Origin of the sequence: Streptomyces sp. Ru62, assembly GCF_002920615.1 — a bacterium.
Lineage (GTDB): Bacteria > Actinomycetota > Actinomycetes > Streptomycetales > Streptomycetaceae > Streptomyces.
Genome location: NZ_PQSU01000040.1, coordinates 1 through 57,534 on the forward strand (window position 1 = coordinate 1; position 57,534 = coordinate 57,534).

Sequence of the window (57,534 nt, forward strand, 5' to 3'; positions counted from 1 at the left end):
ACCTCCCGGTGAGCGCGGGGGCGTGGGCGAGCCTCCCGGTGAGTGCGTGAGGCGTGGGGGCACTCCCGGTGAATGCGTGGGGTGTAGGTGGGCCCTCCCGGTTAATGCGTGGGGTGCGGGTGGGCCCTCCCGGTGGGTGCGTGAGAAGCGGGCGGAGGTCCCCGGGTGCGTGAGCAGCGGGCCGGCCCTCCGGGTGAGTGCGTCACGTCACATATGACCTGGTACGCACCCCCTCCCCGCCGTGCCCGGCGCGGGGCTACCGTTGCGTGGAGCCCCTATACCCCCTTCGCACCTCGGACGGCCCGGCTGTGCTCACTGATCTGTCCCCCCTGATAGCCGCGACGGCACGCTGGCTGACGGTCGCCTACCCGCCGTGCGGCGGCGCGCTGGCCTCCGCGCTGTGCGAGGCGCAGGCCCGGCAGGCGGTGACGGTCGCCGCCTGGCTGCGGTACCCCACGGCGATCGACGCCGGCCTGGTCACCATGGCGGGCCCCGGAGGCGCGGCCCGGCTCGACTGGATCGCCGGCGCCGAGCGTGCCGACGAGCACCCGGCCGAGGACTGGGCCTGGCGCACCTGGGTGGACGAGGTCGTGGCCAGCTGGGCCGCCGCCCTGCTCACCGACCCCGAGCTGGCCGAGCTGGCCGTGGCCGCACTCGCCGGGAGCGAGCACGCCGCGACGCCGACCGAGTTCCGCCGGCTGCTCACCCCCGATGACGGCGACCGCAGCGCGGCGGCCCTGCTCCGCCACCCCGACCTGCTGTGGCCGGTGGCCGAGCTGCACCACGACCAGCTCGTGGACCGCCTCGCCCCGGGGGAGACCCTCGCGGCCTGAGACGGCGCGGCCGACACACCGGTACGGCACGACACCCGGCCGAGCCCCGGTGTCGCACGCCGGCACCGGGGTACTGCGGAGCTGATGCGGGAGCCGCCCGTCGCGGGAAAGGCTCGGCCATGACCTTCAAGAACCCCGTCCACCGCGGCGGCGCGCGCCGCGGCCGGTTCGAGCAGCTCGCCGAATACGCCTCGAACTTCACCAGCTCACCGCTGTTCTTCCTGTTCTGCCTGCTCCTCGTGAGCTTCTTCGTCGCCTCCCACGTCGCCCATCTGCCCCTTGAGGTGCTGCTCCTCGCGGGCGAGTCCATGACGGCGGTCACCCTGCTGCTCCTGGCCCTGCTGAAGAACTCCGAGATGCGCGCCGAACACGCGATCCAGCGCAAGCTCGACGCGATCGCCGCCGCCCTGCTGGAGGCGCACCAGGACAACCGCAGCCACGCCTTCGAGGATCTGCGGAATGCGATCCGGATGGAGGAAGAGACCTGAGCGGGGCCGGCGAAACGCCGCGGCGGTCCTTCCCGGCACCCGGGCGAGCGACGACCATGCCGTGTCATGGACATTCTGCTCGTCGCCAGCGCGTTCAACAGCCTCTCCCAGCGCCTGTACGCCGAACTGTCGGACCTCGGGCACCGGCTGGACGTCGTGCTCGCCGCGCGCGGCCCCGACCAGGTCCGGGCCGCCGTGCGCGAGCTGCGCCCCGACCTGATCATCGCGCCGATGCTCAGGACGGCCCTGCCCGAGGACGTGTGGCGGGAGCACACCTGTCTGATCGTGCACCCCGGCCCGCCGGGTGACCGGGGCCCGTCCTCGCTGGACTGGGCCATCGCCGACGGGGCCGGGCAGTGGGGCGTGACCGTGCTCCAGGCCGAGGCGGCGATGGACGCGGGCCCGGTCTGGGCGGCCGAGCCGTTCCCCGTACCACCCGTCGGCAAGAGCGACCTCTACCGCAACGAGGCCTCCGACGCCGCCGTCACCGCCGTGCTGACGGCCGTACAGCGCTACGCCGACGGCGCGTACAAGCCCCTGCCGCAGACCGACGAGTCGGTCACCGTCGTCTGGCGCGACACCTTCCGGCAGGAGCGGCGGCGGATCGACTGGGAGCACGACGACACCGACACGGTCCTGCGCAAGCTCCGCGGCGCCGACTCCCAGCCGGGCGTCCTGGACGAACTCCTCGGCCACGAGGTGTTCCTGCACGGCGGGCACCCCGAGGACGAACTGCGCGGCCGCCCCGGCACCCTGCTGGCCCAGCGCGCGGGCGCCGTCTGCCGGGCCACCCGCGACGGCGCGGTCTGGATCCCGGAACTGCGCCCCCGCAGGAACTCCGGCGACCCGGCGCCCTTCCGCCGCCCGGCCGCCTCGGTCCTCGCCGCGTACCGGTCCGGCCCCGCCCTCCCGGAGGTCCCCGCCCCGCTGGAGCTCCCGCCCGGCCGGCACACCTGGACCGACATCCGCTACCGGCAGCACGGCGACATCGGCTTCCTCGCCTTCTCCTTCCCGGGCGGCGCGATGAGCACCGACCAGTGCCGCAGACTGCTCGCCGCCTACACCGAGGCGCTCACCCGCCCCACCCGCGTCCTCGTCCTCGGCGGCACCCGCGACTTCTTCTCCAACGGCATCCACCTGAACGTCATCGAGGCGGCCCCCGACCCGGCCCAGGAGTCCTGGACCAACCTCAACGCCATGGACGACCTCGTGGAGGCCGTGCTGCGCACCACCGACCGCCTGGTGGTCGCTGCGCTCGGCGGCAACGCGGCGGCCGGCGGCGCCATGCTGGCCCTCGCCGCCGATGAGGTGTGGTGCCGCACCGGCGTCGTCCTCAACCCGCACTACCGCCGCATGGGTCTGTACGGCTCCGAGTTCTGGACGTACACCCTGCCGCGCCGCGTCGGCCCGGAGCAGGCCGAGCGGCTGACGGCGCGGGCCCTGCCGGTCAGCGCCGCCACCGCCGCACGGCTCGGCATGGTGGACCGGCTGGTGCCGGCCGCGCCGCGGGACTTCGCGGCCGAGGTCGAGCGACTGGCGACCGGGCTCGCCGCCGCCCCGGACCTGGACCGGCGGATCGCCGGCAAGGCGGCGGCCCGCGCCGCCGACGAGCGGGAACGGCCCCTCGCCCGGTACCGGGAGGCGGAACTGGCCCGCATGCACGCCCTCTTCTTCGACCCCGAGGCGCCCTACCACGCCCTGCGCTCGGCCTTCGTCCGCAAGACACCGGGCGGTTCCGCCCGGCCCCTCGCCCCGGCCGGCGCAGGCACCCGGTGACGGCGCGCCTCCTGGTGGCCGGCGTCGGCAACATCTTCCTCGGCGACGACGCCTTCGGCCCCGAGGTGATCCGCGCACTGGACCGGCGCCCGCTGCCGCCCGGGGCACGGGTCCGCGACTACGGCATCCGCGGCCTGGACCTCGCCTACGACCTGTTGTCCGGCTGCGCCACCGCCGTCCTCGTCGACGCCGCCCCGCGCGGGCACCGCCCCGGCACCCTCTCGCTGATCGAGGCCGAACCCTCCGACGGGACCGTCCCGCCGGAGGCCCACGGCATGGACCCGGAGAAGGTGCTGGCCCTGGCCGCCCACCTGGGCGACGAGCCCCTGCCCAGGGTCCTGGTCCTCGCCTGCGAACCCGGCGTCCTGCCCGGCGACGACGACCTCCTCCCGGGCCTCAGCGCGCCGGTGCGGGAGGCCGTCGACCGGGCCGTCGACGCGCTGCACGCGCTCGTCCCCGCACTCCTCGCCGATCCCGCCGGACCCCTGCCCCCGTTGGGCTGCCCGGTGGAATCCGGGACCCCGCACTCGGCTGCGCTGCCCGGCACGGCGGCCGGCGCGGCCCAAGATCGGTGAGACCCGGGCCGCACCGCACGCGGCCCGGGCACCACCGCACCCGAGGAGCAGCGCCCATGTGCCGGTCCGACGTCAAACAGGCCGTGCTGGTGAAGAACGACGGCTTGGCCGCGAGCCTGCGCGACGAACTCGCCCGGCAGGGCGTCACCCTGGTCAACCTGCTGTCCAGCCCGGGCAGCGGCAAGACCGAACTCCTCGCCCGGGTGCTGGCCCGCGCCGGGGAGCGGGGCGTCCCGGTGGCCGCGCTCACCGCGGACCTCGCGACCGAGAACGACGCCGTCCGGCTCGCCCGGTCCGGCGCGCCCGTCCAGCAGCTGCTCACCGACGGGCTGTGCCACCTGGAGGCCCGCCAGGTCGGCGCCCGGCTGACCGGCTGGCTGCCGCCGGACACCTCGGTGCTCTTCGTGGAGAACGTCGGCAACCTGGTCTGCCCGGCCGCGTACGACCTCGGGGAGACCCTGCGGATCGTGCTGATGGCGGTCACCGAGGGCGAGGACAAACCGCTGAAGTACCCGACCGCGTTCGGCTCCGCCCACCTCGTCGTGATCACCAAGACCGACCTCGCGGGACCGGCGGGGTTCGACGAGAGCCTCTTCCACGAGAACGTCCACCAGGTCAACCCGGGCGTGGAGATCATCCGGTCCTGCGCCCGCACCGGCACCGGCGTCGGCGCCCTGCTCGACCGCGCCCTCGCCGCCCGCGACGGCGCCCCGCCGCACCGCCCGCCGCTCGCCCCCCACCCGCACCACCACCCGGCCCCCGCCCCCGCCTCGTGACCGCGCCCGTCACCCGCCCGGTCCGCCGCCGGATCACTGTGCGCGGCACGGTCCAGGGCGTCGGCTTCCGGCCGTACGTGCACCGGCTGGCCGCCGGGCTGGCGCTGACCGGGTTCGTGAGCAACACCGCGGACGGCGTCCTCATCGAGGTCGAGGGCCCGCCGGACGACGTGGACCGGTTCGCCCGCCGGCTGACCGAGCAGCCGCCCCCGCTCGCGACCGTGACCGGCGTCGGCTGCGAGGAGGTTCCCGCCACCGGCGCCACCGGCCCCTTCACCATCCGCCCCACCGAACGCTCCCCGGGCCGCACCCAGCTCCCGCCCGACACCGCGACCTGCGCCGACTGCCTGCGCGAACTCGCCGACCCCGGCGACCGCCGGCACCGCCACCCCTTCGTCACCTGCACCCACTGCGGCCCCCGTTTCACCATCGCCACCGGGATGCCGTACGACCGGCCGGCCACCACCATGGCCGGCTTCCCGATGTGCCCCGCCTGCGCCCGCGAGTACGGCGACCCGGCCGACCGGCGCTTTCACGCCCAGCCCGTCGCCTGCCCCGGCTGCGGCCCGCGCCTCGCCCTCGTACCGGCCGCGGGCCTCGGCGTCCGCCCGGCCCGGGACGCGGAGGCCCTCACGACGGCACGGGCACTGCTCGCCGCCGGGCGGATCGTCGCCGTCAAGGGCGTCGGCGGCTACCACCTGGCCTGCGACGCGACCGACGCCCGGGCCGTCGCGACCCTGCGCCGCCGCAAGGAGCGGGGCGGCAAGGCGTTCGCCGTGATGTGCGCCGACCTGGAGACGGCGCGGCGCGTCGCGGTGCTCTCCGCCGCCGAACGGGCCGCGCTCACCAGCGCCCGCCGCCCCATCGTCCTGCTGCGCCGCCGCACACCTCCGGACGGCGTCCGCCTCGCCGACCAGGTCTGCCCGGGCAGCCCGCACATCGGTCTGCTGCTGCCCTACACCCCCGTGCACACCCTCCTCCTCGGCCTGCCCGGCGACCCGCCCGGCCCGCGGCTCCTGGTCATGACCAGCGGCAACCGCTCCGGCGAGCCCATCGTCACCGACGACGCCGAGGCGCTGACCCGGCTGGCCGGACTCGCCGACGCCTGGCTCACCCACGACCGGCCCATCGCCTCGCCGTGCGACGACTCCCTGCTGCGCGTCCGCCCCGACGGCACCGAACAGGTCCTGCGGCGCTCCCGCGGCTACGTCCCCCGCCCCCTGCGCCTCCCTCTCGCGGTCCGCCCCACGCTCGCCACCGGCGGCGACCTGAAGAACGCGCTGTGCCTGGGGGAGGGCGACCAGGCCTGGTTCGGGCCGCACATCGGTGACCTCGGTGACCTGGCCGGCCTCGCCGCCGCGGAACGCGCCGAACGGCACCTCACCCTCCTCACCGGAGTCACCCCCCGGCTGGCCGCCGCCGACCGCCACCCCGGCTACCACTCGACCCGCCGGGCAGCCCGGCTCGGCCTGGGCGAACCGGTGCTGGTCCAGCACCACCACGCCCACATCGCCTCGGCGATGGCCGAACACGGTCTCGACGGCCGCACGCCCGTGATCGGCGTCGCCTTCGACGGCACCGGATACGGCGACGACGGCACGGTGTGGGGCGGCGAGATCCTGCTCGCCGACTACACCGGCTACCGCCGCCTCGCCCGTCTGGCCCCCGCCCCGCTGCCCGGCGGCGACACCGGCGTCGCCAACCCCTGCCGGCTCGCCCTGGCCCGGCTGTGGGCGGCGGGACTGCCGTGGGAACCCGGACTGCCGAGCGTCGAGGCGTGCACGGAGACGGAACTCACCGTCCTGCGGCAGCAGTTGACACGCGGACTGGCCTGTGTGCCGACCTCCGGCATGGGGCGGCTCTTCGACGCCGTGTCCTCGCTCGTGGGGCTGTGCCACCGCGCCGGATACGAGGCACAGGCGGCGCTGGAACTGGAGGCGGCGGCGCTGAAGGCGTGGGACGCGGACCAGGGCGCCTACCCGTTCGCCCTCACCGAGTGGCGCCGGCCGGCAGGCCGGCGGAGCCCGGCGGGCGGCTGGGAGATGAACCCGGCCCCCGCCCTCCGCGCCCTGCTGCGCGACCGGGCCCGGCACACCCCCGTACCCGTCCTGGCGGCCCGCTTCCACCGGGGCGTGGCCCGGGCGGTGGCGCACCTCTGCCGCCGGACGAGGGCGCGGACCGGCCTCACCACCGTCGCCCTGACCGGCGGTGTCTTCGCCAACGCCCTGCTGGAGGAGGAGACCGCCGCGCTGCTCACCGCGGCCGGCCTCACCGTCCTCCGGCACGGCGAAGTCCCCCCCAACGACGGCGGTCTGGCACTCGGCCAGCTGATGGTCGCGGGAACAGCAGCCCACCACGAGACGGAGTGACCCATGTGTCTGGCAGTGCCCGGCAAGGTCGTGTCCATCGACCACCGTGCCGACCCGCTCACCGGCCTGATCGACTTCGGCGGCGTACAGAAACAGGCCTGCCTGGAGTACCTGCCCGACATCCAGGTGGGGGAGTACGTCATCGTCCACGTCGGTTTCGCGCTCCAGCGCCTGGACGAGGAGTCGGCCCGCGCGTCCCTGGAACTGTTCGGTCAACTGGGGCTGCTGGAAGAGGAGTTCGGTGACGCCTGGGAACAGGCGGCACGGCAGGAGAGCGGAACGGAGGCCCGGTGAAGTACATCGACGAGTTCAACGACCCGGATCTGGCGCGCCGGCTGCTGGACGAGATCCACGCCACGGTCACCCGGCCCTGGGCCCTGATGGAGGTCTGCGGCGGCCAGACCCACTCCATCATCCGCCACGGCATCGACCAACTCCTGCCGGAGAAGGTGGAGTTGATCCACGGCCCGGGCTGCCCGGTGTGCGTGACCCCTCTCGACGTCATCGACAAGGCCCTGGAGATCGCCGCGCGCCCCGACGTCGTCTTCTGCTCCTTCGGGGACATGCTGCGCGTCCCCGGAACGGACCGCGACCTGTTCCGGGTCAAGGGCGAGGGAGGTGACGTACGGGTCGTCTACTCGCCGCTGGACGCCGTGGAGCTGGCCCGCAGGCACCCCGACCGGCAGGTGGTGTTCTTCGCCATCGGCTTCGAGACGACCGCCCCCGCCAACGCCATGGCCGTCCACCAGGCCCGCCGCCTGGGCCTGGCCAACTTCAGCCTGCTGGTGTCGCACGTCCGGGTCCCCCCGGCCATCGAGGCCATCATGGCCGCCCCCGCCTGCCGGGTGCGGGGCTTCCTCGCCGCCGGGCACGTGTGCAGCGTGATGGGCACCGCCGAGTACCCGGACCTCGCCGAACGGCACCGCGTCCCGATCGTCGTCACCGGCTTCGAACCGCTGGACATCCTCGAAGGCGTCCGGCGGGCCGTCCACCAGCTCGAACGCGGCGAGCACCGGGTGGAGAACGCCTACCCCCGCGCCGTGCGCGACCAGGGCAACCCGGCGGCCGTCCGCATGATCGAGGAGGTCTTCGAGGTCACCGACCGCAACTGGCGGGGCATCGGCCGCATCCCGGACAGCGGCTGGCGGCTGTCCGACGCCTTCCGCGCCTACGACGCCGAACACCGCTTCGACGTCACCGGCATCCGCACCGAGGAACCCGCCGTGTGCCGCGCCGGCGACGTCCTGCAAGGGCTGATCAAACCCACCGAGTGCGCGGCGTTCGGCACGACCTGCACCCCCCGCACCCCGCTCGGCGCCACCATGGTCTCCAGCGAGGGCGCCTGCGCGGCCTACTACCTGTACCGCAGGATGACCGACAGCCCGGCACCACAGGGATCCCGTATCCCGCGCGAGGAGATGAACCCCGTTGGCTGACCTCGCCACCACGGACACCGCCCCCGTCGACCCCGCGAACTGGACCTGCCCCGCACCCCTGCGCGACCAGCCGGTCGTCGTCATGGGGCACGGCGGAGGCGGCGCCCTGTCGGCGGAACTGATCGAACAGGTCTTCGCCCCCGCCTACGGCAACCCCACGCTCGCGGCGCTCACCGACTCGGCCGTCCTCGGCCTCGGCGGCGCCCGGCTGGCCTTCTCCACCGACTCCTACGTCGTACGCCCGCTGTTCTTCCCCGGCGGCAGCCTCGGCGACCTCGCCGTCAACGGCACGGTCAACGACCTGGCGATGAGCGGCGCCCGGCCCACCCACCTCTCCGCGGCCTTCATCCTGGAGGAGGGCGTGGAACTGGCCGTGGTGGAGCGGGTCGCCCGCGCCATGGGCGACGCGGCCCGGACCGCCGGCGTCACCATCGCCACCGGCGACACCAAGGTGGTCGAGTCCGGGCACGGCGACGGCGTCTACGTCACCACCGCCGGCGTCGGCGTGGTCCCCGAGGGAGTCGACATCCGCCCGCAGCGCGCCCGGCCCGGCGACGCCGTCATCGTCAGCGGACCGATCGGCCAGCACGGGGTGGCCGTCCTGAGCGTCCGCGAGGGCCTGGAGTTCGGCGTCGAGATCACCTCCGACACCGCGCCGCTCGCGGACCTGGTGGCCGCCATGCTGGCGGCCACCCCGGACATCCATGTACTGCGCGACCCCACCCGGGGCGGCCTCGGCGCCTCCCTCAACGAGATCGCCCGCGCCTCCGGCACCGGCGTCCGGCTGCGGGAGCGGGCCGTCCCCGTCCCGGACGAGGTCGCGAACGCCTGCGGCTTCCTGGGCCTCGACCCGCTGTACGTCGCCAACGAGGGCCGGCTCGTCGCCTTCGTCCCCGCGGAACACTCCGAGGCCGTCCTGGCGGCCATGCGCGCCCACCCGCAGGGCACGGGGGCCACCCTCGTCGGAGAGTGCGTCGCGGACCACCCCGGCATGGTCGTCGTCGCCACCGGTCTCGGCGGCACCCGGGTGCTGGACCTGCCGCTGGGCGAGCAACTCCCCCGGATCTGCTGAGACCGCCCCCGGCCCCGCCGTCAGGACGGGGCCGGGACCGGCTCCACGTCCGTGATCTCCAGCTCCCGTCCGCCGCGCAGCTCCTGCGAGGGCCGGTCGCAGCGCGGGCACCAGAAGAACGGCGGCATGCCGAGCACGAACTCCTCGGCACACCCGTCGCACCAGGCCCGCGCCGTGACCTGCTCCACGACCAGCCGGGCCGCGGCGAGCGCCGTGCCGTCGCGGGCCACCTCGAAGGCGAAGTGCAGCGCGTCCGGCACGACACCGGCCAGCTCCCCGACCCGGACGGTCACCGACGCCACACCGGACACGCCGTCCGCACGGGCGATCTCCGCCGCCTGTTCCACGATCGCGGTCGCGATCGACAGCTCGTGCACGGCCGGCTCAGCGCGGACGCTTGGCGCCGGACCGCAGATTGACCATGCGCCAGATGCGCACCTCGCGGACGATGCCCGGGAGTTCGAGGACCAGCAGCCCGAGCGTGAGGGCGCCGAGCGCGACACCCTGCGCGATCAGCACGCGCTGTGCCGTCGTCCTCGTCCGTACCGGCGCGGCCGTCGTTCCCGCCGCCCGCATCCTCGTCGCGATGCCCTTGTGCTGTCTCATCCTGATCCTCATCCCGGGGAGATGTTCGGCATGATCTTCATGATGGCGTTGTGCCGCTTCCAGTGGATCCCGGTGGAACGGCGCGCGTCGGACGTGCCGTCCTGGTGATGTCCGGTCTGACGCTTGTACGGCCCCCAGTTGCCCTGGTGCAGCCCGCGCACGTGCCCCGGTGTGTCGGGCTTCGCCTGGGGGCGGCCCACTCGGATGGCGCTCATCGCCGTTCTCCTCTCCTGCCAGGCCCTCACGGCCGCTCGGTGAGCTCCGCGAAGAACCGCTCCACGGCCGGCCAGACCCGGCCGCCTCCGGCGAGGCCGCGCCACTCCCGGCGGACCAGCGCGACCATCCGGAAGCAGTCGTCCACCGGCACGATCCAGTGGTGGTCCTGGCCCCGCACGGTGTTCACCAACAGAGCCTCCACCTCGGGTGCCATGGTCGCCAGCTGAGGACACGCGGCGCACATCTCCGCCCAGCGGTCCGCCTCCACCTCCCAGCGCATCGCCCCGGCCGGGCTCGGACCCTGCGCGGTGACCGTGCCGTCCGCACGCGGCACGAAGAACACCAGCCCGACCGGCACCCCGAGCGGCCCGGTGTCCACTGGGGCCAGCCGCACCCGGCGGCCCGGCACCAGCAGATACCGGCCGCCGCCCGCGCCCTCACCGGCGAACAGCACCGCACACGCCCCGCAGGCGCACAGCAGCTCCTCGCGGTCGGCGGCGTACAGATGGCGGTGCTCCTCCGGCACGGCCTGCGCGCACAGGTCGCACCGCTCGGGGCCGTCCCGTTCGGCGGCCGAGCGGATGACCCGGGCCAGCGCACCCTCCACCCTCACCGCGCCTCCCGCACCAGCAGCGAGTCCAGCGGCACGAAGGCGGGGGCGGCCGGCGCCGGCAGCTGCTCGACCGCCGTCAGCTCGGGGGCGACCGCCAGCACGGCCTCCCGCACGGCGTCGGCGACGGTCGGCCCGCCGCCGCAGCCGGACCCGCAGCCACCCGCCTCGGTGACCCGCACCCGGGCCACCTGCCCGTCGACGCCGACCAGTTCGACGTCGCCGCCACGCTCGCGCACCGCCGGCCGCAGCCGTTCGACGGCGCGCTCGGCCCGCCGCGCGGGCGGCTCGGGGTGCAGCCCGTGCAGCACCAGCAGATGCCCCAGCAACTCGTCCTCGGCGAACCGTGCGGCCGGCCGCTCACCGGCCAGGTCCAGCACCCGGGCCAGGGCTTCACCGTAGATCTCGGTCAGCGCCCGCACGGCCTCCACGGCGGTGGCCGCCGCGGGGCCGGGCGCGGACTCCAGCCCGGCCAGCAACTCGTCCAGCCGGGCCAGCCGCGCCTCGACGACCGGGTCCGCGAGCCGGCCGGCGTCAGCCATGGTTCGCTCCGTACGTCGGCGAGTGCACGGTGGTGAGCGTCCTGCCCTTGCCCATGTACATGTGCACTCCGCAGGGCAGACAGGGGTCGAAGCTGCGTACCGTGCGCATGATGTCGACGCCCTTGAAGTCGTCGGGGCCGTTCTCCTCGAAGATCGGCTGGCCCTGTACGGCGTCCTCGTACGGGCCCGGGGTGCCGTAGATGTCGCGCGGGCTGGCGTTCCACGGGGTGGGCGGGTACGGGTGGTAGTTGGCGATCTTCTGGTCCCTGATCACCAGGTGGTGCGAGAGGACGCCGCGCACCGCCTCGTGGAAGCCGCAGCCGATCGCCTCGTCCGGCACCTCGTAGTCCTGGAAGATCTTCGTCTCACCGGCCCGCAGCAGTTCCATCGACTCCTCCAGGAACTGCAGGGCCATGGCGGCGGCGTAGGCGACGAAGTAGGGCCGGGCGCGGTCCCGTTCGATGGTGTTGCTCCACTTGGGGATGCGCCACTCCAGGGTGGTCTCCGGCAGCTCCTCCCCCCTGGGCAGGGAGATGCGCACGCTGTCGCCGGTGGCCTTGACGTACGGCGTGTCGACCAGGGCGCTCAGCGCGGTCGACCACAGCCGGGCGAGCGGACCGCCCCCGGTGTCCAGTGCCAGGTGCTGACCGGTCTCGGGGTGGTACCAGCGCGGGCTCATCACCCAGCTGTAGTTGCCGGCGAAGTCCCGCTTCTGCGGCACCGGGACGGTGGTCTGGTTCCAGGGGTGCCGCATGTCGACGGGGTTGCCGAGCGGGTCGTGGGTGACGAACGGCTGCTCGTTGACCCAGTCCTCGTAGAAGGAGCTGCCCAGCAGGACGCGCAGGCCGAGGTTGATGTCGATCAGGTTGTTGGTGACCAGCTTGCCGTCCACGATGATGCCCGGGGTGACGTACATCGCCTTGCCCCAGCGGTTCATGTTCTCGTAGCGGTAGTCGACCACGTCCGGGTTCTGCCAGGCCCCCCAGCAGCCCAGCATGATGCGGCGCCTGCCGACCTCCTCGTAGCCCGGCAGGGCCTCGTAGAAGAAGTCGAAGACGTCGTCGTTCATCGCCACCGCCTTCTTCACGAAGTCGATGACGCGCATCAGCCGGGCGAGGTAGTCGGTGAAGGTGTTCGGCTGCGGCATCGTGCCGACGCCGCCCGGGTACAGCGTGGAGGGGTGGACGTGCCGCCCCTCCATCAGGCAGAACATCTCCCGGGTGACCCGGCTGACCTTCAGCGCCTCCTTGTAGACCTCGCCCTCGAAGGGGTTGAAGGCCCGCATGATGTCGGCGATCGTCCGGTAGCCGTGGATGTCCCCGCGGGGCGCGTCGGTGCGCTCGGCGCGGGCCAGCACACCGGGGTTGGTCGCCTTGACCATCGCCTCGCAGAAGTCCACGAACACCAGGTTGTCCTGGAAGAGCGTGTGGTCGAACATGTACTCGGCCGCTTCGCCCAGGTTGGTGATGTTCTCGGCCATCCGCGGCGGCTTGACGCCGTAGGCCATCTGCTGGGCGTAGTTGGAGCACGTGGTGTGGTTGTCGCCGCAGATGCCGCAGATCCGGGAGGTGATGAACCCGGCGTCGCGCGGGTCCTTGCCCTTCATGAACACCGAGTAGCCCCTGAAGAGCGACGAGGTGCTGTGGCACTCCACGACTTCCTGGTTGGCGAAGTCGATCTTCGTGTAGATGCCGAGGTTCCCGATGATCCGGGTGATCGGGTCCCAGGACATGTCCACGATCTGCGCGGGCTTGCGCCCCGTGACCCGGGTCGGGTCCTCGGTGGTCGTCATGTCGCTTCCTGCCCCTCGTTCGTCGTAGGCGTGAGTGGGTGCCGGCGCTCAGGCACGCCAGTGCGGGTCGTAACCGGTGGTCAGCTCCGGTCCGTTGTGGTGCCACTTGGGCTCGCGGTTCACCGCCATGCTGGTCAGGCCGCGCAGCCGTCGGATGACGGCGCCGTAGGGCTTGAGCAGCGCGGACGACAGGGCACCGCCGGTCGGCTCGTCCATGAACGGCATGAAGGCGTCCGGGAAGCTGGGCATGGTGCAACCGATGCAGATGCCGCCGACGTTCGGGCAGCCGCCGATGCCGGCCATCCAGCCCCGCTTGGGCACGTTGCAGTTCACGACCGGCCCCCAACAGCCCGTCTTGACCAGGCACTTGGGGGAGTTGTAGTCCTTCGCGAAGTCCGCCTGCTCGTAGTACGCCGCCCGGTCGCAGCCCTCGTGCACCGTCTTGCCGAACAGCCACTGCGGACGCAGCATGTGGTCCAGCGGGGGCGGCGGCGCGGCACCGGCCGCGTGATAGAGGACCCAGATGAGGGTCTCCATGAAGTTCTCCGGCTGGATCGGGCAGCCCGGCACGTTCACCACCGGCAGCGCGCCCTGCGACTTGAAGTCCCAGCCCAGGTAGTCCGCGAGACCCATGCAGCCGGTGGGGTTGCCCGCCATGGCGTGGATGCCGCCGTACGTGGCACAGGTGCCGGCGGCCACCACCGCCCAGGCCTTGGGTGCCAGTTGGTCGATCCACCAGTTGAGGGTCTGCGGCTCGCCCGTGTCCGGGTCGTTGCCGAACGACGTCCAGTAGCCGTCGCCCTCGATGATGTTCTGGTTCGGGACCGAACCCTCGATGACGAGGATGAACGGCGCCAACTCCCCGCGTGCCGCCGCCCGGTAGGGGGCGAGGAAGTCCTCGCCGCCCAGGCTGGGGGAGAGGACCTTGTTGACCAGGTTCACCCTCGGCAGGCCCGGGATGAGTCCGGCGACCAGGTCCTCGATGCCGGGCTGCCCGGCGGCCGTCATGGACACGGTGTCGCCGTCGCAGCTCATGCCCTCGGAGATCCAGAGGATGTAGATCTCGTCGAACCCGTTCCCGCGCGCCTCGGACCGGCTGGGTTCCCGCGTCACTTCGGTGGTGCCGCTCTGCGTGGTCATGTCGTCGGCCTCCGCTGCAGTCGGTCTCGGAGTCGGTCGTAGGCCGCGGCCAGGGGAGCCGCGAGGGTCAGGGCGGGCGGCTGGTCGGGGGCGTGCGGGTGCGGGCGGGTCGGCGCGGTGGCCTTGGCCTGCCCGATCAGCTCACCCAGCCGGTCCAGTTCCTGCCGGGATACGGCCTCCCGGAGCCGGGGCATCAGGGTGCCCTCCTCCTCCTGGATGTGCTCCGACACCTCGCGGCGCAGTTCCGCCACCAGTTCGCCGGTCCGCCGGTCACCCTCGCCGAGCCGGTCGAGCGCGAGGAGGGTCTGCTTCACCCCCATGTGCTCGCTCAAGTGCTCGTCGATCTCCCGGTCGCCGTCCGGCAGCACCTTCCTGGCCAGCGGATACAGGAGCATCTCCTCCAGAGCCGCGTGCTTGGACAGTTCACGCACCAACAGCTCCACGACACCGCGCCGCTGCCGGTCGGAGGCCGCGGCCTCGTAGTCGCGGAACAACTGCTCGACCATCCGGTGGTCGTGCATGAGGACGTCAAGGGCGTCCATCGAACCGTCCCTCCTCCGGCCCGCGGGCCGGACGCTCGGGTGGCCGCGGGGACTGCGGCCGGATCGGCCGGCCCGGACCCGGTGGGGCGTCGGGGCCGAGCGTTTCGACCTCGTCGGGCCGGAAGTAGTGGAAACGGCCGTACCAGCCGTGGAGTTCGGCGGCCGGATCGTCGTCGACCGTGACGGCCAGGTGCGTGCTGCCGTCCACGTCGTGGAAGACCGCGGCGACCCGCGCGGTGCGCCCGGCCAGGAACATGTCCTGGGCGTCGGCGCCCCGGCCGCGCGGACACAGCCGCACCCGGCTGCCGCCGCCCACGGGCACGCCGTCCACCAGCACGGTGTCCGTCGCCGGGGACAGCCCGTCGTCGCCGCCCTCCTGCCACCAGGCGGGCCGGTCGGGGGCGGGGGCCGGCGGCCGTCCGACGACAGGGGCCGACGGCCGTTCGGCGGCGGGGGCCCGCGGGGTCAGGGAACGGATGGCGCCGTGCAGTCGGGAGAAGACCTCCCGGGGCATGGTGTCCACCCGGTCGAGGATCCGTGCGGCCCGCGGGTCGGTGGCCCGGGCCTCCGCCTTCTCCTCGTCGGTCAGCAGCATCGTGCGCAGCGTGAGGATCTCGTCGATCTCCGCCGCGTCGTGCAGATCACCCGGGCTCTCCGGTGCCACCTGCGGGTGGTCGGGGAGGATGATCGGCGCGGAGAGCAGCAGCGTGCCGGTCGCCCCGTCCTCGCTCGCGGACTGGGGCGGAGCCCCGCCCAGCACCGGGAACGTGAACGCGTTGCGGCAGCCGCGGACCTGCTCCGCGAGAGCGGCCGGCGGATCGATCAGCGACACGAACTCCACTCCGTCGCCGGTGAGGAGCGTGTGCGTGGCGAGCAGCGCCTGCCCCAGCACCGCGTTACGGGAGGCCCGCGGGTCCGGCGCGTCACCGGTGTTCTCGGTGCGCACCCGCAGCCGGTACAGCCCGGGCCCGAGCCGCTCGGCCGTGACCGTCGTCCCGGCCCGTACCTCCCGGCGCCGGCGCACCGTCCGCCCGGCCCCCGCCGGCAACGGCTCGTACTCCGCCCCGGCCGGCGCCCCCACGGCGACGATCCGGCCGTCCCGCGGCAACTCCTCCGGCCGCAGCACCAGTTCGGTCTCGCGGGGCACGGCCTCCTCGAACGACAGGTGGACGGTCCCGTCGGCCGTCCGCAACGACTCGACCGGGTGGTGCGCCCCGTCCCCGCCGGCCCGCTCCACCTGCTTGTGCTGGAGTTGCAGGTACCGCACCCGCACCCGCACGGTCGCGTCGGCGCGCCGCACCCGCAGCAGACACTCGGTCTGCTGGTACCAGGAGTCGGCGGAGCCGGAGACAACGGGCGTGACCGGTCCGTCCCGCTCCACCCAGTTCCGGGGCAGCAGCACCCCGAACTGCCAGCGGACCCGGTTCTTCGCCGAGGACCGGCGATAGGGATAGAGCAGATAGCCCTCGTAGAGCACGGCGTCCGCGACGGCACTCAGCTGCGCGCAGGCCCCGCCGGTTCCGTTCGCCATGCCCTCTCCTCGCCACTGGTGCGTTCGTGGACTCCACCCCCCACGGTCACACCGGTCACGCCCGTCCGCCCCTCCGGCGCACCGTCATTGCGCCGGACAGGGGAGAACACACGTCCGTCACGTGGTGCGGGCCAGGTCCAGGCAGCAGCGGACGAAGTCCCGTACGACCGGGTTCCGGTCGTCGGCCGGTGCCCAGGCCACGGCCACCCGGGTCGGGCTCACCCCGGTGACCGGGCGGTAGACCACGCCGGGGCGGGCGTAGAACCGGGCGGCGGACGCGGGCGCGAGGGCGATGCCGTACCCGCTGGCGATGGCGCTCAGCCAGTCGTCGGGCTGCTCGGTGACCGCGCCGATGCGGACCGGCCGGCCCTCGCGCTCCCCGGCGGCCAGCCAGTGGTCGCGCCAGGCGCCGGTCTCCGGCGGAGCGGCCACGAACGGCTCGTCCCACAGTTCCCGGAAGGCGATCTCCGCCCGTTCCGCGAGCGGGTGCGTGCTCGGCAGCGCCACCCAGCGCTCCTCGCTGAACAGCACCTCGACCCGCAGCGCGTCCTGACCGGGGAACGGCAGCCGCAGCAGGGCCGCGTCCACCTCGCCGTCGGCCAGACCCGCGCTCGGGTTCGTCCAGGCGGCCTGCCGCAGCTCGGCCCGCCAGCCGGGCCGCCGCCGGGCGAACTCGGCGACGATGCCCGGAGTCGCCTCGTTGGCCGCGCTCGCGACGAAGCCCACACGCAGCACCCGGGCCGTGCGCCGGCCGGCGGCCCGCGCGGCGCGCAGGGCGTCGTCCCAGGCCGCGAGGACGTCCGGGGCCCGGCGCGCGAGTTCCCGGCCGGCGTCCGTCAGTGCCATGCCGGTGCGCGAGCGCTCGAAGAGGGGCACCCCGAGCCGGCTCTCCAACTGCCGGATCTGCTTGGTCAGCGCCGGCTGGGACACGTACACCCGCTCGGCGGCGCGGACGAGGCTTCCCTCCTCGGCGACGGCCAGGAAGGAGCGCAGCAGACGTGAGTCGACGTCCATTCCAGAAGGTTATAGACACTGGTATTGGACGTCGCGGCGACCCTCCGGCGAGCGTGGACGGTATGAACCTCGTGTATCTCACCGTCACCTGTGCGACCGTCCTGGCCAACGCCGGCATCGCGGCGGCCGACCTCGCGAAGGCGCCGTTCGTCCTCGCCAACTCGGCCCAGGTCGGCGTGTCCCCCCGCCGGCTCCCCGCACTGGCGCTGCTCAAGGCCGCCGGAGCGGCCGGGCTGCTCCTCGGGCTGCTGGGCGTACGTCCCCTGGGCATCGCCGCCGGCGTCGGCCTCGTGCTGTTCTACGTCGGCGCGGTGGCCGCCCATGTACGGGCCCGGGTGTTGCGCACCCTCGTCTTCCCGGGCCTGTTCCTGATGCTGGCGGCCGGGGCCCTGGCCCTGGCGGCGGCCCGGTGAACGGGCGGCCCGGCGCAGCGGCAGAGCCCGGCTGAGTACGGCAGCGGATCCGGGCTCACAGCAGCGGATCCGGGCTCAGCGCAGCAGCGGATACCGGGTGACGAGGGACTGCGCCCGGTCCGCGCCGATGCCGAGGGCCTCCCAGCGCTGCTCGCCGTCCTCCTCGATCATGCAGGCCGCCTCACGCCCGGCGCGTCGTCGGCCAGCGTGAACGGCTTCTCCTCCAGGGCGCCCAGCAACTGGGTCAGGTCCTCCGGCAGCGGCACCGTCCGCCGCTCGACCGTGCGGATCCCACGGGACGGGGACGCCCGGCCCGCGCCGGCCGCAGCTGCACGCGGCGCGCACCCCCGCCGCCCGCGGCCTGCTCATCCTGCCGTCGTACGCCCACCACTCGCTGGTCCGGTACATCTCGGCACCGCCGCCGATGTCGAAGTACGCGGGCTTCGGTTCGCTGCCGTCCTCCAGGACGGCTCCCACGATGCCCTCGTGGGAAGGAGGCTGTTCACGGCGGGGAGCGGCTGCCCGAGCGGCCGCGCCACGGTCGCCATCGGTTGCGCGGGCTGCTCGGCCGGCCCGGGCACGGCCGCCCGGGGTGATCGGACGAACGGGGCGTGAGGGATATAAGGCTCGTGCAGGAAAGGGTGGGCGTCCTGCCCTCTGTCCGGTTTGCGCTCCCGCCCGTACACTGCCGATCCACAGACATGCGGGCGCAGTTGACCGGGGGGAGCCATCATGTCCGGAGGTCCGTACGGTCCGGGTCAGGGTTTCGGCGGGCCGCCGGCGCCGCCCATGCCGCCGGGTCAGCCACCCGGACCGGTGGGCCCGCCGCCCGCGCCGCCGGACGTCTGGCGGGCCGGCGCGGTCGCCGTGCTCAACCTGAGCGGGCTCGGCCTCGGTTACGCGCTGCTGCGTCGCTGGGTGGCGACGGCCGCCTGCTGGGTCGCGACCGGCCTGCTCCTGCTCGTCGCGCTCCCCGCCGACGCCGACGGCGTCCCCGGAGCCGTGCTCGCCGGCTACGCCGCACTGCTGCTGGTGGCGGCCGTCCACGGCGGGATCGCCGGACTGCGCACCCGGCTCGCCGGGCCGGCCGGCGCGCCGCTGGCGCTGCTGCTGGGCGTGGTGCTGCTCGCCGTACCGGCCGGCGGCGCCCTCTGGTACGAGGACGCCCACGACGAGGCCGTGGAGCGGGCGCTCCTCGGCCGCCTGGAGCGCGCCGACGACCTGGTGGCCGAGAGCGGCCGCCAGTCCTTCGGCGCCGCCCGGCCCGGCTACGGGACCGCTCTGGGGGTCTACCGGGACATCGCCGTGCACCACGGCGGTTCCCGCGCGGCCCGGCAGGTCCCCGACCGTCTGCGGACCTACTACACGACGGTCGGCGCGGCCTACGGGCACCGGGAGTACTGCGACGCCATAGAGCCGCTGAAGTACCTCCGCACCGTCCCGGACACGATGCCGCGGGAACAGCTCGGCGCGCTGGCGCGGTGGCCCGACGACCGGCTCGCGACCGCCCTGTACGAGTGCGGTGCGCGGCACCTGGCGAGCGGCGACACGGACTGGGTGAACCGCTTCGGCGACCTGCTCGACACCTTCCCGCGCTCCGGGGCGGCGGCCAAGGTGGTGCCCGCCGTCGACGCGGCGGTGGCGAGGACGGAGAAGGCCGTCGGCGGGGACGAACCCTGCACGGCCGTCGAGACGCTGCGCGACCTCGGCACCCGGATCACCGACCTGTCCAGGTCGGCCGGTGACACGGACGGCCGGCTGGCGAAGGCCGCCGGCCGGGCCGGCCGCAGCGGCGACGCCGGCCAGTACGCCTGCGGTGTCGACCAGTACCGGGACGGCGACTTCGACGCGGCGCAGAAGACCATGGAGCAGTTCGCCGCCGGCCACCAGCACGACAGGAACCGCGCGCGCGCCCAGAAGATCGCCATAGCCGCCGAGGTCGCCCAGACCCTCCCGGCGGCCGGCAAGAAGCTGCCGACCCTGGCCTCCGGCGGCAGCATCTCCGTCACGGTCAAGAACGACAGCCCGGACGACATCACCGTCCTCTACACCGGCCCGGTCACCGGCAGCTTCACCCTCAAGGGCTGCGGCGGCTGCAAGGCGTACACGTTCGCCGACACGGCGTTCTCCACCTTCAAGCCCTGCAACGACAGCGGCAGGAACTACCCGCAGCGCACCATCAGCCTGCCCGTCGGCACCACGTACTTCGTGCACAAACCGAACGGCGACAGCACCGCGACCCCGGCCTCGGACACCGCCAGGCTCCGGTCCGGCTACATCTACACGGAGTGCGCCTACTCGACCCAGCGCCTCGGGTCGGGGTACTGACCGGAGGCCGGGGCACGCGCCGCGCGAACGCGGGGGGGCCACCGGGTACTCGCGCGACAGCACAACGCGACACCCGGAGGCGGACCGTGAGCAACGACGACGACCGCATGGGCGATCCCTGGGGTCCCCGGACCCCGTACGACCGAGGGACACCCTGGCCGGTCCGCACCGACCTGCCCCTCGCGCCCGGCCTCACCGAGGCCGACGTGGAGCGCTGGGTGCCGTCCGCCTCGCTGCTGCGCACGCCGGCGACCTGGTCGAGGTCGGCACCCCGCGCGGCGCCGTACGGGCCCGGCCGCGGATCACCCCGATGCGGGACGGCGTGGTGTTCCTGTCCTTCCACTACGGCTACTGGGACTCACCCCCGGCGGACACCGCCCCGCCGGCGACGGCCCCGGACGCGCCGCCATCGAGGCGTTCAAGACCTGCGCGGCCCGCGTCACGCTCGTGGAACGCGGCGCGCCGACCGCGCACGACCGCACCGGCACCGCCCGGGGGAGCGCCCGATGAACGCCCTCACCCTCATCCTGCGCACCCAGCACACGAGATCCACCATGTGGCCACCGATCTGGCCTGCTGGTCGCACGAGTACGGCGCCCGCCTGGCCGACACCGGCCACCACTACGGACTCGACCTGTCCGGCCCGCCCGACGACCCGGCGCCGGGCGCCCTCGCCACCCTGCGCGCCAAGGCGGCGGAGGCGATGGGCCGCCGTCCGGAACCGGGCCTGCTGCTCCTGCACCACCTGCTCGACCTGCACCTGGCGGCCACCCGCAACTCCGTCCACTGGGAGATGCTCGCCCAGGCGGCCAACACCATGATCAAGCAGCTGTCGCCGCAGGTACTGACCAGTGTCCGAGCGCCGGGGCGGGGCCGTGTCCGGGCGCGGGGCACGCGTCGTGCCTAGAGGCCCTCGCCGAGGGCGGCGATGACGGACGGCCCGTGGCCGGCGGCCGTCAGCGGGGCCCGGATGTCGTCATCGAGGTCCGGGACGTAGCCGAACAGGACATCGGCCGGCCCGGTCACCCGCACCTCCCCGAGCGCGGCCGGCAGCAGCAGGGTCCGCGCCCGGCCGAGCCGTCCGGCCCAGCCGCCGCAGGTTACGGTCACCGGGGCGCCGGCGTTGCTGAGGATCTGCGCGGTCGTGAACGTACGGGCGACGCGGGCGGTGCCGCCGGCCGTCCAGCGTTCCAGCGCGAAGTACGGCCCGGCGCACAGCACCGTGCGCACCACCGAGTCGTCGACCGGCACGCTCAGCCCCGGCTGGAACTCCGGCCGGGGCTCCGGACGCCACTCGTCCAGCAGCCGCTCGATGTTCTTCTCCCGCTCGCGCTCGGCCAGCGGTGCGCCGTCCTCCATCCGCCAGGGCATGGCGTGCTGCTGGATGTCGGAGGTCTGCTCGATCTCGTACACCAGGGTGCCCGGCCCGAAACTGTGCAGGGTCCCGCCCGGTACGTACACGGTCTGCCCGGCGCGCACCGGCAGGCGCCGCATCACCGCGTCGAAGTCCTGCGCGAGCAGCGCGCGGCGCAGCCGCTCCCGGTCCACCCCGGGCCGCACGCCGACCAGCGCCGTCGCGCCGGGTACGGCGTCCAGCACGTGCCACGCCTCGGTCTTGCCGTTCGGCTCACCCTCCAGACGGCGGGCGGTGGTGTCGTCGGCGTGCAGATGCACGGGCAGCGCGCGCGTGCCGTCGATGAACTTGGTGAGCAGGGGGAAGCGCGGTCCGTGGGGGCGGTCGCCCAGCAGGCCGGCGGGATCCTCGGCCATCAGCTGACGCAGCGACCGCCCCGCCAGCGGACCCTCGGTCACCGTGGCACCCTCCCCGTCGACGTCGCTGACCTCCCAGGTCTCGGCGACCGGGCCGTCCGGCAGCCCCGTCCGGCCCAGCCGTTCACACAGGGCCCGGCCGCCGAAGACATGCTGTCTGACGGGCGTGGCGAGGCGCAGCGGGGACCAGCTCACCAGGTGCGCCATGTCAGCCGGCCGCGTTGTCGACCCGCATCCGCACCTGTTCCTCCAGCCGGCGCAGACTGCCGTCCAAGGCGTCGCGCACCGCCCGTTCGCCCGGGTCGTGGCCCTCGTCGAAGAAGGACAGGTGCACGGTCACCTCGCTGGCTCCGCTGCCGATGCCGGCCACCTGGAGCCAGCCGGCGTAGCCGCCCTGCTCGCGGGTGCCCCACTCCAGGCGCATCTGGTCCGGCTCGGACCGCAGCAGGGCGGGGGTGTCCTCGCCGGAGCGGTCCTCGTGGACGGTCACGGCGGGCGGCTCCTGGACGTCTACGTGCAGCTCGCCCGGGAGCCAGGCGTCGAGCTGGGCGGTGTTGGCCGCCTGGTCGAAGACCTGCTCGGGCTGTGCGGGCATCGTGCGGGAACGCTCGTACTCGGCCATCGTGGTCTCGCCCCTCCGGTCGGAAGTCGTACCCCGACCGCGTGCCCCTTCCACGGCGACCGAAAAGCCCCGGCGGCGCCTTGCTGCCCCGGCTGATCACGGGCCGACGGCCGCCGCGCGCCGGACCCGGGGCCATGACCCGTGCGGGGGACCGCTCACCCCACGGCCGCGCGTGCCGTGCGCTCCACCAGGGACACGCCGTCGCTCATGGAGGCGCTGCCGTCCGACAGCACCGCGACCAGGTACCGGTGACCGTTGACGGTGACCTGGCCGACGCTGTTGACGTCCCACAGGCCCGTGGTGTTCCGCTGCAGCCAGCCGTTCTTCAGGGTCTTCCGGGAGCCCTCGGCGCCGGCCGCCGGGACACCCCAGGTCTGCTCGGGCACGACCCGGCTCATCAGGGTGCGGATGTAGGCGCGGGAGTCCGCGTCGAGTCCGCCGGAGCCCGCGTGGACCGTTCCGCCGGTGCCGAAGACGGCCCGCAGCAGCCGTATCTGGTCGCGCGCGGTCGTCCGGGTCAGGCCCCACTTGGCGCCGGGCCCGCCCGTCGTGGAGGTCAGGCCCAGGCGCTTGTTGGCCGCCGCCAGCCCGGGGGCCCGTCCGATCTGCCGCCACAGGGCGTTGGCCGCCGCGTTGTCGCTGCGCCGGATCATGGGCTCGGCGCGCTCCCGCTCCCGCGCGGTGAGCTCCCGTCCCGCGTCCTGTGCCTGGAGCAGCAGCGCCGCGAGGATGTCGACCTTGACGATGCTGGCGGTGTCGTACGCCCTGTCCTGGCCGTGGACCACGGGTGTGGGGTCGGTGCCGTCCAGGTCGAGCACGGCCGCCGTGGCCTGTGCCGAGGCGGCCGCGGCCGGGGTGGGGTGCAGGAGCCCGGTGGCGAGGAGGGCGGTCGCCGAGGCCACGAGGGCGCAGGCCTTGGCGCGTGCTGTGCGGGAGAGGCGGGACGACATGGGTCACGAACGTAGACAACAGCGGCGCCCCGCGACGTGGCGCCCGTCACCTCAGGCCCCGTTCGGGCCGTTTTGTGAGAAGAGCCACCGATGGGGCGCATTGTTCCGGCCGGTCGCCCGGGCGGCGGCGTGTACGCGCAGCCGGGCCGTACTCCTCGCTTATCGTCGGCCAGACGCCGACATCCGGAGTGAAAATGGACAAAGCGGATGAGCTGGTTGGTGTGACGGAGGGCGTGGCGGCCGTGCCCCACCCCGATCCGCCCGCGCGCCGCGTCCGGCCGTGGCCACCGGGCGCGGGCCCGAGGCCCGGGGCGACGGGCGCCGGCCCGAGATCCTGGCAGGCGGGCGCCGTCCTCCGGCCGTGGGCCCCCGGTATCGCCGCCCTCGCCCTCGTGGCCGCGTTCCTCCTGGCCGGCAGGCCCTGGCTGAACCATCCCGCCGTCCAGGCCTGGCGCACCGTCTGCCTGGCCATCACCGTCCAGGCGCTTCCCTTCCTGCTCCTCGGCACCGCCCTGTCCGGCGCCATCAACGCCTTCGTGCCGGCCGACCTGTTCACCCGGGTACTGCCGAAACGGCCGGCCCTCGCCGTACCGGTCGCCGGCGCGGCCGGCGCGGTCCTGCCGGGCTGCGAGTGCGCCTCCGTGCCCGTCGCGAGCAGCCTGATCCGCCGGGGCGTGACCCCCGCCGCCGCCTTCGCCTTCCTGCTCTCCGCGCCCGCGATCAACCCCGTCGTCCTCACGGCCACCGCCGTCGCCTTCCCGGGCAACCCCGCGATGGTCGCCGCCCGGCTGCTCGCCTCCCTCGCCACAGCGGCTGTCATGGGCTGGCTGTGGCTGTGGCTCGGCAAGGAGAAGTGGCTGCGCCCGCTCCTGCGCCACCGGCACACCGGCCACCGGCACGGCCACAGCCGCTGGACCGAGTTCCGGCTCGGCTTCCAGCACGACTTCCTGAACGCCGGCGGCTTCCTCGTCCTCGGGGCCATGGCCGCCGCCACCTTCAACGTCACCGTGCCGGGCTCCGTCCTCGACGCCTTCTCCGGCTCGCCCTGGCTCTCGGTGCTCGTCCTGGCCGCCCTCGCCGTGCTGCTGGCCGTGTGTTCGGAGGCCGACGCCTTCGTCGCGGCCTCGCTCACCGGCTTCTCGCCGACCGCCCGGCTCGCGTTCCTGGTGGTCGGTCCGATGGTCGACCTGAAGTTGATCGCCCTTCAGGCGGGCACCTTCGGCCGCGCCTTCGCCTGGCGGTTCTCCACGGCGACCACCGTCGTGGCCGTCACCGCGAGCGCCCTGATCGGAGGCGCGCTGCTGTGAAACGCCTCCTCCAGGCCCTGCTCCTGGCGCTGACCGGCACCGGCCTGCTGCACACGGCCCTCCTCACCGACACCTACCTGCGCTACGTCAAGGCCGGACTGCGCCCGGCCCTGATCGTGTGCGGCGCCGTCCTGCTGCTGCTCGGCCTGGCCGCAGCGGTCACCCGGGACCGGCGGCACACGGCCGGCGACACCGGGCACGGCCACGACCACACCGGCACCCCGCGCGTCGCCTGGCTGCTGTTCCTCCCCGCGCTCAGCCTGCTCTTCCACCCCCCGCCCGCGCTCGGCGCGTACACCGCGGCCCGTGCCGACACCAAGCCCGTCGCCGTGCAGAAGGGGTTCGGGCCGCTGCCCGCGACCTCGCCGCTGCCGCTGACCCTCACCGACTTCACCAAGCGGGTCCAGCAGGACCGCGGCCGGGCCATCGAGCACCGCACCGTCCGGCTGACCGGCTTCGTCACCCCGGCCGGCGAGGGCCGCGGCTGGTATCTGACCCGGATCGTCTTCTCCTGCTGCGCGGCGGACTCACAGACGGTGAAAGTGCGCGTGTACGGCGGCGAGGCACCGCCCGCCGACACCTGGCTGGAGGTGACCGGCACCTGGCACCCACGCGGCACCCTCGGCACCGGGACGGCCGAGGCGGCGCTCGACGCCAGGGACGTCCGGCCCGTCGCCCAGCCGGTGAACGCCTACACCGACGACCTGCCGCTCACGCCGTCGTAGGAGCGCGCGCTCAGGGGCGCCGCTTCCCGGACCGCGCTCATGGCCGGGTCGCGGGGCCGCCCGGGCCGGGTTCCCGAGGCCGCCCCGGGCCGGCCAGGAGTCCCGGGGTGGCCGGGGCGCGCCCGATCCGGAAGAGAGGCCCGGCCCCTGGCGGACGAGCGGCCGGGAGAGGTGCAGGATGGTGTCATGACCCTCGCCCGGGCGACTCGGTCCGGGAGACCGCGGGGGCCGCTGCGGGTTCCGGCCGCCGGTGGGCGGGAGGAGGCGGTGACGATGACACGGACACCTCCCACGACGGTCACCCGGGTACGGCTGTGGCGGTGGCGGCGCAACCCGCTACGGCGGCACAGCGATGTCGTCGAGGCCTGGATCGTCCTCGCCGGCTGGGTGCTTGCCCTGGTCGTCGGGGTCTTCGCGGGCCTGTGGGCGGCCCAGGCCTCCGAGTCCGCGTTCACGGCGCGGCTGGCCCAGGTGCACCCGGTGTCCGCGGTGCTCACCGACGACGCGGCACGGACCCCCGCCGCGGGCAGCGGCTACGACGACGGACGGGTCTGGGCCGCCGTGCGCTGGACGGACCCCGACGGATCCGCGCACACCGACCGGGCGAAGGTCTTCCCGGGCGCCCCCGCCGGAACCCGGGTCACCGTGTGGACGAACCAGGCGGACCGGATCGTGCCCGCCCCCATCACCGGAACGGCGGCCGACCTGCAGTCGGCGCTCACCGGCGTCCTCGTCGCCCCGGCGGCCGGCGCGCTGGTCTGGGGGGCGGGACGGCTGGTCCGGGCACGGCTCATCCGGCGGCGCCTGGCCGAGTGGGACGAGGAGTGGAGGCAGATCGGACCCCGGTGGGGAAACCTCAGCGGAGGGCGGGGCTGACGGGCCCGCGACCGGCGCGCGCCCCTTGCACCTACCGCGGAGGTTGTACACCGGTCCGGCCCTACCACGGCCGTTGGAGCCGGGCGTCAACTCCCGGGTTGGCGACGTGCGCACCCCCCGGCACGTAGCTTGTGTGCCGTGCCGAGAGGCACTCGTCAACCAGGGGGAAACACATGCGGACGAACATCTTCACCAGGACCCTCCTCGCCACCGCGACCACGGTGGCGCTGGCCGCGGGCAGCCTCGCCGCCGCGGGCACCAGCTTCGCGGCACCCGCGACGGCCCACCCGGCGGCGGCCACCGAGGCCGTCACCCCGCAGGCGGTGAACAACCTCGGCCTGAACGCCTCCGAGGCGAAGAAGGTCCAGCGCTGGCTGAAGACGTACTGGAACTACCGGAACTCCATCGACGGCAAGCTCGGCACCAACAGCTGGAAGGCCTTCCAGCGCTGCCTGAAGAAGTACTGGGGCTACACCGGCCCGATCGACGGCATCGTCGGCAAGGGCACGATCAAGGCGCTCCAGCGGCTCCTGAAGGACAGCTACGGCTACCGGGGCCCCATCGACGGCATCGCCGGCTCCGGCACCAAGGCCGCGTTCAAGCGGTTCGCCAACGCGCACTGAGCCCCGGCACGTCGGCCCGCCCGCACACCCTCCGTCCCGTTGCCGGGCGGAGGGCACCGGGCGGGGCAGGACCCGGGAGGACGGGGCCGACGGGTGAACCGGGGGCGTGATCACGCTTCGTGGGGTTACCCGGCGGACATGGCGAAGCTGCACGTACCACGGCTGCACCACAGGCAGGCCGACGACGAGACCCCGGCGACACGCATCCCCACGCCGGACGAGGCCGGACCCGGCGAGGACGTCGAGCGGCGGGCGCCGGACACCCCCGTCAAGCTGCCCCGGCGCGCATGGCCGGCGGTGTTCAAGGGCGCGCTGCGCGAGTTCCGCGACGACGAGCTCACCGACCGGGCCGCGGCGCTCACCTACTATTCCGTCCTGTCCCTGTTCCCGGCCCTGCTGGTGCTGGTGTCCCTGCTGGCCGTCGCCGGCCGGTCGGTCACGGACAAGGTCCTGGCCAACCTGCGGAACCTCGCCCCCGGCCCCGCCCGCGACATCATCACCCGGGCGGTGGAACAGCTCCAGAACGGCGCCGGAACCGGCTCCCTCGTCGCCATCCTCGGCCTCGTGCTGGCCGTGTGGTCGGCCTCCGGCTACGTGGCCGCGTTCATCCGCGCCGCCAACGCCGTCTACGACATGCCCGAGGGCCGCCCGGTCTGGAAACTCCTCCCGGTGCGCGTCGGGGTCACCATCGTCCTGATGGTCCTCGCCGTGGCCAGCGCGCTCATCGTGGTCTTCACCGGCGGACTGGCCCGCCGGGCCGGGGACGCGCTGGGGCTCGGCGACACGGCGCTGACCGCGTGGGCCATCGCCAAATGGCCCGTGCTGGTCCTGCTCGTCACCGTGATGATCGCCATCCTGTACTGGGCGACCCCGAACGCCAAGGTCAAAGGGTTCCGGTGGATCACCCCCGGCAGCGTCCTCGCCCTGCTGATCTGGATGGCCGCCTCGACCGGATTCGCGTTCTACGTCGCCAACTTCGCCTCCTACAACAAGACCTACGGCACCATGGCCGGCGTCATCGTCTTCCTGGTCTGGCTGTGGATCACCAACCTGGCCGTCCTGCTGGGGCTGGAGTTCGACGCGGAGACCGTGCGGCAGCGCGCCATCGCCGGTGGGCATCCGCCCCGGGCCGTGCCGTACACCCAGCCCCGCGACACCAGGAAGTGGGACGAGGAGGACGTACGCCGCCTGGACGAGACCTGACGTCCCCGCCCTCCCCGCTCCGTCACGCGGCGTATCCGCCGTCCACCGAGAACTCCGCGCCCGTCACGTACGCCGCCTGCGGCCCCGCCAGGAACGCCACCATGGACGCGACCTCCTCGGCCGTACCGAACCGGCCGAGGGCGGTCGCGGCCGCCTGACCGGCCGCGTACGGGCCGTCCGCGGGGTTCATGTCCGTGTCCGTCGGCCCCGGATGCACGACGTTCGCCGTGATCCCGCGTCCGGCCAGCTCCCGCGCGAGAGCCTTCGTCAGCCCCACCACGGCCGACTTGCTCATCGCGTACAGCGTGGCCCCCGGCCCCGGCACCCGCGCGGTGACACAACTGCCGACCGTGATGATCCGCCCGCCGGCGGCCATCACCGCGGCGGCCGACCGCGCGGCCAGGAACACCCCGCGCACGTTCACCGCGAGGAGCCGGTCGACGTCGGCGAGGGACAGGCTCTCCAGCGGCCCCATCATCCCCACGGCCGCGTTGTCCACCAGCACGTCCAGCCCGCCCAGTTCCTCCGCCGCGCGCCGCACCGCGTCCGCCGCCTCCGCCGCGTCCGCCGAGTCCGCGCGCAGGGCCACCGCCCGCCGCCCCAGCGCCTCGATGTCCCGCACGACCTCCTCGGCCGCGTCCTTGCCCCGCACATAGGTCACGGCCACGTCCGCGCCCTCCCGCGCCAGTCGCCGTGCCGTCGCCGCGCCGATGCCCCGGCTGCCACCGGTGACCAGTGCCGTCCTGCCCCGCAGATCCGCTTCTGAAGTCATGGGTCCATCCCAGCCGACGGCCAGGGGGAGCACCGGCGGCGAACGGACACCGACCTCGGCGGGGCGGCGGAACCCGGTCCTGCCGCGAGCCGATGGCGCGTCCCGCCGTCTTTGGGCAGGCTGACGCCATGACACAGCCACAGCCACTGCTGCTGCCCCATGCACGGTCACCGTTCACCGAGCAGCTCGCCTACCACCGTCTCGCCCGCCTCTCACCGCGCTACCGGTGGTGGCGCCCCCTCCTCGGGACCCTGGTCGTGGCCGTGGCATACATGATCACGGTGGTGGTCCTCATGCTCCTCCTCGCGGCCCTGGGCTCGGGCATGGGCTACCCCCAGGACGACGACGGCTGGCCGGAGTTCGGTCCCGTCTCCGGCACCGCCGTCGACCTCCTCTGCATCGCGGTCGGCATACCCGTCGTGCTGCTGGTCGTGCGCTGGATCGGACGGCGCCCGGCCGGCACGGTGTCCTCCGTGACCGGCCGGCTGAGATGGCGCTGGCTGCTGCTGTGCGTGCTGACCGCCCTACCGGTCGTGGCCCTCGCGATGGGCTGCACGTTCCTGCTCCCCGCGGACGGCGAGCCGGAGAGCCAGTGGGTGGGATGGCCGGCCTTCGGACGGGCCCTCGCCGTGCTGGTGCTGCTGGTGCCGGTGCAGGCCGCCGCCGAGGAGTACGTGTTCCGCGGCTGGCTGACGCAGACCGCCGGGGCGTTCCTGCGCTCGCCGTGGGCAGCGCTCCTGCCCCAGGCGGTCCTGTTCGCCTCCGCCCACGGCTGGGGCACGGTCTGGGGCTTCGCCGACCTCGTGGTGTTCGGCGTGGCCGCGGGCTGGCTGACCTGGCGCACCGGCGGACTGGAGGCGTCCATCGCCCTGCACACCGTCAACAACCTTCTGGCCTTCGGCGTCTCGGCCGCCGTCGTGGACGGGCTCACCAGCGACGAGACCGCCGCCGACGCGAGTTGGCAGCTCGTCGTGTTCGACGTGCTGAGCATCGCGCTGTACACGGCGGCCGTGGCCTGGTGGCTGCGCCGCCGCCCACTGGACCGCACGGCTGCGGCCCCACAGCCACCGGCGCCCCTGCCGGGCTATCCGTACGGTGTTCCGGTCCCGCAGCAGTGGGCGGGGCAGCCGGGGTGGGGTCCGGGGGCGACGGGTGCTCCGCCGTGGGCGGGTGCGGTCGGTGCCGGGCCGTGGGCCGGTCAGGCCGGACCCGGTGCGGACGTTCCCCTGACGGCGCCGGACGGGGCCGTCCCACCATCACCCACGGCCGGCCGACCGGAGACCGGCACGGCCCTCCCGCCCGTGTCTCCGGACGCCGGGGGAGACGGCACGGACCGTACGTAGGCCGCGGCGGGTTCGGGCGTCCGGGCGATCCCCGCTGGGTCTCGTCGGTGGGGCACTGGTCCCAGGTCGGTGGTGCACTGGTCCTAGAACGGTACGGCGAGACGCGGGTCATGGGCCTTCTGCCGGGGGCCGGTCAGGTCGCGGTCGGGCCAGGGTGTCTCCGGCTCCGCTCCTCTCAAGGCTCCTCGTCTTCGGCGAGGCCGGCGGCCAGGGCGGCCAGCGGGAAGTCCCTGCGGCTCGCCGCGCGTGCGGCGACGAGGGCCAGGGCGGAGGGCAGTCGGCCGCACCGGCGGACGATCTCCGTCACGGCCTCCGGCTCGGCGGCCGACCGAGCGGCACCGATCCGCCGGGTGAGCAGGTCATGGGCGTCCGCCTCGGAGGGCAGACCCAGATGCAGCGTACGGAGGCCGGCGGCGGCCTGCTCCCAGGGCCCGGACAGGCCGAGGCGTCCTGCCGGCCCGGCCGGGTCGCTCACCGCGGTCCCGGCCGGGTCGGCGGGCTTGATCGACTCGGCGGGCGCGATGGCCACGGCGGGCGTGGCCGGTCGGGTAACCCCGGCGGGTGCGGCCAGTGGGCTGGGTCCGGTCGCCACGGCGGGTTCGGCGAACGCGGCCGACCCGATGGCCCCGGTCATACCGGTCTCCCCGGTCCTCGCGGCAGGTGCGGTCGGCCCGCTGACTTCGGTGGCCCCGGCGGTCGCGGGCACCGCGCCCGGTCCGATCGACCCGCCCCGGCTCGTGACCACCGTCAGGCAGCCCGGCACCTCGGGCAGCAGCGGAAGGATCTGCCGGAGGCAGGCGGCGTCGTCCAGCAGGACCAGCAGTCGGCGTCCCGTCAGTGCACCGCGGTACCGCGCGGTGAGGGCGGCCGCGCTCGCGGGCATGTCCCGCGCGGGCACGCCGAGGGCCCCGAGCAGCCGGCGCAGTGCCTCGGCCGGCTCCAAGGCGGCCCGGCCGGGGGCCGATCCGCCCAGCTCCAGGTGGAGCTGGCCATCCGGAAAGCGGTCGGCGACCCGGTGCGCCCAGTGGACCGCCAGTGCGGTCTTGCCGACACCGGCCGGACCACTGATGAGCACGGCCGACGCAGGGCGGCCACCGGTCGACGGGGCCGGCGCCACCCGTGGCGCCCTCACAACCTTCCCGTCCAACAGCGTGTCCAGCGCGGCCAGTTCCCGCTGGCGTCCCGTGAAGACAGGCAGGCCCGGTGGGAGTTGGGCCGGGCGGATGCAGGGGCGTGCGGGGGCCGGTGGGCCGGTGGGGAGCCGGTGCTTCGTGGGGCGTATCTGCCGGCGCAGGACGCGGGCGTGGGCCGCCGCCAGTTCGGCGCCGGGAGCGACCCCCAGCTGTTCGGCGAGGTGGCGGCGGGTGTCCTCGTAGGTGGCCAGCGCCTCCGCCTGGAGGCCGCACGCCGCAAGGGACAGGATCAGACGGGCCAGCAGCGGCTCGTCGAGCGGGTTGAGCGCGGCGGCCCGGCGCACGCTCGGCAGCACCTGGTCCGCGCGCCCGCACAGCAGCGCGGCGTCCGCCGCCATCCGCGCCGTGCGGAGGATCTCCTGGTCCACGGCCGCGAAGTGCGGATGCGTGCGCACCGGCCCCGGCAGGTCGGCCGCCACCGGCCCGCGCCACATTCGCAGGGCCCCGGCGAAGTGCCGTACCGCCTGCTCGGGGCGCGCGGTGGCGGCTGCCCGCATGCCCCGCCGGCTGAAGGCGCGGAAGCGCGGCAGGTCGGCCTCGTCGGCCGTCGCCTCCAGCAGATAGCCGCCGGTACGGCCCAGCAGGCGCCGCCCGGGTGCGCGCGGGGGCAGCCCGGGCTCCAGCAGTCTGCGCAGCGCGCCGACGTGGCGCCGTACGGCGTTCGTCGCGTTGGCGGGCGGCCGGCCGGGCCAGAGGACGTCGACGATCGTGCTCATCCGCACGGGCCGGCCCGGCCACACCAGGAGCACGCCGAGCAGGGCCCGTGCCTGCGGGTACCCGAGATCCAGCTCGCTCCCCGCGCGCAGCACCCGCAGCGGGCCGAGCACCCCGAACCGCAGCACCTCGGACCGCGCCGCGTCACCGGGCCCGTCTGGCACGCGCTCCACCTCGTCCGCCGGTCAGCGGACGCGGGCCGCGATGGTCCGCGCGCACATCAGGGACTCGGTGTGGGTGGTGTCCACCTCCAGGTCGTACGACACCCCGTCGTGCACCACGTCGGCCTGGGCCGCCGCCATCCCCTGGGGCCTGTCTCCCCGCGCGATCTCCCGTGCCGCGGCGACCTCGGCGTCGCACCGCACCCCCACCCACAGGACGTCCAGTCCGGCGAGGGCCGTCCGCCACCGCTGCTGGGAGGCCGCTCCGCCGAGGAAGACGTCGTCGACGACGATCCTGGCGCCTGCGCGGGCCGTCGCCGCGACGCCCTCCATCCAGGCCGCCTCCAGCGCCCGGAAACCCGCACCCACCTGCACCCCGCCGTCCTCGGCGAACTCGATCCCGCCGTCCGTCCCTCGCAGTTCCGGGGGCAGCGCGTCGACCAGGGAGTCGATGCCGAACACCAGCCAGGGATCGGGCAGTACGGCCTGCAGGCACCGCCCGATCCCGGACTTCCCCGCGCTGGAACCACCGTTGAGAAGGATCACCTGAGTCGTCACCGTGCCACCCTACGGAGCCGTCCGGCCGGGCGGCCAACCCGTCCCGCGTCCCGGACCCCGTGTGCCGTCATCCCGCACCGGACCGCTCCTCCCGTCCGGCGAGCCGTCTGCGGACCCGTTCCGCGTCCGGATGACCGAGCCGGGTGAGCAGGGCGAGGGCCTGCTCCCAGGCGGCCCGGGCACCCTCCCGGTCACCGGTGGCCAGGTGTGTGTCGCCCATGCGCGTCAGCGTGTCGGCCTCCGGGTAAGGGGCGCCGAGCGACCGGTACAGCGTCAGCGCGTTGCGGTAGCCGAGCAGGGCGTGCGGATGCCGGCCGAGGCAGTGGTAGGCGTAGGCGATGCTGTCCCAGGTCGCCGCCTGGCCGTACCGGTCGCCCAGGTCCTGGAGCAGAGCCAGGGCCTCGAAGCAGCGCGCGAGGGCCGGCCGGTACTCGCCGCGCAGCGCGTGGTACCAGCCGACGGAGTTGAGGACGCTGGCCCGCGCCGGCCGGGATCCGGCGGTGCGGAACAGCTCCAGGGCGAGCTGGTTGTGCCGCAGGGCCCCCGCCAGGTCGCCCTCCTGCTCGCACCCCCAGCCCAGACTGCGATGGGTGCCCGCCCGGCCGACGGTGTCGCCGGCGAGCGTGAACAGCGTGAGGGCCCGGTCGAGGTGGGCCCGGCTCTCGTCGGACAGGCCCAGCCTGGCCTCCGCCCGGCCGAGCCCACGCAGGGCGCGCGCCTCCAGGGCGGGGTCGGCGAGCCGCAGCGCGGCTTCGAGCGCGGTGCGCTGGGCGGCCAGTCCGTCGTGCCAGTGGCCGCGCCGCTCGAAGTACGGCTCCAGGGACCAGGCCAGCAGGCACGCGTACCGGTCGTGGCCGGTCGCGGCCGCCGCCTTGACGACGGCCGGCAGCGCCGGGTGCTCGGCGGTGAGCCAGGCCAGGGCCGCGCTGTCGTCGGCGAAGGGCACGGCCCGCGTGTCCGTCGGCGCGGGCGGCGGCGCCGGGGCGTCACCGCTGGGGTCGAGCAGCGCGCCGGCGGCGTGGGCGCGCTCCACGTAGTGCCGGAACAGCCGGTCGCGGGCCTCCTGCCGCTCGGCCTCGGTGTGGTGCTCGGCGAGGAGGTCGGCGGCGTGGGCGCGGAGCAGGTCGTGGAAGCCGTAGCGCCCGGGTGCCGGTTCGGTGACGAGGTGGACGGCCGCGAGCTCGCCGAGCAGCGAGCGCGCCCGGCGCGGCGGCAGCCCGGCGAGCGCGGCGGCGGTGGCCGCCGACACGTCGGGGCCGGGGTGCAGGGCGAGCAGCCGGAACAGCCGGGCGGCACCGGACGACACGGCCCGGGTGGACCAGGAGAAGACGGTGGCGATGTCCACCGGGGTGCCGGGCCGGGTGAACCCGTCGAGGCCGCCGCGGGCCTCGCGGAGTTCGGCGGCCACGGCCGCCAGCGGGAAGTCCGGGCGCAGGGCCGCGCGGGCGGCCACACAGGCCAGGGCGAGGGGCAGGCCGGCACACCGGGCGACGATCTCGTCCACCGCCCGTGGCTCGGCGGCGATCCGTCCGGCGCCGAGCCGTCCGGCGAGGAAGTCCCGCGCCTGGCCGGCGTCGAACGGCCGCAGGGTCAGCGTGCGGGCGCCGTGCGCGGCCACCAGCCCGGTCAGGTCGTCCCGGCTGGTGACGATGGCGAGGCAGCCGGGCGTGCCGGGCAGCAGCGGCCGTACCTGTTCGAAGTCCCGCGCGTTGTCCAGCAGCACGAGCACCCGGCGCCCCGCCAGCACACTGCGGTACAGGGCGGCCTGCGCGGCCAGGCCCTGGGGGACGTGCTCGGGCGGCACCCCGAGCGCGTGCAGGAAACCGCGGACGGCCTCACCGGGGTCGGTGACCGCTCCCGAGGCGGCGAAGCCGCGCAGGTCGACGTAGAGCTGGCCGTCCGGGTACCGGTCGGCGACCCGGTGGGCCCAGTGGACCGCCAGCGTGGTCTTGCCCACCCCGGCCATCCCGCCGAGCGCGGAGATCAGCACCGTCCCGACGGGCTCCCCGTCGGCGAACGGGTCCAGCAGCTCGGCCAGTTCGGTGCGCCGGCCGGTGAACGCGGGGAGGTCGTGCGGCAGTTGGGCGGGTACGACGGGACGCGCGACAACGGTTTCCGCGGGCGGTGGTTCCGCCGGGTCTCCGTCCCGTGTCTCCCCCAGCGCCGTCCGGTGGGCCTCCCGCAGTTCGGGCCCGGGGTCGATGCCCAGCTCCTCGGCGAGACGGCGGCAGGCGTTCCGGCAGATGGCGAGCGCCTCGGCCCGCCGGCCGGTGGCCGCGAGGGCCAGGACCAGCCGGGCCAGCAGCGGCTCGTCCAGCGGATGAGCGTCGGCGGCCTCCCGCAGCCGGGCCAGCACCGCGCCGGGCACGCCCGCGTGCAGGGCCGCGTCGGCCGCCTCCCGCAGCGCGGCGAGCCGTTCGCGCTCCAGCCCGTCCGCGCCGAGCCGTTCCCGCACGTCCGGGGCGACTCCGGAGGCGACGGGGCCGGCCCACAGCGTCAGCGCCCGGCCGAGGAGTTCCACGGCCCGCCCGGGCGCACCCTCGGCGACGGCCCGCCGGGCCTCCTGCCGCAGCTCCCGGAACCGTCCGAGGTCCACGTCGTCCCCGTCGGTGACCAGCCGGTAGCCGCCCGCGCCGCGCACCAGCCGGTGCCCCGGCGCCCGCGCGGGCAGCCCCGGTTCCAGCAGCCGCCGCAGCGAGCCGACGTGCCGGCGGACCACGTTGACGGCGGTGGGCGGGGGGCCCGGTCCCCACAGCACGTCGACGATCTCGGGCACGGGGACGGGCTGACCGGCCCGCAGCAGCAGCAGGGCCAGCAGTGCCCGCGCCTGCGGCCCCCCGGCGTCCAACTCGTCCGCCCCCCGCCAGACCCGCACCGGCCCCAGCACCGCGAACCGCACCGGCACCCCCTGTGGCATCCCGCCCCCTCCGTTCACCCCTCCGGCCCTCGACTGTACGTCTCCGGAGGAAACCGGCAGGAACGGCGGACCCCGGGACAGCGCTCGCGCCACCGGTCCCGGGCGGCGCGCCGGAGGGTCTCCCGTACCCGCCCTGCTGTTCTGGACGGCCCGGCAGGACGGCACGCCGGAGGTGCGGCTCGACGTGCCGCACGCCCGGCTGGTGGAAGATCTCCCTGGCGGCCGGGTCCGTATCCTCACCCAGGAGACGCAGATCGGCCGCCCCGCCGCCGAACCGGCCCGGGAGACGCCGAACCCGATGCCGAACGGCCGTCAGACGTGGCTGGACGGCCCGGTCCGCGCAGCCGAAACCGCATGAAACCCCTGGGAGTTGACGTCATGACCGACAAGCTCACCGTGAGTGTCCTGGGCACCGGCATCATGGGTGCCGCGATGGCCCGCAACCTCGCGCGGGCCGGACACACCGTCCGCGCCTGGAACCGCACCCGCGCCAAAGCCGAACCGCTCGCCGCCGAAGGGGCGCACATCGCCGGCACGCCCGCCGAGGCCGTCGAGGGCGCCGACGTCGTCCTCACCATGCTCTACGACGGCCCGGCCACCCTCGACGTCATGCGCGAGGCCGCCCCCGCGCTGCGCTCCGGCGCCGCGTGGGTGCAGTCCACCACCGCCGGTATCGAGGCCGTCCGTGACCTGGCCGCCTTCGCCCGCGAGCACGACCTCGTCTTCTTCGACGCGCCGGTGCTGGGCACCCGCCAGCCCGCCGAGGCCGGTCAGCTCCTCGTCCTCGCCGCGGGCCCCAGCGAGCACCGCGCAGCGGTGGCCCCGGTGTTCGACGCGGTCGGCTCCCGTACCGTGTGGACCGGCGAGGACGGCGCGGCCGGTACGGCGAGCCGCCTGAAGCTCGTCGCCAACAGCTGGGTCCTCGCGATCACCGCCGCCGCCGGCGAGGTGCTGGCCCTGGCCCGAGGACTCGACGTGGACCCGCAGAACTTCTTCGACGCGATCGAGGGCGGCCCGCTGGACATGGGCTACCTGCGGGCCAAGGCGAAGCTCATCCTGGACGGCCGGTTGACCCCGGCCCAGTTCGCGGTGGGCACGGCGGCCAAGGACGCCCGGCTCATCGTCCAGGCGGGTGAGGAGCACGGTGTGCGCCTCGACGTGGCCGCCGCGAGCGCCGAGCGTATGGAGCGTGCCGCCGAACTGGGGCACGCCGACGAGGACATGGCCGCGGCCTACTTCGCCAGCTTCGGCTCCGCCGACCGGTGACGGCCGCCCCGCGTGCCGGCGGCGCACCGGCGTCCGCACCGAGGCCGAGCGCCGGTACGGCGGGGGCACGCTGAAGGACGGCGACCGGGCTTCCGGCCGGCAAGCGGCGGCCCGGCCCAGGAGGTCGGCCGAGGCGCGGACCTCCGCGTGGCCTCCCTCGGCCGCCGCCGTCATCGCCGCCCAGCTCCTCGGCGTGGCGGGCGGTCACGCGTCCGTCTCGGCGCCCTCCGTCGTCTCCTGCGCCGATTCGCCCGGCACGACGTAGAAGACGGACGTGCCCTGCTTGGTGCGCTGGGCGCCGTTCTTCGCCACGAGGTTCTCCAGCGTGGTGCGGACGACCTTCGTCTGGATGCCGCGCTCGGGATACGCCTGGCCCAGGGCCTCGCTGACCTCCGCGGCGGAACGGGGCTCCGTCTGCTCCGCCAGGTGCCGGCGGACGAGTTCGATCAGGGTGGGCTGAGCGGGCTCTGAGGACGGCGACGCCTTGGTGGCCGCCGGTTCCCCGGTGGTCGCCTTCTTCGTCACCGTCTTCTTCGTCGCCGTCTTCTTGGCCGCCGCCTTCGTGGTCGCGGCCTTCCTGGCCGCCGGCTTCCTCGCCGCGGGCTTCCGGTCGTCGGCGCGGCGCGTGCCTCCGCTCTTCTTGCGCGGGGCGGGGACGACCGCCCGCCCGGCCGGCGCGGCGAGGCCGAGTGCCTGCTGCATGTTCAGCAGGACGCCGTGGTCGTGCTGAAGGGTGGCCAACTGCTCCTGCAGGACGGCGATTTCAGCCGTGATGCGTTCCTGCTCCTTGAGGTTGTGTTCGAGGTCGTTGGTCACCTGACTGACGTACTGAGAGGTCAATTCGGTGACGGGCCCGGCGCTTTCCGGCATCAGTTCCTCCGCTCCTGACGGTGCGACACCTGGATGATACGGGTGGGTCAACCCGTTTTCACCGTTGGCGAGGCGGCAGCGGCTGACCGACACCCCGCTCCGGGCCGCTACCGGGCGCGCCAGCATACCGTCGGTGAGGCCGGGCGCGAGTCCGGTCGGCAGGCCGACCTCGACCCGGTCGCCGACGTGCGCGGAGTCCCTGCTCGACGAGCATCCGCAGAGGTCCCGCCCCCGGGCACACCCGGCCCGGTGACTACGATCCCTGCCCATGCCCGTGCGTGAACCCAGCGGTACCTCCCGGCCGAGACGGCTCACCCGTACGGCGTTGCTGCTGGCGGGCGGCCTGTTGCTCCTGGCCGGCGGCGAGGACCGCCTGGGCGGGCCGCCACCGCGCCCGACGGGTCCGCCCGCCGTCACCGCCTGTCTCACGCCGTCGGGTGACCTGATCGCCGACGTGGACGACGACGGTCTGCCGGACCGGATCACCGACCCGTCCCACCGGGGTGCCCGGCTGGCCATCACCTTCGGCATCGGCTCACCCCGCGAAACGACGGTCGGGGCACGGGGGTTGGCCGACCGTACCGCCGGCCGGCAGGAGTACGTGAGCGCCGCCGTGGCGGACTTCGACCGGGACGGCTGGACCGACCTGGTCGTCGTGGCGGGGCAGGAGCAGGGCGGCGACGACCCGGTCCAGCCGCGGGTGGCCGAACTGAGGCTCGGACCCTTCTCCGACACCGGCCGCAGCCGGCGGACCGTCCCGCTGGACCTGGGGGCCACGAAGGACATCGCGGTGGCCGACCACAACCACGACCCGTATCCCGACCTCACGGCGTACACGTACTCCGGAGACGGCACCTACGAGATCCAGGCCCGCCTGGGCGACCCGCACCGGGGCCTGTCGCCCGACACCCGCACCTACACGACGGACATCCCGGCCACGGGCTACCACCCCCCGTCCCCGCTGCCCCACGCGGGCCTCACCCCGTTCCACCCGCCCTGCGGGACACACGCGCGGGCCGGATGACCCCTGCGCCGTGCGCTCACCCGAGGACGAGGGGGAGTTTCCCGGCCAGTGGGCCCAGTCGGATCCGCTCGTCGGCGGTCGGGGGCCGGCGCCCCGTTCCGACGCGCAGGACGTCCTGATCGGACCACGACGGGGGGAACGCCGACCCGGCGATCTCCTCCAGCATGGCGCGGGACCGGGCGAGGGATTCGGCGGGGGGTTCGGCCGCGCCCGTGAGGTGGGCGATCAGGTCCAGGTGGTGCAGGGTCCACTCCAGGACGTACGCGGAGAGGTAGTCGCCCACGGTGAGGACCATGTCCTGCGTGCGCACCCGTTGCTCCGGGTCGGCGAGCTCGGCCGCGCGCCCGGCCGCCGAACCGACGTCGTCCAGGTGGAACTTCAGCAGCCGCGGCTCCTCGTACGCGGCGGCCAGCCGGACGGTCAGCGCGTCCAGCGGATCGTCGCCGGACGGCGGGGTGCCGCCGACGTTCCAGTACGTCACCGCGTCGCGCGTCGGCTCCGCCGTGGTGGGCGTCACCAGGGTGATCAGCACGTCCTGGGCGTCGATGACCAGATGGCACGCCAGGTCACGGACCAGCCAGCCGGTGCAGCCGGACGGCCGCGCGAAGTCCTCGTCGGCGAGGCCGGCGACCGCGGCGCGCAAGGCCGTCCACGAGCGCGAGAAGAGATCCACGGCCGCAAACTAGCAGCGGGCGGCCCGTCCTTCGACCGGATTCCCACCGGCCCGTCCGGCGTGCCCTTGACGCCGGTCACCGGATTGCCGACCCGGAGCCTGTATCCCGGCGCCACCGGCCATGTCACATACCGGAGGGCTGTCCCGTCGTAGGGAGCGTGGAAGCGAGTACGAAGCCGACGACTCGCGCCGACCCGAGGAGCCGGCCCATGCCGACAGCCCAGGAAGCACGCAACAAGGCGACGTTCCGCCGCCTGCACGACGCCGTCCACACCGGTGACCTGGAGACCGTCTCGAAGGCGATCGACGAGGTCGTAGCGCCCGACCTGCTCTTCCACGCGCCGGTGCCGACGGGTGCGACGGGCGCGCAGGCACTCAAACGCGTGTGGGAGGTGCTGCTGCGCGCGTTCCCCGACCTGCGTGTCGAGATCGAGGACGAGATCGCCGAGGGGGACAAGGTCGTCTTCCGGAACACGGTCACCGGTACGCACCTCGGGGAGTACCAGGGACTCCAGGCCACCGGGAAGCCCGTCAGGTACGGCGAGATCTTCGTCCTGCGGTTCGCGGACGACCGCGTCGCCGAGATCTGGGGTGTCGTCGACGTCCTCACGCAGATGCGGCAACTGGGCACGGCCCCCGGCGGCCCGTCCTGAACCCGAGTCCGGGATCCGGCCCGGTCGCGTAGGGTCGGCACCCATGGATCTGCTTCCCTGCGCTCCCGTGCACGCGGCACTCGTCGCCGGCTGGCCGACGTCGGCGGCGGAGGCCGTGATGTGGTGCGGGAGCCATGAGTTCCCCGTGTCCGAACGGACGGTCGCCGGATGGCAGCAGGCGGACGATGTCGAGGCCCACGTGCTCGTGGACGGGGGAAGGGTGCTCGGCTACGGCGAGTTGTGGCGGGACGCCGAGGAGGACGAGGCCGAACTGGCGCGGATCATCGTGGCGCCCGGCGCCCGCGGGGCGGGGCTGGGCCGCGTACTCGTCCAGGGGCTGCTCGCGCGGGCGCTCCGGGCCGGGTTCGCCGATGTCCACCTGCGCGTGCACCCCGGCAACGACCGGGCGCTCCGGTGCTACCTGGGCGCCGGGTTCCGTCCGGTCGACCCGGGTCTCGCAGCGAGCTGGAACACCGCTCAGCCGGTGGATTACGTCTGGCTCCGGCACGACTCCGGCGCACCGGACCGCTGACCGCGTTCACGGTGATGAACTCCGCACACATGGGTGTACACGGTCATGTCTGCTGTGCGAAGCTCAGCCAACTTCTCTTGTCCATGGTGGAGTTGGAGGGCGAGCATGAGCGTTTCCCGGCGTGCGTTGCTGGCCACGGCGGCCGGTGCGGCGGCTGCGGGGGCCTCCGCGGTGCCTGCCGCGGCGGCCCCGGACCGGCAGCCATCAGGAACGACCTCACGGACACTCCGCGCGGCGGCGGACTACGCCGTGGAGAAGGTCCGTGCCGTCGCGCCCGGAGTGACGGGTTTCCCGGTCGGGACCAGGTTCGAGAAGTGGACGTACTCGCGCAACGGGGACTGGGTCGGCGGCTTCTGGCCCGGCACCCTGTGGATGGCCTGGCTGTACAGCGGGGACGACGCCTTCCGCACGTGGGCGGTCGAGTCGGCCCGGAACCTCGCCCCCCGGCAGTCGGACACGAGCACGCACGACCTGGGGTTCCTCTTCTGCCCTTCCTGGGTCACCGCCTGGCGCCTGACCGGTGACGACGAGTGGCGCACGGGCGCGATACGGGCCGCCGACTCCCTGATCCAGCGGTACAACCCGCGGGGGAAGTTCATCCGGGCCTGGGGCGCGCTGACGGACCGCGCCAACGCGGGCCGCGTCATCATGGACACGATGATGAACCTCGATCTGCTGGCGTTCGCGAGCCGGCAGACCGGCGACGACACCTACCTGGACATCGCCGTGGAGCACGCGAGGACCGCGCAGCGCGTCTTCCCCCGCGCCGACGGATCCACCCCGCACGTGTTCGACTTCGACCCCGACACCGGTGCCCCGCTCGGCCCCGACACGGTGCAGGGCTACAGCCCCACCTCCTGCTGGTCGCGCGGACAGGCCTGGGGCATCTACGGCTTCACCACGATGTACCGGCGGACGGGGCACAAGGAGTTCAGGGACACCGCGCGCAGACTCGCCGACTTCGCCATCGGAGCGCTGACCCCGGACCACGTGCCGGTGTGGGACTATCGCGCGCCGCAGCAGCCGCACGACATCAAGGACGCCTCCGCCGGCGCCATCATGGCGTGCGGCCTGCTCGACCTGCACGCGGCCACGGGCCGGCACACCTACCGGGAGGTGGCGCTGCGGCTGCTCACCGCGCTCGCGGACACCTGCCTGACGAGGAACTCGGCCCGCGCCGACGCGGTCGTGGCCCGCTGCACCCGCAACCGCCCGGCCGAGGACGGCATCGAGGTCTCCCTGCCCTACGCGGACTACTACCTTCTCGAAGGCATCCTGCGCGTGCTACGGCCCGAGGACGTCGACCGGGCGATCGACCTGTCGCAGCCGGCCTGAGCCGCCGACGCGGCGGCTCGCGCGCGGCGCGCGTTCCCCTGTCGCCGCCGTCACCGCGACCCCGCGGGCGGCGGCCACGCCCTTCGGTACCCGGCCCGCCGGCGTGACCTGGACGCGTGACACTGCCCGGCCCCGGCCCGCCGGCGTGACCGGGACGTGTGACGCCGCCCGGACCCCGGCCGGTCACACCGGGGGATGTCCGGATCTGAGGGCTGCCTGTCCCTATGGACATGGTGCCGCCCGGCCCCGCGGGACGACACTGAGGTCACAGCGCCATTGCGCAAACGACTGGCAAACATGAGGTGCAAAGATGGCTGACGAGTTCGTGGCCGGCGGGGTCACCGTGCCCGACACCAAGCTCGCCCGGGAGGCGACCCAGCTCGTGCGGGACGAGACGAGCGATCTGATCTACCATCACTCGCGCCGCGTCTACCTGTTCGGCGCCTTGCAGGGCCGCCGGCGCGACATCGGCTTCGACCCGGAACTGCTGTACATCGGTGCCATGTTCCACGACCTCGGCCTCGGTGCGCGCTACCACGACAGCGGCCGGCGCTTCGAGGTCGACGGGGCGGACGCGGCCCGCCGGTTCCTGCGGGACCACGACGTGCCCGAGGACAGCATCCGCCGCGTGTGGACGGCGATCGCCCTGCACACCACGCCCGGCGTCCCGGAGTTCATGGAGCCCGAGGTGGCCCTGGTCACCGCCGGTGTGGAGTACGACGTGCTGGGCATCGGATACCACGACATCGCCCCCGCCGACCGCGCGGCCGTCGTCGCACTGCACCCCCGCCCCGACTTCAAGCGGCAGATCCTCGACGCCTTCACCGAAGGCATCCGTCCCAAGCCCGAGACCACGTTCGGCAACGTCAAGGCCGACGTCCTGGAGCACTACGTGCCGGGGTTCGAGCGGGGCGACTTCGTGCGGACCATCCTCGAATCGCCGTGGCCGGAGTGAGCGACACGCGCCCGCGGCATGTCGTGGCCGTGCTGACCTTCCCCGGTGTCCAGCTGCTGGACGTGGCCGGCCCCGCGGAGGTCTTCACGACCGCGAACGCCTACGGGGCCCGGTACGACGTGCGGGTCGTGTCCGCCGCGGGAGGCCCTGTCGCCACGTCCGCCCAGGTACGGCTGGACACCGGCGGCAGCTGGGAGGAGCTGCCGGCGCGGCTGGGAACGCTCGTGGTGCCGGGCCGGCGGGACTGGCGGGAGGCCGTCGCCGACCCGGCGCTGGTGGCCGGGACGGCGGCACTGGCCGGGCGGGCCCGCCGCGTGGCCTCGGTGTGCGCCGGCGCCTTCATGCTGGCCGAGGCCGGGCTGCTCGACGGACGGCGGGCCGCCACGCACTGGCGACTGGCCCGGGAACTGGCGCTCGCCTACCCCGGTGTGACCGTGGAGACGGACGCCCTGTTCGTCCGCGACGGCAACGTCGTCACCTCGGCCGGAGTGACCGCGGGCATCGATCTCGCCCTGGCCCTGGTCGAGGAGGACCACGGTCCCGACGTGGCCCGCGAGGTCGCGCGGGAGCTGGTGGTCTTCATGGCGCGCCCGGGCGGTCAGTCCCAGTTCAGCGCGCGGCTGACCCTGCGCGAGTCCACGCACCCCGTCGTCCGGCAGGTCATGGACGTCGTCGGCGCGGACCCGAGCGCGGACCATGACCTGACCGCCCTGGCACGCCGGGCCGGCGTGAGCGTACGTCACCTGAGCCGGCTCTTCCGGGCGCACACCGGGATGACGGTCGGGCGCTACGCCGAATCGGTCCGGCTCGAAGCGGCCCAGGCCCTCCTGGAGGCGAGCGGTGAGCCCGTCGACACCGTCGCGGCACGCGCCGGCTTCGGCTCGGCGGAGGCCATGCGGCGGGCCTTCCAGAACACGCTGGGCATCTCACCGACGGTCTACCGGGCCCGCTTCCGTACGACCGTCCCCGAGGGGAGTCGTTTCCCCGCGGCCGTCCCCGAGGAGAGCCGTTCCCCCGTGGCCGCCCGCGGGTGAACCGTGATCCCCGGACCGGGCACCGGTGCCGGTGAGCGCCCCGCCGGCGCGGGACCGTGCAGCCGGGCCCGGTGCGGGGCGGTCCGGGCGGCGGTTGATGAGGACCACGCCGGCCACCACCACGACTCCGCCGAGCAGTTCGACGACGCCCGGGACCTCGCCGAGCCAGAGGAACGACACGGCCAGGGCCACGGGCGGTACCAGGTACAGGGCGGCGGTGGACACGGCGAGCGGGAGTCGCGCGACGGCGTGACCCCAGATCACGAAGCCCAGAGCGGACGGCAGGAGTCCGAGGAAGGCGACCGCCACGAGCGCGTCGGCGGGGGCACGGACCACGGCGGGGACCGTCGCGGGTGCGAGCGGCAACGCGAACACGGTGCCGGCGACCATGGCGTAGGTGGCCACCTCCAAGCCGGTGTACCGCCGCAGCAGCGGCTTGGTCGCGCAGTGGTAAACACCCTGGACGACGGCGGCGGCCAGGACGACCAGGGACGCGGCGGTGAAGCCGGACACCCCGTCGGCCAGGGTGACCACGGCGGTTCCCGCGAGGGCGATGACACTGCCGGCCACGATGGTCCGGGTCAGGGGCTCGGCCAGGAGGACGCTGCCGAGGAGGAGGCTGAAGACCGGGGCGACGGCGATCAGCAGACTGGCGGTGCCGGCTGCCACGTGCACCTCACCCCAGTTCAGCAGGAGCTGGTAGGCGGTCATGCCGGTGAGGCCGCACACCGCGATCAGGGGCAGGTCGCGCCGGCGCGGTGTCCGCACCCGGCCGAACGGCGCCGCCACGGCCAGGGCCACGGCGGCGAGGGCCAGGCGAAGGAACGACAGCGCCGCCAGGCCGAGCCCGTCGACGCCCACACGGATCGCCGGGAACGCGGAGGCCCACAGCACGACCGTGCCGGCCAGGGCGAGGAAACGGGGAGAAGCGAACCTTGTTGCCACCGCTCCACGATGATGGCCTGCGACAATAAGGTCCAGTTAGGTTTTCTTGCCCATTTCGAAAGACGACCTTTATGGAAGGCGTAGGCTGGACCGATGCTGGACGTACGTCGGCTCAGGATCCTCCATCACCTGGCCACCCATGGAACGGTCGCGGCCGCCGCCGAGGCCCTGCACCTGACCGCTCCCGCGGTCTCCCAGCAGCTGGCCGCGCTGGAGCGGGAGGCCGGCATGCCCGTCGTCGAGAAGCACGGGCGCACTCTGCGGCTGACCCCGGCCGGCGAGCTGCTGGTGGCCCACGCGGCGGTGGTCCTCGGCGACCTCGCCGCGGCCGAGTCCGACCTCGCGGCCCTGCGCGGTGGCCGGCGCGGACAGATCCGGGTGGCCGCGTTCGCCTCGGCCGCCCGGACGCTGCTGCCGGCCGTGTACAAGGCGCTCGCGGACGGAACAGCGGGCGCGCTGACGATCCGTCTGACCGTGCTGGAACCCGACGACGCGTTGGACGCCCTGCGCCGGCGGGAGACCGATGTGGCCGTCGTGCACGGCTACACGGTGCTGCCGCGCGGCTTCCCCTCGGGCAGCGAACACGACGTTCTCATGGACGACCCCGTCGTCGCCGTCCTGCCGCCCGGTCACGCGGACAGACTGGGCCTGGCTCCCGGGAAGCCGGTGGACCTCACCTCGCTCGCGCACGAGCCGTGGCTGACGCCCGGCCCGGAGACCTCCTGCTACGAAATGATCCAGCGCACCTGCGGTGCCGCCGGCTTCGTCCCCGAGATCCGCGTACGCAGCAGTGACTTCTCGGTCCTGACATCGCTGGTGGCCGCCGGTGCGGGCGTCGCGCTGGCTCCCCGGCTGGCCGTCCCGGCGGACGAGGCCGGTGTCAGCCTGCACCCGCTGGTCACACCGGTCAGCAGGACGATCTTCTCGGTCAGCCGCTCGGGCACCGCCCGCAGGCCCGACGTCCATGTGCTGACCACGCTCCTGAAGGAGGCGGCGGCCGACCGCGCGGCCGGCACCTCCTGACCCCGAACGCCCGCCGGGACGGGGCTCGTTGTCATCATCACCGGGATTCCGGTCAGGGCCGTCGGTATGGCTCTGTGCGCTGGTGTCCCACCGTACCGGGAAGGTCTGCCGCCGTCGCCGGGGTGGGCCCGTGGGTGAGGCAGTGGCGCCGGCCTCCGCGCTCTGCTTCGGTGTCACCCATTACGTGAACGGGCTCGTCGCGCGCAGGAGCGACGGCAGTACGGACGGTCGTTCTGCCGCGCCGGGCACCGACCGTCGCAGCGCCGCGCCGGGTACGGGGCGCCGTACCGTCGGGCCGGTGACCGCCGGAGTGCCCGCCGCGGTGGCCGCGAGCGCCGGCTTCGGGGTGCAGTTCCTCGCGATGGCCCAGGTGGGGGCGGACGGTGGTCCGTGGCCCGTGGTCGTCAGCCGGGTCGCGTCCGTGATGGTGATCGCCGCGGTGCTCGCGCCGTACCGGTCCCCGGTGACGCTGCCCGGCCGGCTCGCGGCGGTGGCCGGCGCAGGCGGTGCGGTCGGGACCGTGGCCATCCTGCTCTGTCTCGCCGCGACGCGGCACCGGTTGACGGCCGTGGCCACCGTGCCGTCCGCGCTCCACCCGGCCATCCCGGTCCTGCCGGCACTGGGCTTCCTGCACGAGCGGCTCACCCGCCGGCAGACCACCGGACCGGTGTGCGCGGCCGCCGCCATCGCGCTCATCGCCCTGCGCCGAGCGCCGTACCGAGCGGCCCCGCCGCAGGGTACCGGCCCGGACGACCCGCCGTTCGTCGTGCCGCGTGGTCCCGTGGGACCCCTTAGCCGTCTCGGGGGCCCCTGGGGGCCGTAGGGGTGTCCCGCGTCATCGGCGCCTGCCTAGCCTCCGACAGCGGAGGGGAAGCGGACCGGAAACCGTCCGGAGGCGATCCGCACGGCCGAGGCCCTCACTTCGATCTCGATCGGATGGCGCGCTGGTGAACAACGAAGAGCAACTGCTCGACTACCTCAGGCGGACGACCGCGGATCTGCGGGAGGCGCGGCGACGGCTGCGCGAGAACGAGCAACGCGCACACGGCCCCATCGCCGTCGTCGGCATCGGCTGCCGCTACCCGGGTGGCGTCACCACCCCCGAGGAGCTGTGGGAGCTGGTCGCGACGGGCACCGACGCGGTGTCGGACTTCCCCGCCGACCGCGGCTGGGACGTGGACGCCCTGTACGACCCCGACCCGGCGCGGCCCGGCAGGACCTACGCCCGCACCGGCGGATTCCTGCACGACGCCGCCGACTTCGACCCCGACTTCTTCGGTGTCAGCCCCCGCGAGGCCCTCGCCATGGACCCGCAGCAGCGGCTGCTGCTGGAGACCTCCTACGAGGCCTTCGAGCGGGCCGGCATCGTCCCGGCCTCCCTGCGCGGCAGCCGTACCGGCGTGTTCGCCGGCGTGATGTACAACGACTACGCCACCCGCCTCACCTCCGTACCGGACGACCTCGACGGCTACCTCGCCAACGGAAGCGCAGCCAGCATCGCCTCCGGGCGCGTCGCCTACACCTTCGGCCTCGAAGGCCCGGTGGTCACCGTCGACACCGCCTGCTCCTCCTCCCTGGTCGCCCTGCACTGGGCGGTGCGGGCGCTACAGGCGGGGGAGTGCTCACTCGCCCTGGCCGGCGGCGTCACCGTGATGTCCACGCCGGAGACGTTCGTCGACTTCAGCCGGCAGCGCGGACTGGCTCCGGACGGCCGCTGCAAGGCGTTCGCGGCGGCGGCGGACGGCACGGGCTGGGGCGAGGGCGCCGGCATGCTGCTGCTGGAACGGCTCGCCGACGCCCAGCGCAACGGGCACCCGGTGCTCGCCGTGATCCGGGGCAGCGCGGTCAACTCCGACGGCGCCAGCAGCCGGCTGACCGCGCCCAACGGACCGTCCCAGCAGCGGGTCATCCGGCAGGCGCTGGCCGGTGCCGGGCTCACCGCCGCCGACATCGACGTGGTCGAGGCGCACGGCACCGGCACCTCCCTCGGCGACCCCATCGAGGCGCAGGCACTGCTCGCGACGTACGGCCGCGAACACCCCGCCGACCGGCCGCTGCTGCTCGGCTCCGTGAAGTCCAACCTCGGGCACACCCAGGCCGCCGCCGGTGTCGCGGGCGTCATCAAGATGGTGCTGGCCATGCGGCACGGCGAGGTGCCGCCCACCCTCCACGTCGACGCCCCCACCGACCAGGTGGACTGGAGCGCCGGCGCCGTCGAACTGGCCCTGGAGCGGCGTCCGTGGCCCGCCACCGGGCGGCCCCGCCGCGCCGCCGTCTCCTCCTTCGGCATCAGCGGCACCAACGCGCATGTCGTGCTGGAGCAGGCACCCGCCGACCCGGCCTCCGGCGAGCCGGCTTCCGCCGATCCGTCGTCCGATGAGGCGGCTTCAGCCGAGGGCGGCGTCAACTCGCCGGTCAGGGACGGTGGTCACGTCCCCTGGATCGTCACCGGCCGCACCCGGCAGGCCCTCACCGACCAGCTCGCGCGCCTGCGTGACCACGTCGACGCCCACCCCGACGCACGCCCGGCCGACCTCGGGCTGTCGCTGGCCACGACCCGTGCCCACTTCGAGCACCGCGCCGTCGCGGTCGGCCGGGACACCGGCGAACTGCTCGCCGCGCTCGCCGCCGCGACTCCGCTCACCCCCGTCGGTGGCAAGACGGCGTTCCTGTTCACCGGCCAGGGAGCGCAGCGGCCCGCCATGGGCCGGGCCCTGCGCCGGGCCTTCCCGGTGTACGCCGAGGCCTTCGACGCGGTGTGCGCGCTCGCCGACCGGGGCCTGGACCGGCCGCTCACCGAAGTGATCGACACCGACGCCGAGTCGCTGACCCGGACCGACTACGCACAGGCCGCCCTGTTCGCCACCGAGGTGGCCCTGTACCGCCTCCTGGAGTCCTGGGGCGTGACCCCCGACTTCGTGGCCGGGCACTCCGTCGGCGAACTCGCCGCCGCGCACGTCGCCGGCGTGCTGTCCCTGCCGGACGCCGTCCGGCTCGTGCTCGCGCGCGGCACCCTGATGGCCGCCCTGCCCCCGGGTGGCGCCATGGCCGCGCTGCGCGCCGGTGAGGACGAGGTCGCCCCCCACCTGGACGACCGGGTCGGTCTCGCCGCCGTCAACGGCCCCCGGTCGGTGGTCGTCTCGGGTGCCGAGGAGGCCGTCGACGCCCTCGCCGCCCGCTTCGGGAAGAGCAGGCGGCTGATGGTGTCGCACGCGTTCCACTCGCCGCTGATGGAGCCGATGCTCGCCGACTTCGCGAAGGCCGCCGCCGCGTGCTCCTACGCGGAGCCGCGCATCCCGGTCGTCTCCACGCTCACCGGCGCCCTCGCCGAACCCGGCCGGCTGACCACCCCGGACCACTGGGTGGACCACGTCCGGGAGACCGTCCGCTTCGCCCCCGCCCTGACCACCCTGCACGAGCTGGGCGTCCGGACGTTCCTCGAAGTCGGCCCCGACGCGGCCCTCACCGCCCTGGCCGTGGACTGCCTGCCCGAGGACAGCGTGACCGTCGCCGGGCTGCGCCGCGAGGGCGACGAGGAACGCGACCTGGTCACGGCCGTGGCCCGGCTGCACGCGGCCGGCACCGCCGTGGACTGGGCGGCGTTCTTCGCCCCGCACGGCGCCCGCCGCACCGAGCTGCCCACCTACGCCTTCCAGCGTGAACGCCTCTGGCTGGAGGCCACCTCCGGCGGCAGCGGCGACGCCGACGGCCTCGGGCAGAGCGCCACCGGGCATCCGCTGCTCACCGCCGCGACCGACCTGCCCGACACCGGCGGCGCGGTCCTCACCGGCCGGCTCTCCCTCGCCTCCCACCCGTGGCTGGCCGACCACGCCGTCCACGGCACCGTGCTGCTGCCGGGTACCGGCTTCGTGGAGATGGCCCTCCAGGCCGCCGAGCGCACCGGCTGCGACACCGTCGAGGAACTCACCCTGCACGCCCCGCTGCTCCTGCCCGAGCAGGGCGCACTCTCCGTACAGGCCGCCGTCGGCCCCGAGCGGGACGGACGACGGGAGCTGACCGTCTGGTCCCGCCGCGCGGACAGCCCCGAGGCCCCGTGGACCCGCAACGCCGCCGGCGTTCTCACCACCGCACCCGCCGACGCGACGTCCCCGGCCGGTCTGACCGACTGGCCGCCCCGGGACGCGGAACCCGTCGACCTGGACGGCCTCTACCCGGACCTGGCCCGCACCGGCTACGGCTACGGCGAGGTCTTCCAGGGGCTGCGCGCCATGTGGCGCCGCGGGGACGAGCTGTTCGCCGAGGCGGCCCTGCCCGAGGGCGCCCGCGCCACCGCCGCCGCGTTCGCCGTCCACCCGGCGCTGCTGGACGCCGTCCTGCACGTCAACCTGCTGGACCTGCCCGGCGGCCAGGCGGTGCTGCCGTTCGCCTGGGGCGGCGTCACCCTGCACGCGGCGGGCACCGACACCCTGCGCCTGCACCTCACCCCGTCCGGCCCCGAGGCCGTCACCCTCACCCTCGCCGACGCCGCCGGAGCGCCCGTCGCGACCGTGCGCAGTCTCGTGGCCCGCCCCGTCTCCGCCGACCAGCTCGCCGGGGACGGCGACGATCCGCTGTACCGGGTCGACCTCGTCCCGGCACCGCTCCCTGCGACCACCGATGTCCCCGCCCTGGCGGTGTGCGGCTTCGGCGGCTCCGGCCCGCACGGTGGCGAGGCGGCCGGCGTCGGCCTGGGCGACAGTGGCGCGGGCGAGACCCGCGACGGCGGCACCGGTACGGCGGGAAGCGGCACCCACGACACCGCCCTCGACGCCCCCTTCTACCCCGACCTCGCCGCCCTCACCACCGCCGACCCCGTCCCCGACCTGGTCCTCCTGCCCGTACCCCCCGCCCCCGCCCCCGTGGCGGACCTCCCCGTCCTCGTCCGCGGCCGGGTGAACGCCACCCTGGACCTCCTCCGCGCCTGGCCGGCCGACGACCGCCGGGCCGGCAGCCGGCTCGCCGTGCTGCTGCGGACCGGGGACCTCACCCACGCCCCGCTGTACGGACTCGTACGCGCCGCCCAGGCCGAGAACCCCGGCCGGTTCCTGCTGGTCGACAGCGACGGCAGCGCCGCCACGGGCCCCGCCCTCGCCGCCGCGCTCGCCGCCGGTGAACCGGAGGTCGCGGTGCGGGACGGCGAGGTCCGGGTGCCGCGGCTGGCCCGCGCCAAGGCCGGCGAGCCGCTCGCCTGGGACCCGGACGGCACCGTCCTGATCACCGGCGGCACCGGTGGCCTCGGCGCGCTGATCGCCCGTCACCTGGTCACCGAGCACGGCGTACGGCACCTGCTGCTGGCCGGCCGGCGTGGCGCGGACGCCCCCGGCGCTGCCGAACTCCGTGACGAACTCGCCCAGTCGGGCGCCGAGGTGACCCTCGCCCGGTGCGACGCCGCCGACCGGGACGACCTGGCCGCTCTGCTCGCCGCGCATGAGGTGCGGGCGGTGGTGCACGCCGCCGGTGTCGTCGACAACGGTGTGCTGGCCGCCCTGGACGCGGACAAGGTCGACCGGGTGCTGCGGCCCAAGGTGGACGCCGCCTGGAACCTGCACGAACTGACCCGCGACACCGACCTGTCGGCGTTCGTCCTGCTGTCCTCCACGGCCGGTCTGCTGGTCGGCGGCGGCCAGGCCAACTACGCCGCGGCCAACACCTTCCTCGACGGCCTCGCCGCCCACCGCCGGCCGCTCGGCCTGCCCGCCGTCTCCCTCGCCTACGGCCTGTGGTCCGGCTCCGGCGGCATGAGCGCCGGCATCGACGCCGCCGACCTGGAACGGCTGCGCCGGCTCGGCCTGCCGCCGCTCACCCCGGCCCAGGGACTGCGCGCCTTCGACACCGGGCTCGGCGGCGAGGACGCCGTCCTGGTGCCCGTGCGCCTGGACGCCGCGGCGGTGCGCGCCCGGCCGGACGGCGTACCCGCCCTGCTGCGCGGCCTGGTGCGGCCGGCCCGGCGGCGCGGCGCCGAGCCCGCCGCGGGCGCCCCCGCCGGCTCCTGGCGCGAGCGGCTGGCGCCGCTGCCGGACGCCGACCGGGACCGCGCCCTGCTGGAGCTGGTCCGCACCCATGTCGCCGGCGTCCTCGGGCACCCCTCGCCGGAGTCGGTCGACCCGGGGCGCGCCTTCCAGGAGATGGGCTTCGACTCGCTCGCCGCCGTCGAACTGCGCAACCTCCTCGCCGGCGCCACCGGCCTGAGCCTCCCGGCGACGCTGGTGTTCGACCAGCCCACGCCCCACGCCCTCGCCGCCCACCTCAAGACCGCGCTCGTGCCCGGACCGGCCGACCAGGCCCGCTCCGCGCTGGCCGAACTGGACCGTCTCGAAGCCGCCCTGCACGCCCTGCCCGACCAGGACGGCAGCCACGCCCGCGTCACCGCGCGCCTCGAAGCGCTGCTGCGCGGCTGGCAGGACAGCCACGCGCGCCCCACCGAGCCCGGGTCGCCGGCCGACGTCCGCGACGCCAGCGACGAAGAACTCTTCGCCAGGATCGACAACGAACTGGGAGCCCTGTGATGGAAGACTCGGCCACGGCCGGCAAGCTCCGCGACTACCTCAAGCGGGCCACGACCGAGCTGGAGCGCAGCCGCCGCCGCGTACGGGAGCTGGAGGAGCAGGACCACGAGCCCGTCGCCATCATCGGCATGGGCTGCCGCTACCCCGGCGGCGTGCGCACCCCCGAGGACCTCTGGCGCGTCGTCGACGAAGGCATCGACGTCGTCACCGAGTTCCCGGCCGACCGCGGCTGGGACGTCGAGGCGATCTACGACCCCGAGCCCGGCGCCCCCGGCAAGAGCTACGTCCGCCACGGCGGCTTCCTGCACGACGCCGCCGAGTGCGACCCCGCCTTCTTCGGCATCAGCCCCAAGGACGCGCCCGGCACCGACCCGCAGCAGCGGCTGCTGCTGGAGGTCACCTGGGAGGCCTTCGAGCGGGCCGGTATCGACCCCACCACGGTGAAGGGCACCCCCACCGGCGTGTTCGTCGGCCTGATGCACCACGACTACATCGGCGGCACCATCTCCGGCAGCATCGTCTCCGGCCGCATCGCCTACACCCTCGGCCTGGAGGGACCGGCGGTCACCATGGACACCGCCTGCTCCTCCTCCCTGGTCGCGCTGCACTCGGCGATCCAGTCGCTGCGCAAGGGGGAGTGCTCCCTGGCGCTGGCCGGCGGCGCCGCCGTCATGGCCAGCCCGGAGATGTTCATCGAGTTCAGCGAGCGCCGCGCGCTGTCCCCCGACGGCCGCTGCCACTCCTTCTCCGACGACGCGGCCGGCGCCGCCTGGGCCGAGGGCGCCGGCATGCTGCTCGTGGAGCGCCTGTCGGACGCCCTGCGCAACGGCCACGAGGTGCTGGCCGTCGTCCGCGGCTCCGCCGTCAACCAGGACGGCGCCTCCAACGGCCTCACCGCGCCCAGCGGCCCCGCCCAGATCCGCGTCATCCGCCAGGCCCTCGCCGACGCCCAGCTCGCCCCGCACCACATCGACGCGGTCGAGGCGCACGGCACCGGCACCACGCTCGGCGACCCCATCGAGGCGCAGGCCGTCATCGCCGCCTACGGGCAGGACCGGCCGGAGGGCCGGCCCGTCTGGCTGGGCTCCATCAAGTCCAACATGGGCCATCCGCAGGCCGCCGCCGGTGTCGGTGCCGTCATCAAGATGGTCATGGCGATGCGCCACGGCACCCTGCCCCGCACCCTGCACGTGGAGACACCGTCCACCGCCGTCGACTGGAGCGCGGGCGACGTCCGCCTGCTCACCGAGCCCCGCCCCTGGGACACCCCCGACGGCCGCCCGCGCCGCGCCGGTGTCTCCTCCTTCGGCATCTCCGGCACCAACGCCCACACCATCCTGGAGGAGGCACCGCCCGTCGAGGCGGACGGGGCGCCGCAGGAGCGGGCCGCGCTGCCCGTCGTACCGTGGGTGCTGTCCGGCAAGGGCGCCGACGCCGTCCAGCGGCAGGCGGAGCGGCTGCTCGCCGTCGCCGGTGACCTCGACCCGTACGACGTCGGGTACTCGCTCGCCACCACGCGCACCGTGTTCACCCACCGGGCCGCCGTCACCGGCCGCGACCGGGACGAGCTGCTGGCCGGTCTGCGCGCCGTCGCCGACGGCAGCCAGGCCGCCGTCGTGGCCCCCGAACCCGGCCGGCTCGGCGTGCTGTTCTCCGGCCAGGGCTCCCAGCGTCCCGGCATGGGCCGCACCCTGCACGCCGCGTTCCCGGTGTTCGCCGCCGCCTTCGACGAGATCTGCGCCGCCTTCGACGCCCACCTGGACCGGCCCCTGCGCGAGGTGATGTACGACCAGGACACCGACTCCTCCCCGCTGCACCGGACCGTCTACACGCAGGCCGCGCTGTTCACCTTCGAGACCGCCCTGTACCGGCTGCTGGAGCACTGGGGCATCCGCCCGGACCTGCTCGCCGGGCACTCCATCGGCGAGGTCGTCGCCGCGCACGTCGCCGGCGTCCTGGACCTGCCCGACGCGGTCGCCCTGGTCGCCGCCCGTGGCCGGCTGATGCAGGAACTCCCGGCGGGCGGCGCCATGGTGTCCCTGCTGGCCGCCGAGGCCGAGGTCGCGCCGCTGCTCACCGACGGCGTCGACATCGCGGCCGTCAACGGCCCCCGCGCGGTGGTCGTCTCCGGTGACGAGGAGGCCGTCGCCGCCGTGGCCGCCCGCTTCGACAAGACCAGGCGGCTGACCGTGTCGCACGCCTTCCACTCCCACCGCATGGACCCCATGCTCGACGCGTTCCGCGAGGTGCTGGCGGGCCTCACCTTCCACGAGCCCCGCCTCCCGGTCGTCTCCAACGTCACCGGCCGCCTGGCCGACGAACTCACCTCACCCGACTACTGGGTGCGGCACGTCCGCGAGGCCGTCCGCTTCCACGAGGGCGTCACCGCGCTGGCCGCCGAGGGCGCCACCCGCTTCCTGGAGGTCGGCCCCGACGCCGTGCTCGCCACCATGGCGCAGGACGTCGTACCGCACGTCATCGCCACCCAGCGCCGCGACCGCGCCGAGGACGCCGCCCTCGTCGACGCCGTGTGCCGACTGCACCTGACCGGCACCGGCCCCGACTGGAGGGCCGTGTTCGCCGGGGGCCGCAAGGTCGACCTGCCCACCTACCCGTTCCGCCGCGACCGGCACTGGGAGGACGCCCCCATCCTCCAGGCCGAGCGCGCCGGGGCGGCCCGCGCGGGAGGGGACGCCGCCGATCCGTTCTGGGAGCTGGTCCGGGACCAGGACGTCACCGCCGTCGCCGCCACCCTCGGCGTCGCCGACGAGACCTCCGTCGCCGCCGTCGTACCGGCCCTGGCCGCCTGGCACGAGCAGCGGCAGGCCAACGCCGCCGCCGACGGCTGGCGTTACCGCGTCGCCTGGGAACCGCTGGCCCCCGCCGCCATCCCCGCGCTCGGCGGCCACTGGCTGGCCGTCGTCCCGGCGGCCGGCGACCCGTGGACCACGGCCGTCCTGACCGGGCTCACCGATCAGGGCCTGCGCGTCGACACCCTCACGGCACCGCAGACGGCGGACCGTGCCGAGCTGGCCGGGCTGCTCGCCGGCCGGGGCGGCGTCGACGGCGTGCTGTCCCTGCTGGCACCGGCCACCGAACTCACCGCGACCGCCGCCCTCGTGCAGGCACTCGGCGACGCCGGGATCACCGCCCCGCTGTGGTGCGTCACCCGCGACGCCGTCGCCCACGGCACGGCCGCCACCGCCACCGGCTTCGACCAGGCCCCGGTGTGGGGCCTCGGCCGGGTCGCCGCCCTCGAACACCCCGACCGCTGGGGCGGCCTGGTCGACCTGCCCGCCGAGGTCGGCCCGCGGACCGTGGCCCGGCTGGCCGCGCTGCTCGGCGACGCCGGCGGCGAGGACCAGGTCGTCGTCCGCGAGTCCGGCGCCTACGGCCGCCGGCTGGAGCACGCGCCGGCCCGCCCCGGCGCCCCATGGAAGCCGTCCGGCACGGTGCTCGTCACCGGGGCCACCGGCGCCGTCGGCGCGGCCGTCGCCCGGTGGCTCGCCGCCGAGGGCGCCGACCACCTGCTGCTGACCTCCCGCCGCGGCACGGACGCGCCCGGCGCCGCCGACCTCGTCCGCGAACTCACCGACGCCGGCACCCGGGTGACCCTCGCCGCCTGCGACGTCGCCGACCGGAAGGCGCTGACCGCGCTGCTGGACTCCGTACCGGCGGAGCACCCCCTGACCGCCGTGCTCCACCTGGCCGGCGTCCTCGACGACGGCGTCCTGGACGCGCTCACCCCCGACCGGTTCGCCGGTGTCCTCGCCCCCAAGGCCGACGCCGCCCGCCACCTGCACGAACTCACCGCGGACCGGGAGCTGTCGGCGTTCGTGCTGTTCTCCTCGCTGACCGCCACCGTCGGCGGCGCGGGGCAGGCCAACTACGCCGCCGCCAACGCCTTCCTCGACGCCCTCGCCGAGCACCGGCGCGCCGCCGGACTGCCCGCCACCTCGATCGCCTGGGGACCGTGGGGCGGCGACGGCATGGCCGCGCACGGCACCGTCCGCTCGGCCGCCCGCGCGATGGGCATGTCCCTGCTCGACCCCGGCCGCGCGCTGACCGCGCTGCGCCGCGCCCTGGACGGCGGCGACACCACCGTCACCGTCGCCGACGTCGACTGGTCCGCGTTCGCGGCCGCGTTCACCGCGACCCGGCCCAGCGCCCTGCTGTCCGCGCTGCCCGAGGCGCGGCGCGGCCCGGCCGGTTCCGCCGACACGAACGCGACCGACGGCTTCGCCGAGAAGCTGGCCGGCCTCACCGGCGGCGAACGCGAGCGCGCGCTCCAGGACCTGGTGTGCGGCCAGGCCGCCGCGGTCCTCGGCTACGGCCGTGCCGACGCCGTCGAGCCCACCACCGCCTTCCGCGACCTCGGCTTCGACTCGCTCACCTCCGTCGACCTGCGCAACCGGATCAGCGGCGCCGCCGGGGTGCCGCTGCCGGCGACCCTCATCTTCGACTACGCCACCCCCGCCGCCCTCGCCAAGTACCTGGGCACCGAACTAGCGGGCGCCGACACCTCCGTGGACTCCGTCCTCGCCGAGCTCGACCGGGTCGCGGCCCGGCTCGGCGACCTCACCGCCGAGGACATCGAGCAGGGACGGATCACCGCCCGCCTCCAGTCGCTGCTGGGCGACCTGAACAAGACCCTCGGCCAGGACGCCGCCGCCCTCGCCGGACGGCTGGAGGAGGCCTCCGCCGACGACGTCTTCGCCTTCATCGACAACGAACTCGGCTCGGCGTGACCCCACCCTCCCACGACACCCCGGCCCCACCGCAGTCCACCTCTTCGCACAGGAGTGGCGACACCCGATGACCAACGACGAAAAGCTGCTCTCCTACCTCAAGCGGGTCTCCGCCGACCTGGCCCAGACCCGGCAGCGGCTGCGCGAGGTGGAGACCCAGGACCGGGAACCCATCGC

50 protein-coding genes and 1 pseudogene (1 of these 51 only partly in view) are annotated in these 57,534 nt (G+C 74.7%); 31 read left to right on the forward strand and 20 right to left on the reverse strand.

The genetic code is table 11. From position 1 onward, the window contains the following. Positions 1–308 precede the first annotated feature (308 nt). The 9 genes from C3492_RS37550 (at position 309) to hypE (ending at position 9,325) form a co-directional block, all read left to right on the forward strand. Positions 309–833, forward strand: a complete 525-nt coding sequence (locus C3492_RS37550; RefSeq protein ID WP_103817099.1) for a hypothetical protein — start codon at positions 309–311, stop codon at positions 831–833. A 119-nt stretch (positions 834–952) separates the two neighbouring features. After that, the gene (locus C3492_RS37555) at positions 953–1,321 is read left to right on the forward strand and encodes a hypothetical protein (protein WP_103817100.1); all 369 of its coding nucleotides are present in this window, start codon (positions 953–955) and stop codon (positions 1,319–1,321) included. A gap of 66 nt (positions 1,322–1,387) precedes the next feature. Beyond that, positions 1,388–3,097, forward strand: a complete 1,710-nt coding sequence (locus C3492_RS37560; protein ID WP_103817101.1) for an enoyl-CoA hydratase-related protein — start codon at positions 1,388–1,390, stop codon at positions 3,095–3,097. Then, positions 3,094–3,672, forward strand: coding sequence for a hydrogenase maturation protease (locus C3492_RS37565; protein ID WP_103817102.1), 579 nt, complete (start codon positions 3,094–3,096; stop codon positions 3,670–3,672). Before C3492_RS37560 ends, C3492_RS37565 begins: the two co-directional genes overlap by 4 nt. A 56-nt stretch (positions 3,673–3,728) precedes the next feature. Next, positions 3,729–4,448, forward strand: a complete 720-nt coding sequence (hypB, locus tag C3492_RS37570) for a hydrogenase nickel incorporation protein HypB (protein WP_103817103.1) — start codon at positions 3,729–3,731, stop codon at positions 4,446–4,448. Then, positions 4,445–6,817 (forward strand): carbamoyltransferase HypF, encoded by a 2,373-nt coding sequence (hypF, locus tag C3492_RS37575; protein WP_103817104.1) that lies wholly within the window; start codon positions 4,445–4,447, stop codon positions 6,815–6,817. Before hypB ends, hypF begins: the two co-directional genes overlap by 4 nt. A 3-nt stretch (positions 6,818–6,820) precedes the next feature. Next, positions 6,821–7,111, forward strand: a complete 291-nt coding sequence (locus tag C3492_RS37580) for a HypC/HybG/HupF family hydrogenase formation chaperone (protein ID WP_058079171.1) — start codon at positions 6,821–6,823, stop codon at positions 7,109–7,111. After that, the gene (gene hypD / locus C3492_RS37585; protein ID WP_103817105.1) at positions 7,108–8,253 is read left to right on the forward strand and encodes a hydrogenase formation protein HypD; all 1,146 of its coding nucleotides are present in this window, start codon (positions 7,108–7,110) and stop codon (positions 8,251–8,253) included. The genes C3492_RS37580 and hypD overlap by 4 nt, the downstream gene beginning before the upstream one ends. Continuing rightward, positions 8,246–9,325, forward strand: a complete 1,080-nt coding sequence (gene hypE / locus C3492_RS37590; protein ID WP_103817106.1) for a hydrogenase expression/formation protein HypE — start codon at positions 8,246–8,248, stop codon at positions 9,323–9,325. The genes hypD and hypE overlap by 8 nt, the downstream gene beginning before the upstream one ends. A 20-nt stretch (positions 9,326–9,345) precedes the next feature. On the opposite strand, the gene hypA is transcribed toward hypE, so the two are convergent. From hypA to C3492_RS37640, 10 genes are all read right to left on the reverse strand, one after another. Beyond that, positions 9,346–9,702 (reverse strand): hydrogenase maturation nickel metallochaperone HypA, encoded by a 357-nt coding sequence (hypA, locus tag C3492_RS37595; RefSeq protein WP_103817107.1) that lies wholly within the window; start codon positions 9,700–9,702, stop codon positions 9,346–9,348. Between the two features lie 7 nt (positions 9,703–9,709). Beyond that, a complete protein-coding gene (locus C3492_RS37600) occupies positions 9,710–9,931 on the reverse strand; it encodes a hypothetical protein (RefSeq protein ID WP_103817108.1) in 222 nt (73 codons plus the stop codon). Positions 9,932–9,939: 8 nt separating this feature from the next. Beyond that, a complete protein-coding gene (locus tag C3492_RS37605) occupies positions 9,940–10,146 on the reverse strand; it encodes a hypothetical protein (RefSeq protein WP_181140754.1) in 207 nt (68 codons plus the stop codon). A 26-nt stretch (positions 10,147–10,172) separates the two neighbouring features. Further along, positions 10,173–10,760 (reverse strand): DUF5947 family protein, encoded by a 588-nt coding sequence (locus tag C3492_RS37610; RefSeq protein ID WP_103817109.1) that lies wholly within the window; start codon positions 10,758–10,760, stop codon positions 10,173–10,175. Continuing rightward, positions 10,757–11,299 (reverse strand): NifU family protein, encoded by a 543-nt coding sequence (locus C3492_RS37615; RefSeq protein WP_103817110.1) that lies wholly within the window; start codon positions 11,297–11,299, stop codon positions 10,757–10,759. The genes C3492_RS37610 and C3492_RS37615 overlap by 4 nt, the downstream gene beginning before the upstream one ends. Further along, positions 11,292–13,091: a nickel-dependent hydrogenase large subunit gene (locus C3492_RS37620; protein ID WP_103817111.1), complete on the reverse strand. Its 1,800-nt coding sequence runs from the start codon at positions 13,089–13,091 to the stop codon at positions 11,292–11,294. The genes C3492_RS37615 and C3492_RS37620 overlap by 8 nt, the downstream gene beginning before the upstream one ends. Before the next feature lie 48 nt (positions 13,092–13,139). Continuing rightward, positions 13,140–14,231, reverse strand: coding sequence for a hydrogenase expression protein HypE (locus C3492_RS37625; RefSeq protein WP_103817112.1), 1,092 nt, complete (start codon positions 14,229–14,231; stop codon positions 13,140–13,142). Then, positions 14,228–14,773, reverse strand: coding sequence for a hemerythrin domain-containing protein (locus C3492_RS37630; protein WP_103817113.1), 546 nt, complete (start codon positions 14,771–14,773; stop codon positions 14,228–14,230). The genes C3492_RS37625 and C3492_RS37630 overlap by 4 nt, the downstream gene beginning before the upstream one ends. After that, the gene (locus tag C3492_RS37635) at positions 14,760–16,304 is read right to left on the reverse strand and encodes a hypothetical protein (protein WP_103817114.1); all 1,545 of its coding nucleotides are present in this window, start codon (positions 16,302–16,304) and stop codon (positions 14,760–14,762) included. The genes C3492_RS37630 and C3492_RS37635 overlap by 14 nt, the downstream gene beginning before the upstream one ends. A 117-nt stretch (positions 16,305–16,421) precedes the next feature. Continuing rightward, entirely contained in the window at positions 16,422–17,318 is an 897-nt protein-coding gene (locus tag C3492_RS37640) for a LysR family transcriptional regulator (protein WP_103817115.1), read from the reverse strand. 62 nt (positions 17,319–17,380) lie between these two features. On the opposite strand from C3492_RS37640, the gene C3492_RS37645 reads away from it, so the two are divergent. From C3492_RS37645 to C3492_RS37665, 3 genes and pseudogenes are all read left to right on the forward strand, one after another. Next, positions 17,381–17,731 carry a DoxX family protein gene (locus C3492_RS37645; protein ID WP_103817116.1) on the forward strand — a complete coding sequence of 117 codons (351 nt, stop codon included), beginning with the start codon at positions 17,381–17,383 and terminating at the stop codon, positions 17,729–17,731. 789 nt (positions 17,732–18,520) lie between these two features. Continuing rightward, a complete protein-coding gene (locus C3492_RS37655; protein ID WP_103817142.1) occupies positions 18,521–20,059 on the forward strand; it encodes a hypothetical protein in 1,539 nt (512 codons plus the stop codon). Between the two features lie 541 nt (positions 20,060–20,600). Next, positions 20,601–20,966, forward strand: a pseudogene (locus C3492_RS37665) (hypothetical protein); the annotation flags it as partial. On the opposite strand, the gene C3492_RS37670 reads toward C3492_RS37665, so the two are convergent. The 3 genes from C3492_RS37670 to C3492_RS37680 all read right to left on the reverse strand — a co-directional run bounded on the left by C3492_RS37670 (position 20,963) and on the right by C3492_RS37680 (position 23,401). Next, a complete protein-coding gene (locus tag C3492_RS37670) occupies positions 20,963–22,036 on the reverse strand; it encodes a class I mannose-6-phosphate isomerase (protein WP_103817117.1) in 1,074 nt (357 codons plus the stop codon). The pseudogene C3492_RS37665 and the gene C3492_RS37670 overlap by 4 nt on opposite strands. Before the next feature lies 1 nt (position 22,037). Beyond that, complete coding sequence (locus C3492_RS37675) at positions 22,038–22,451, reverse strand: SRPBCC family protein (RefSeq protein ID WP_103817118.1); 414 nt, start codon at positions 22,449–22,451, stop codon at positions 22,038–22,040. 155 nt (positions 22,452–22,606) lie between these two features. Beyond that, on the reverse strand, positions 22,607–23,401 hold the full coding sequence (locus C3492_RS37680; RefSeq protein WP_103817119.1) for a serine hydrolase: 795 nt from the start codon (positions 23,399–23,401) through the stop codon (positions 22,607–22,609). A gap of 194 nt (positions 23,402–23,595) precedes the next feature. Between C3492_RS37680 and C3492_RS37685 the strand changes: the two genes are divergently transcribed. The 5 genes from C3492_RS37685 (at position 23,596) to C3492_RS37705 (ending at position 28,135) form a co-directional block, all read left to right on the forward strand. Continuing rightward, entirely contained in the window at positions 23,596–24,708 is a 1,113-nt protein-coding gene (locus C3492_RS37685) for a permease (RefSeq protein WP_258056141.1), read from the forward strand. Then, complete coding sequence (locus C3492_RS37690) at positions 24,705–25,433, forward strand: TIGR03943 family putative permease subunit (protein WP_103817120.1); 729 nt, start codon at positions 24,705–24,707, stop codon at positions 25,431–25,433. The genes C3492_RS37685 and C3492_RS37690 overlap by 4 nt, the downstream gene beginning before the upstream one ends. A 273-nt stretch (positions 25,434–25,706) precedes the next feature. Continuing rightward, a complete protein-coding gene (locus C3492_RS37695) occupies positions 25,707–26,309 on the forward strand; it encodes a hypothetical protein (protein ID WP_103817121.1) in 603 nt (200 codons plus the stop codon). Positions 26,310–26,482: 173 nt separating this feature from the next. Next, positions 26,483–26,932: a peptidoglycan-binding domain-containing protein gene (locus C3492_RS37700; protein WP_103817122.1), complete on the forward strand. Its 450-nt coding sequence runs from the start codon at positions 26,483–26,485 to the stop codon at positions 26,930–26,932. A 138-nt stretch (positions 26,933–27,070) separates the two neighbouring features. Then, positions 27,071–28,135 (forward strand): YihY/virulence factor BrkB family protein, encoded by a 1,065-nt coding sequence (locus C3492_RS37705; RefSeq protein WP_103817123.1) that lies wholly within the window; start codon positions 27,071–27,073, stop codon positions 28,133–28,135. Between the two features lie 22 nt (positions 28,136–28,157). Here C3492_RS37705 and C3492_RS37710 read toward each other — a convergent pair whose 3' ends face one another. After that, positions 28,158–28,907: an SDR family oxidoreductase gene (locus C3492_RS37710; protein WP_103817124.1), complete on the reverse strand. Its 750-nt coding sequence runs from the start codon at positions 28,905–28,907 to the stop codon at positions 28,158–28,160. A gap of 128 nt (positions 28,908–29,035) precedes the next feature. Here C3492_RS37710 and C3492_RS37715 point away from each other — a divergent pair, with 128 nt between their 5' ends. Continuing rightward, entirely contained in the window at positions 29,036–30,250 is a 1,215-nt protein-coding gene (locus tag C3492_RS37715; RefSeq protein ID WP_103817125.1) for a CPBP family intramembrane glutamic endopeptidase, read from the forward strand. Between the two features lie 175 nt (positions 30,251–30,425). Here C3492_RS37715 and C3492_RS37720 read toward each other — a convergent pair whose 3' ends face one another. From C3492_RS37720 to C3492_RS37730, 3 genes are all read right to left on the reverse strand, one after another. Then, a complete protein-coding gene (locus tag C3492_RS37720) occupies positions 30,426–32,321 on the reverse strand; it encodes a BTAD domain-containing putative transcriptional regulator (protein WP_258056142.1) in 1,896 nt (631 codons plus the stop codon). Positions 32,322–32,342: 21 nt separating this feature from the next. After that, positions 32,343–32,876 carry a chloramphenicol phosphotransferase CPT gene (gene cpt / locus C3492_RS37725; protein ID WP_181140755.1) on the reverse strand — a complete coding sequence of 178 codons (534 nt, stop codon included), beginning with the start codon at positions 32,874–32,876 and terminating at the stop codon, positions 32,343–32,345. A 67-nt stretch (positions 32,877–32,943) separates the two neighbouring features. Then, positions 32,944–35,793, reverse strand: coding sequence for a BTAD domain-containing putative transcriptional regulator (locus C3492_RS37730; RefSeq protein WP_258056143.1), 2,850 nt, complete (start codon positions 35,791–35,793; stop codon positions 32,944–32,946). Between the two features lie 172 nt (positions 35,794–35,965). Here C3492_RS37730 and C3492_RS37735 point away from each other — a divergent pair, with 172 nt between their 5' ends. Beyond that, positions 35,966–36,151 carry a hypothetical protein gene (locus C3492_RS37735; protein WP_103817128.1) on the forward strand — a complete coding sequence of 62 codons (186 nt, stop codon included), beginning with the start codon at positions 35,966–35,968 and terminating at the stop codon, positions 36,149–36,151. A gap of 20 nt (positions 36,152–36,171) precedes the next feature. Next, the gene (locus C3492_RS37740) at positions 36,172–37,059 is read left to right on the forward strand and encodes an NAD(P)-dependent oxidoreductase (protein ID WP_103817129.1); all 888 of its coding nucleotides are present in this window, start codon (positions 36,172–36,174) and stop codon (positions 37,057–37,059) included. A gap of 204 nt (positions 37,060–37,263) precedes the next feature. Here C3492_RS37740 and C3492_RS37745 read toward each other — a convergent pair whose 3' ends face one another. Further along, positions 37,264–37,929, reverse strand: coding sequence for a hypothetical protein (locus C3492_RS37745; protein WP_258056144.1), 666 nt, complete (start codon positions 37,927–37,929; stop codon positions 37,264–37,266). A 268-nt stretch (positions 37,930–38,197) separates the two neighbouring features. Between C3492_RS37745 and C3492_RS37750 the strand changes: the two genes are divergently transcribed. Then, complete coding sequence (locus tag C3492_RS37750) at positions 38,198–38,953, forward strand: VCBS repeat-containing protein (protein WP_103817130.1); 756 nt, start codon at positions 38,198–38,200, stop codon at positions 38,951–38,953. Positions 38,954–38,969: 16 nt separating this feature from the next. On the opposite strand, the gene C3492_RS37755 is transcribed toward C3492_RS37750, so the two are convergent. After that, positions 38,970–39,626 (reverse strand): maleylpyruvate isomerase N-terminal domain-containing protein, encoded by a 657-nt coding sequence (locus C3492_RS37755; RefSeq protein WP_103817131.1) that lies wholly within the window; start codon positions 39,624–39,626, stop codon positions 38,970–38,972. A 209-nt stretch (positions 39,627–39,835) separates the two neighbouring features. On the opposite strand from C3492_RS37755, the gene C3492_RS37760 reads away from it, so the two are divergent. From C3492_RS37760 to C3492_RS37780, 5 genes are all read left to right on the forward strand, one after another. Continuing rightward, the gene (locus tag C3492_RS37760; RefSeq protein WP_103817132.1) at positions 39,836–40,279 is read left to right on the forward strand and encodes an ester cyclase; all 444 of its coding nucleotides are present in this window, start codon (positions 39,836–39,838) and stop codon (positions 40,277–40,279) included. A gap of 43 nt (positions 40,280–40,322) precedes the next feature. After that, complete coding sequence (locus C3492_RS37765) at positions 40,323–40,811, forward strand: N-acetyltransferase (protein WP_103817133.1); 489 nt, start codon at positions 40,323–40,325, stop codon at positions 40,809–40,811. 105 nt (positions 40,812–40,916) lie between these two features. Then, complete coding sequence (locus C3492_RS37770; protein ID WP_103817134.1) at positions 40,917–42,146, forward strand: glycoside hydrolase family 88 protein; 1,230 nt, start codon at positions 40,917–40,919, stop codon at positions 42,144–42,146. A gap of 310 nt (positions 42,147–42,456) precedes the next feature. Next, complete coding sequence (locus C3492_RS37775) at positions 42,457–43,101, forward strand: HD domain-containing protein (RefSeq protein ID WP_103817135.1); 645 nt, start codon at positions 42,457–42,459, stop codon at positions 43,099–43,101. A gap of 23 nt (positions 43,102–43,124) precedes the next feature. Further along, positions 43,125–44,135 (forward strand): GlxA family transcriptional regulator, encoded by a 1,011-nt coding sequence (locus tag C3492_RS37780; RefSeq protein ID WP_103817146.1) that lies wholly within the window; start codon positions 43,125–43,127, stop codon positions 44,133–44,135. Here the strand turns inward: C3492_RS37780 and C3492_RS37785 are convergent. Beyond that, complete coding sequence (locus C3492_RS37785) at positions 44,028–45,080, reverse strand: DMT family transporter (protein ID WP_258056145.1); 1,053 nt, start codon at positions 45,078–45,080, stop codon at positions 44,028–44,030. The two genes, C3492_RS37780 and C3492_RS37785, sit on opposite strands and share 108 nt — an antisense overlap. A 93-nt stretch (positions 45,081–45,173) precedes the next feature. Here C3492_RS37785 and C3492_RS37790 point away from each other — a divergent pair, with 93 nt between their 5' ends. The 5 genes from C3492_RS37790 to C3492_RS37810 all read left to right on the forward strand — a co-directional run. Beyond that, on the forward strand, positions 45,174–46,103 hold the full coding sequence (locus tag C3492_RS37790) for a LysR family transcriptional regulator (RefSeq protein ID WP_103817137.1): 930 nt from the start codon (positions 45,174–45,176) through the stop codon (positions 46,101–46,103). A gap of 298 nt (positions 46,104–46,401) precedes the next feature. Beyond that, positions 46,402–46,926 (forward strand): EamA family transporter, encoded by a 525-nt coding sequence (locus tag C3492_RS37795; protein WP_258056146.1) that lies wholly within the window; start codon positions 46,402–46,404, stop codon positions 46,924–46,926. Positions 46,927–47,050: 124 nt separating this feature from the next. Then, positions 47,051–52,609, forward strand: a complete 5,559-nt coding sequence (locus tag C3492_RS37800) for a type I polyketide synthase (RefSeq protein ID WP_103817138.1) — start codon at positions 47,051–47,053, stop codon at positions 52,607–52,609. Then, on the forward strand, positions 52,606–57,357 hold the full coding sequence (locus tag C3492_RS46730; protein ID WP_374938417.1) for a type I polyketide synthase: 4,752 nt from the start codon (positions 52,606–52,608) through the stop codon (positions 57,355–57,357). The genes C3492_RS37800 and C3492_RS46730 overlap by 4 nt, the downstream gene beginning before the upstream one ends. 67 nt (positions 57,358–57,424) lie before the next feature. Continuing rightward, on the forward strand, positions 57,425–57,534 hold the beginning of the coding sequence (locus C3492_RS37810) for a type I polyketide synthase (RefSeq protein ID WP_103817140.1). The gene runs 15,364 nt beyond the window's last position; 110 of the gene's 15,474 nt are visible here — the first part of the coding sequence; its start codon is at positions 57,425–57,427; its stop codon lies beyond the right edge, outside the window.

Coding starts and splice junctions, on each gene's coding strand:
- C3492_RS37700 (WP_103817122.1), top strand. CDS start 26,483: ATGCGGACGAACATCTTCACCAGGACCCTCCTCGCCACCGCGACCACG.
- C3492_RS37580 (WP_058079171.1), top strand. CDS start 6,821: ATGTGTCTGGCAGTGCCCGGCAAGGTCGTGTCCATCGACCACCGTGCC.
- C3492_RS37630 (WP_103817113.1), bottom strand. CDS start 14,773: ATGGACGCCCTTGACGTCCTCATGCACGACCACCGGATGGTCGAGCAG.
- C3492_RS37790 (WP_103817137.1), top strand. CDS start 45,174: ATGCTGGACGTACGTCGGCTCAGGATCCTCCATCACCTGGCCACCCAT.
- C3492_RS37615 (WP_103817110.1), bottom strand. CDS start 11,299: ATGGCTGACGCCGGCCGGCTCGCGGACCCGGTCGTCGAGGCGCGGCTG.
- C3492_RS37695 (WP_103817121.1), top strand. CDS start 25,707: ATGACACGGACACCTCCCACGACGGTCACCCGGGTACGGCTGTGGCGG.
- C3492_RS37745 (WP_258056144.1), bottom strand. CDS start 37,929: ATGCCGGAAAGCGCCGGGCCCGTCACCGAATTGACCTCTCAGTACGTC.
- C3492_RS37715 (WP_103817125.1), top strand. CDS start 29,036: ATGACACAGCCACAGCCACTGCTGCTGCCCCATGCACGGTCACCGTTC.
- C3492_RS37710 (WP_103817124.1), bottom strand. CDS start 28,907: ATGACTTCAGAAGCGGATCTGCGGGGCAGGACGGCACTGGTCACCGGT.
- C3492_RS37640 (WP_103817115.1), bottom strand. CDS start 17,318: ATGGACGTCGACTCACGTCTGCTGCGCTCCTTCCTGGCCGTCGCCGAG.
- C3492_RS37685 (WP_258056141.1), top strand. CDS start 23,596: ATGGACAAAGCGGATGAGCTGGTTGGTGTGACGGAGGGCGTGGCGGCC.
- C3492_RS37560 (WP_103817101.1), top strand. CDS start 1,388: ATGGACATTCTGCTCGTCGCCAGCGCGTTCAACAGCCTCTCCCAGCGC.
- C3492_RS37675 (WP_103817118.1), bottom strand. CDS start 22,451: ATGGCCGAGTACGAGCGTTCCCGCACGATGCCCGCACAGCCCGAGCAG.
- C3492_RS37730 (WP_258056143.1), bottom strand. CDS start 35,793: ATGCCACAGGGGGTGCCGGTGCGGTTCGCGGTGCTGGGGCCGGTGCGG.
- C3492_RS37670 (WP_103817117.1), bottom strand. CDS start 22,036: ATGGCGCACCTGGTGAGCTGGTCCCCGCTGCGCCTCGCCACGCCCGTC.
- C3492_RS37705 (WP_103817123.1), top strand. CDS start 27,071: ATGGCGAAGCTGCACGTACCACGGCTGCACCACAGGCAGGCCGACGAC.
- C3492_RS37625 (WP_103817112.1), bottom strand. CDS start 14,231: ATGACCACGCAGAGCGGCACCACCGAAGTGACGCGGGAACCCAGCCGG.
- C3492_RS37770 (WP_103817134.1), top strand. CDS start 40,917: ATGAGCGTTTCCCGGCGTGCGTTGCTGGCCACGGCGGCCGGTGCGGCG.
- C3492_RS37750 (WP_103817130.1), top strand. CDS start 38,198: ATGCCCGTGCGTGAACCCAGCGGTACCTCCCGGCCGAGACGGCTCACC.
- C3492_RS37635 (WP_103817114.1), bottom strand. CDS start 16,304: ATGGCGAACGGAACCGGCGGGGCCTGCGCGCAGCTGAGTGCCGTCGCG.
- C3492_RS37555 (WP_103817100.1), top strand. CDS start 953: ATGACCTTCAAGAACCCCGTCCACCGCGGCGGCGCGCGCCGCGGCCGG.
- C3492_RS37645 (WP_103817116.1), top strand. CDS start 17,381: ATGAACCTCGTGTATCTCACCGTCACCTGTGCGACCGTCCTGGCCAAC.
- hypB (WP_103817103.1), top strand. CDS start 3,729: ATGTGCCGGTCCGACGTCAAACAGGCCGTGCTGGTGAAGAACGACGGC.
- C3492_RS37680 (WP_103817119.1), bottom strand. CDS start 23,401: ATGTCGTCCCGCCTCTCCCGCACAGCACGCGCCAAGGCCTGCGCCCTC.
- C3492_RS37655 (WP_103817142.1), top strand. CDS start 18,521: ATGCCGCCGGGTCAGCCACCCGGACCGGTGGGCCCGCCGCCCGCGCCG.
- C3492_RS37740 (WP_103817129.1), top strand. CDS start 36,172: ATGACCGACAAGCTCACCGTGAGTGTCCTGGGCACCGGCATCATGGGT.
- C3492_RS37775 (WP_103817135.1), top strand. CDS start 42,457: ATGGCTGACGAGTTCGTGGCCGGCGGGGTCACCGTGCCCGACACCAAG.
- C3492_RS37600 (WP_103817108.1), bottom strand. CDS start 9,931: ATGAGACAGCACAAGGGCATCGCGACGAGGATGCGGGCGGCGGGAACG.
- C3492_RS37620 (WP_103817111.1), bottom strand. CDS start 13,091: ATGACGACCACCGAGGACCCGACCCGGGTCACGGGGCGCAAGCCCGCG.
- C3492_RS37760 (WP_103817132.1), top strand. CDS start 39,836: ATGCCGACAGCCCAGGAAGCACGCAACAAGGCGACGTTCCGCCGCCTG.
- C3492_RS37605 (WP_181140754.1), bottom strand. CDS start 10,146: ATGAGCGCCATCCGAGTGGGCCGCCCCCAGGCGAAGCCCGACACACCG.
- C3492_RS37765 (WP_103817133.1), top strand. CDS start 40,323: ATGGATCTGCTTCCCTGCGCTCCCGTGCACGCGGCACTCGTCGCCGGC.